36 protein-coding genes (1 of these 36 only partly in view) are annotated in these 41602 nt (G+C 33.4%); 23 read left to right on the top strand and 13 right to left on the bottom strand.

Annotated elements, in window-relative coordinates; translation table 11 throughout:
- Nucleotides 1–385: 385 nt before the first annotated feature.
- A complete protein-coding gene (locus DPQ31_RS17385) occupies nucleotides 386–739 on the bottom strand; it encodes a hypothetical protein (RefSeq protein WP_000473491.1) in 354 nt (117 codons plus the stop codon).
- Between the two features lie 616 nt (nucleotides 740–1355).
- On the opposite strand from DPQ31_RS17385, the gene DPQ31_RS17380 reads away from it, so the two are divergent.
- Together DPQ31_RS17380 and DPQ31_RS17375 are read left to right on the top strand one after the other, a co-directional pair.
- Nucleotides 1356–1649 (top strand): ArsR/SmtB family transcription factor, encoded by a 294-nt coding sequence (locus DPQ31_RS17380; RefSeq protein WP_000209595.1) that lies wholly within the window; start codon nucleotides 1356–1358, stop codon nucleotides 1647–1649.
- A 484-nt stretch (nucleotides 1650–2133) separates the two neighbouring features.
- Nucleotides 2134–5415, top strand: a complete 3282-nt coding sequence (locus DPQ31_RS17375) for a VaFE repeat-containing surface-anchored protein (RefSeq protein WP_208730799.1) — start codon at nucleotides 2134–2136, stop codon at nucleotides 5413–5415.
- 652 nt (nucleotides 5416–6067) lie between these two features.
- Here the strand turns inward: DPQ31_RS17375 and DPQ31_RS17370 are convergent.
- A complete protein-coding gene (locus tag DPQ31_RS17370; RefSeq protein WP_208730798.1) occupies nucleotides 6068–6571 on the bottom strand; it encodes a GNAT family N-acetyltransferase in 504 nt (167 codons plus the stop codon).
- A gap of 255 nt (nucleotides 6572–6826) precedes the next feature.
- Here DPQ31_RS17370 and DPQ31_RS17365 point away from each other — a divergent pair, with 255 nt between their 5' ends.
- From DPQ31_RS17365 to DPQ31_RS17345, 5 genes are all read left to right on the top strand, one after another.
- Nucleotides 6827–7225 carry a DUF2871 family protein gene (locus DPQ31_RS17365; protein WP_000737892.1) on the top strand — a complete coding sequence of 133 codons (399 nt, stop codon included), beginning with the start codon at nucleotides 6827–6829 and terminating at the stop codon, nucleotides 7223–7225.
- A gap of 129 nt (nucleotides 7226–7354) precedes the next feature.
- Nucleotides 7355–8746 (top strand): FAD-binding oxidoreductase, encoded by a 1392-nt coding sequence (locus tag DPQ31_RS17360; protein WP_208730797.1) that lies wholly within the window; start codon nucleotides 7355–7357, stop codon nucleotides 8744–8746.
- A gap of 6 nt (nucleotides 8747–8752) precedes the next feature.
- A complete protein-coding gene (locus tag DPQ31_RS17355) occupies nucleotides 8753–9100 on the top strand; it encodes a DUF4260 domain-containing protein (RefSeq protein WP_208730796.1) in 348 nt (115 codons plus the stop codon).
- A gap of 23 nt (nucleotides 9101–9123) precedes the next feature.
- A complete protein-coding gene (locus DPQ31_RS17350) occupies nucleotides 9124–9651 on the top strand; it encodes a GrpB family protein (protein WP_098000524.1) in 528 nt (175 codons plus the stop codon).
- A gap of 141 nt (nucleotides 9652–9792) precedes the next feature.
- Nucleotides 9793–10392 (top strand): FMN-binding negative transcriptional regulator, encoded by a 600-nt coding sequence (locus tag DPQ31_RS17345; RefSeq protein WP_098000526.1) that lies wholly within the window; start codon nucleotides 9793–9795, stop codon nucleotides 10390–10392.
- Nucleotides 10393–10465: 73 nt separating this feature from the next.
- Here DPQ31_RS17345 and DPQ31_RS17340 read toward each other — a convergent pair whose 3' ends face one another.
- The 5 genes from DPQ31_RS17340 to DPQ31_RS17320 form a co-directional block, all read right to left on the bottom strand.
- Complete coding sequence (locus tag DPQ31_RS17340; protein ID WP_000592017.1) at nucleotides 10466–10654, bottom strand: Phr family secreted Rap phosphatase inhibitor; 189 nt, start codon at nucleotides 10652–10654, stop codon at nucleotides 10466–10468.
- On the bottom strand, nucleotides 10651–11745 hold the full coding sequence (locus DPQ31_RS17335; protein WP_098911817.1) for a response regulator aspartate phosphatase: 1095 nt from the start codon (nucleotides 11743–11745) through the stop codon (nucleotides 10651–10653). Before DPQ31_RS17335 ends, DPQ31_RS17340 begins: the two co-directional genes overlap by 4 nt.
- A gap of 255 nt (nucleotides 11746–12000) precedes the next feature.
- On the bottom strand, nucleotides 12001–13467 hold the full coding sequence (locus DPQ31_RS17330; RefSeq protein WP_208730795.1) for a protein adenylyltransferase SelO: 1467 nt from the start codon (nucleotides 13465–13467) through the stop codon (nucleotides 12001–12003).
- Between the two features lie 178 nt (nucleotides 13468–13645).
- Nucleotides 13646–14644 carry an NADP-dependent oxidoreductase gene (locus tag DPQ31_RS17325; RefSeq protein ID WP_098226846.1) on the bottom strand — a complete coding sequence of 333 codons (999 nt, stop codon included), beginning with the start codon at nucleotides 14642–14644 and terminating at the stop codon, nucleotides 13646–13648.
- Between the two features lie 31 nt (nucleotides 14645–14675).
- Nucleotides 14676–15020: an ArsR/SmtB family transcription factor gene (locus DPQ31_RS17320; RefSeq protein ID WP_000571879.1), complete on the bottom strand. Its 345-nt coding sequence runs from the start codon at nucleotides 15018–15020 to the stop codon at nucleotides 14676–14678.
- Between the two features lie 510 nt (nucleotides 15021–15530).
- Between DPQ31_RS17320 and DPQ31_RS17315 the strand changes: the two genes are divergently transcribed.
- Together DPQ31_RS17315 and DPQ31_RS17310 are read left to right on the top strand one after the other, a co-directional pair.
- Nucleotides 15531–17144 carry an FAD-dependent oxidoreductase gene (locus DPQ31_RS17315; protein WP_208730794.1) on the top strand — a complete coding sequence of 538 codons (1614 nt, stop codon included), beginning with the start codon at nucleotides 15531–15533 and terminating at the stop codon, nucleotides 17142–17144.
- A 585-nt stretch (nucleotides 17145–17729) separates the two neighbouring features.
- Complete coding sequence (locus tag DPQ31_RS17310; RefSeq protein ID WP_208730793.1) at nucleotides 17730–18674, top strand: glycerophosphodiester phosphodiesterase; 945 nt, start codon at nucleotides 17730–17732, stop codon at nucleotides 18672–18674.
- Nucleotides 18675–18780: 106 nt separating this feature from the next.
- On the opposite strand, the gene DPQ31_RS17305 is transcribed toward DPQ31_RS17310, so the two are convergent.
- Together DPQ31_RS17305 and DPQ31_RS17300 are read right to left on the bottom strand one after the other, a co-directional pair.
- A complete protein-coding gene (locus DPQ31_RS17305; protein WP_208730792.1) occupies nucleotides 18781–19290 on the bottom strand; it encodes a DUF3916 domain-containing protein in 510 nt (169 codons plus the stop codon).
- A complete protein-coding gene (locus tag DPQ31_RS17300) occupies nucleotides 19283–20134 on the bottom strand; it encodes a LysR family transcriptional regulator (protein ID WP_097953774.1) in 852 nt (283 codons plus the stop codon). The genes DPQ31_RS17305 and DPQ31_RS17300 overlap by 8 nt, the downstream gene beginning before the upstream one ends.
- A gap of 86 nt (nucleotides 20135–20220) precedes the next feature.
- On the opposite strand from DPQ31_RS17300, the gene DPQ31_RS17295 reads away from it, so the two are divergent.
- On the top strand, nucleotides 20221–21453 hold the full coding sequence (locus DPQ31_RS17295) for an MFS transporter (protein WP_199632052.1): 1233 nt from the start codon (nucleotides 20221–20223) through the stop codon (nucleotides 21451–21453).
- 111 nt (nucleotides 21454–21564) lie between these two features.
- Here DPQ31_RS17295 and DPQ31_RS17290 read toward each other — a convergent pair whose 3' ends face one another.
- Entirely contained in the window at nucleotides 21565–21795 is a 231-nt protein-coding gene (locus DPQ31_RS17290) for a hypothetical protein (protein WP_000798810.1), read from the bottom strand.
- A gap of 257 nt (nucleotides 21796–22052) precedes the next feature.
- Here DPQ31_RS17290 and DPQ31_RS17285 point away from each other — a divergent pair, with 257 nt between their 5' ends.
- The 8 genes from DPQ31_RS17285 (at nucleotide 22053) to DPQ31_RS17250 (ending at nucleotide 31727) form a co-directional block, all read left to right on the top strand.
- Nucleotides 22053–23180 carry a serine hydrolase domain-containing protein gene (locus DPQ31_RS17285; RefSeq protein ID WP_000915199.1) on the top strand — a complete coding sequence of 376 codons (1128 nt, stop codon included), beginning with the start codon at nucleotides 22053–22055 and terminating at the stop codon, nucleotides 23178–23180.
- A gap of 301 nt (nucleotides 23181–23481) precedes the next feature.
- Nucleotides 23482–24639 (top strand): agmatine deiminase family protein, encoded by a 1158-nt coding sequence (locus DPQ31_RS17280; RefSeq protein WP_199632054.1) that lies wholly within the window; start codon nucleotides 23482–23484, stop codon nucleotides 24637–24639.
- A gap of 322 nt (nucleotides 24640–24961) precedes the next feature.
- Nucleotides 24962–25378, top strand: a complete 417-nt coding sequence (gene psiE / locus DPQ31_RS17275) for a phosphate-starvation-inducible protein PsiE (protein ID WP_000916785.1) — start codon at nucleotides 24962–24964, stop codon at nucleotides 25376–25378.
- A gap of 180 nt (nucleotides 25379–25558) precedes the next feature.
- Nucleotides 25559–26491 (top strand): bestrophin family protein, encoded by a 933-nt coding sequence (locus DPQ31_RS17270; RefSeq protein ID WP_208730791.1) that lies wholly within the window; start codon nucleotides 25559–25561, stop codon nucleotides 26489–26491.
- Nucleotides 26492–26745: 254 nt separating this feature from the next.
- Entirely contained in the window at nucleotides 26746–27723 is a 978-nt protein-coding gene (locus DPQ31_RS17265) for an agmatine deiminase family protein (RefSeq protein WP_208730790.1), read from the top strand.
- Nucleotides 27724–27825: 102 nt separating this feature from the next.
- A complete protein-coding gene (locus tag DPQ31_RS17260) occupies nucleotides 27826–28647 on the top strand; it encodes a MerR family transcriptional regulator (RefSeq protein WP_098000543.1) in 822 nt (273 codons plus the stop codon).
- Nucleotides 28648–28830: 183 nt separating this feature from the next.
- The gene (locus DPQ31_RS17255) at nucleotides 28831–30573 is read left to right on the top strand and encodes an amidohydrolase (protein WP_208730789.1); all 1743 of its coding nucleotides are present in this window, start codon (nucleotides 28831–28833) and stop codon (nucleotides 30571–30573) included.
- Between the two features lie 107 nt (nucleotides 30574–30680).
- Nucleotides 30681–31727: an agmatine deiminase family protein gene (locus tag DPQ31_RS17250; protein ID WP_097837355.1), complete on the top strand. Its 1047-nt coding sequence runs from the start codon at nucleotides 30681–30683 to the stop codon at nucleotides 31725–31727.
- 50 nt (nucleotides 31728–31777) lie between these two features.
- On the opposite strand, the gene pepF is transcribed toward DPQ31_RS17250, so the two are convergent.
- Together pepF and DPQ31_RS17240 are read right to left on the bottom strand one after the other, a co-directional pair.
- Nucleotides 31778–33565, bottom strand: coding sequence for an oligoendopeptidase F (gene pepF, locus DPQ31_RS17245; RefSeq protein WP_208730788.1), 1788 nt, complete (start codon nucleotides 33563–33565; stop codon nucleotides 31778–31780).
- A gap of 118 nt (nucleotides 33566–33683) precedes the next feature.
- Nucleotides 33684–34475, bottom strand: coding sequence for an arylamine N-acetyltransferase family protein (locus DPQ31_RS17240; RefSeq protein WP_000129201.1), 792 nt, complete (start codon nucleotides 34473–34475; stop codon nucleotides 33684–33686).
- 218 nt (nucleotides 34476–34693) lie between these two features.
- On the opposite strand from DPQ31_RS17240, the gene amyS reads away from it, so the two are divergent.
- Nucleotides 34694–36235: an alpha-amylase gene (gene amyS, locus DPQ31_RS17235; protein WP_208730787.1), complete on the top strand. Its 1542-nt coding sequence runs from the start codon at nucleotides 34694–34696 to the stop codon at nucleotides 36233–36235.
- Between the two features lie 93 nt (nucleotides 36236–36328).
- On the opposite strand, the gene betA is transcribed toward amyS, so the two are convergent.
- Nucleotides 36329–36916 carry a collagen-like exosporium glycoprotein BetA gene (betA, locus tag DPQ31_RS17230; protein WP_199632060.1) on the bottom strand — a complete coding sequence of 196 codons (588 nt, stop codon included), beginning with the start codon at nucleotides 36914–36916 and terminating at the stop codon, nucleotides 36329–36331.
- A gap of 380 nt (nucleotides 36917–37296) precedes the next feature.
- Here betA and DPQ31_RS17225 point away from each other — a divergent pair, with 380 nt between their 5' ends.
- From DPQ31_RS17225 to DPQ31_RS17210, 4 genes are all read left to right on the top strand, one after another.
- The gene (locus DPQ31_RS17225; RefSeq protein ID WP_097958336.1) at nucleotides 37297–38016 is read left to right on the top strand and encodes a hypothetical protein; all 720 of its coding nucleotides are present in this window, start codon (nucleotides 37297–37299) and stop codon (nucleotides 38014–38016) included.
- Between the two features lie 455 nt (nucleotides 38017–38471).
- Nucleotides 38472–40373, top strand: a complete 1902-nt coding sequence (locus DPQ31_RS17220; RefSeq protein ID WP_208730786.1) for an endonuclease MutS2 — start codon at nucleotides 38472–38474, stop codon at nucleotides 40371–40373.
- A gap of 6 nt (nucleotides 40374–40379) precedes the next feature.
- The gene (locus DPQ31_RS17215; protein WP_199634266.1) at nucleotides 40380–40904 is read left to right on the top strand and encodes a GNAT family N-acetyltransferase; all 525 of its coding nucleotides are present in this window, start codon (nucleotides 40380–40382) and stop codon (nucleotides 40902–40904) included.
- 160 nt (nucleotides 40905–41064) lie between these two features.
- Nucleotides 41065–41602, top strand: the 5' portion of a protein-coding gene (locus DPQ31_RS17210) for a histidine phosphatase family protein (RefSeq protein ID WP_001042058.1). Its footprint extends 173 nt past the window's final position; only the first 538 of its 711 coding nucleotides appear in the window; it begins with the start codon at nucleotides 41065–41067; its stop codon lies off the right edge, out of view.

The raw sequence follows: 41602 nt of genomic DNA, 5'->3' as shown, positions 1-41602 counted from the left end.
TAAAGGCAAAATTAAAAATGAGCCCGGTGCAATACCGGACTCATTTGGATCAAGCTGCCTAATGAAATAACCGTGTCTAACTTTTAGGGGTCACTTCAATGTAATTGTGAGAGGGTGCTCGTTTTTTGTTATGAAACAGAAAAGAATTACTTCCAACCACTTATAAAGACATTTTGATATTTCCTTCGCTAATCTACTAGTTTGTGTAAACGAGAGAATGTCCATTATGAAAGATTTCAAAATAAAGGTGACTTAACATGCAGCTAAATTATATAGGGAAATAGAAAAACCACTCTTATATGAGTGGTTTCTAATCATTATTTTTAGGCTATACATTTAAAATTAGGCTAAGTTATAGAAATAATAAACATTTTATCCGTGGTTATTATTTTGGTTCTGGATAATGATTGTAGTATGAGATTCTAATAAATTCTTGGTAGATATTTGTTAATTTAGCATCTCTAAGAGCATCGTTGAATTTTTGCATACGTACACTACCTTGAGCGTAGCCTCCACCAGGAGTATAAGGGTTTCTAGCTTCAAAGTCATCCATAAATACTTTTAATTTTTTATAGTCTTGAGATTGATAGAAAGCCGCGGCCTCTTCAGGAGTGACATCAAAGTAAGAGGATGATGTTGAGTTATAAGAAGCTGCTTGAGCACTAGGTACCTCTAGCATAGTTGCAGCTCCACCGAACATAGTAAGCGCCATAGAAGATACAATAATTTTTTTGAACATAATAAAACCTCCATGTAGAATATTTGGATTAATAGTAATGATGTAATCATTATAGTTACAACGAAAGTGATTATCAAATGCAATGTTGCATAATTAATTCTTTGAATAAGAAGTTCTCCTTATATCTAAATGGAGGAGTGTAATAATGAATTAATAGAGTAAAAGAGGGGTACATATTATTCGGGGTAACAAGAAAATGAAAAGAAAAGGTTATTTTTAATTGGGGAAAGTTAAAAGGAATGATAGTTAACAGCTGAAGTTACCATTATTGGGAATTTAATTTCGTTTATTTGTGTTGAGAAATAAATAGTATAAGTTGTATAAGGCGAAATGAAGGAAGATTTCTTATAGATTTTTCGTTTAACAAAGTATGTTAAACCTCGCTCAAAATCATGTAATAGACTACGAAATAATCTTTCCAAAATAAAATATAGTTTGACTGAAAATTAGAGGACATTAATTCATTGAAGTAGTAATTACTGTTTTTCAGGATAGGGGTCTTTTTTTATTTAAGAAAGAGAATATATTTTCTCAACAGGACAAATGGTAATCATCTATAAGTACTACTTATAAGGATAATAGGAAAATAGAAATAAATAATAAAGGAGAATGCGAAATGACAACATTACTATCCAATAGAAATCGAGTTAAAATTAGTGAAGAAGATGTAGATGTATTAAAGGTAATGGCACATCCCGTTCGATTACAAATTGTAAATGAATTAATGCACCATAAAATGTGTAATGTTACACAGTTAACGGAAATATTAAGACTCCCGCAATCCACTGTTTCACAGCATCTATCAAAATTAAAGGGAACCGTACTCCGTGCAGAAAGAAGAGGATTAGAGATGCATTATTATATTGATAATGCTAAGGCCCGCCAGATTATAGGGATTTTAGGTTTTTAGGTTCATACTACGTAAAAAGTTTCCTCATATAAAATAGGGAACTTTTTTTGAACAAATTGTACATATTTATAAATAGAATGGAAAGAAGTAAGCTAGTAATTTAAATAGTGGCCTCTTTTAAAGATAATTAAATATGCCAAAATATATGATTACAAAGCGAAACTTTTGATGCCTTTTTTTATTTATTAGGTAAAAGCAATTGGTTGGATAAAATAGAAGATTACTAACTTGAACAAAAGAACTACTAGTTACATATTTAACATACATATTTATCTGGTTAATTGCAGTCGTGTTTTGGAATCTGTATATAGTAAACTCATTTAAAAACTTGAAAAATATTAAAATGTGTAAATTTTATGACTATTTAGTTAAAAATATTTAATATTTGTAATTTTTTGTTTTATAATGATAATCGGGTTGCTCGTGAATGTTTTAGATATTGCGATATACACTCAGATAAATTTATTTTAGGGAGGGTTCAAAATTGGGTAAGAGAGTTATTATAAGAGTTTTTACATTATTATCAGTACTGGCATTATTCCTTAATGTGTTTTTACCAAGGGCTAGTGCAGAAGTTATGACGCATGAAAAATATTCAATGGAATGGAGTTATAGTAATAGTCTAGGTAAGTATATTCGGACTGAATTTATTAAAAATTCAAGCGGTCAAATTGCTTATTGCTTAACTCTTGGATTAAAATCACCAAATGGTGAAGATCTTCCTGAAATGGGGAAAACAGATAATGTAGTATATAAGGTCTTATTAAATGGTTTCCCACAAAAAAGTACTCAACAGCTGGGAGTAGCTAATGAAAATGAAGCGCATTATGCAACTCAGCTTGCGGTCTGGAATGCATTAGGTCAACTTGATGTAAATGAATTAAAACATGAGAATAAAAATGTTGAAAAAGCAGCTAAGGCTATTATTAATAATGCTAATAATAGTGAAGAGACGCAAGATATTTTTATGAATGTGATTCCTGCTGAAAAGCAAAAAGCAGAATTAAAGGGTGAGTTCTTTGAAACGAATCTATACACAGTACAAACAAATGCTAAGAGTGGTTCTTATAAGGTAGTAGCGAAAAATGCCCCTAATGGAGTTAAAATTGTTAGTGAAAATGGTGAAGTGAGAGATCAGCTTTCAGTTGGGGAAAAATTCCGTATCCAAATTCCTAAGAACACAAAAACAGGTGAATTTAATTTAAGTGTTGCTGCTAATTTAACTAAAGTTCAAGCAATTGCTTACCGCGGCACGGATACTGTTCAGAATGCTACAGTATTATTAGAAAGAAATGAAGAAAAACTTAGTAGTGATCTTGCAGTAAATTGGGAAGCAACTGGTTCTTTAAAAATTAAAAAGGTTGGAGAAAATGGGGAAGTTCTAGCTGGTGCAGTATTTGAAGTCTTTAATGCAAATAATGAATCAGTTGGAAAAATCACGACTGGTGCTGATGGTACTGCAGAATTAAATAACCTACAAATTGGTACATATACAGTAAAAGAAATTAAAGCACCAACAGGTTATGTTTCAGGTGATAAACCACAAACTATTGAAGTTAAAACAGGGGAAACAGGAGCTGTTCAAGTAGTCAACAATAAAGTAAAAGGTAACATCGAAATAAAAAAACTTAGTGATTCAGGAAAGATTTTGCCAAATGTTGAATTCACAGTCTTCACTGAAGATGGAAAAGAAGTGAAAAAAGTAGTAACAAAAGAAAATGGAATTGCAAAAGTTGAGGATCTTACGTATGGTAAGTATTATTTCTTAGAGACAAAAACACCTAATGGATATCTTGAAAATAAAACAAAGTATCCTTTTGAAATTAAAGAGCACAATAAAACACTTACTTTTACAGTAGAAAATACCGAAGTAAAAGGTAGTGTAAAATTACTTAAAGTAGATAATGAAGATATCAGCAAAAAATTAGAAGGTGCAGTATTCGAGTTAAAAGATGCAAGTGGGAAAGTTATTGGTGAATATAAGACAGATAAAAAAGGTGAAGTTAACGTCAAAAATTTAGCATATGGTAAATATTCATTTGTAGAAAAGGCTTCTCCAAACGGTTACATTCTTATTAAAGAACCGATTATGTTCGAAATAAAGGAACATGGGAAAATTATTGAGTTATTAGCAGTTAATCATCTTATCAAAGGTGATCTAGAAATTACAAAAGTTGATGTAGCTGATGGAAACAACAAACTTCCAAATGCAGAGTTTACTATTTATAATGAAGCAGGAAAAGAAGTAGTAAAAGGAAAAACAGACGATAAAGGTATCGCGAAGTTTGAAAAGTTACCATTTGGAAAATACACATATAAAGAAACTGTTGCACCAAAAGGTTATGTATTGAATGAAGAAACGTTCTCTTTTGAGATCAAAGAGAATGGTCAAATCATTAAACATATTGTCAAAGATGAAAAGATTCCTTCAATAAAAACAACAGCTACTGATAAAACAGATGACACAAAAGAAATGCACACGTCTAAGTCTGTAACAATTCAAGATAAAGTGGAATACAAAGATCTACAAATAGGTAAAGAGTACACTGTAAAAGGTAAATTAATGGATAAAGAAACTAATAAACCATTAGTTGTAAATGGAAAAGAAATAACAGCTGAAACTAAGTTTACACCAAAAGGAGCAAATGGTTCTATTACATTAGATTTTACATTTGATGCAACTGGTTTAGAAGAAAAAGAAGTAGTAGTATTCGAAGAGTTACTGAAAAACGGAAAAATTGTTACAACACATGCTGATATCAACGACAAGGGTCAAACAGTTAAGTTCGTTAAGCCTTCAGTAAAAACAACAGCTACAAACAAAGCTGATGGTGGAAAAGAGATTCATGCAAATGATTCTATCACTATCCAAGATAAAGTAGAGTATACTAACTTAGTTGTTGGTAAAGAGTACACTGTAAAAGGTAAATTAATGAACAAAGCTATTAAAGAACCATTATTAATTGATGGTAAAGAAGTAATAGCTGAGACTAAGTTTACTGCAAAAGAAAAGAATGGTTTTGTAACAGTAGAATTTACTTTCGTTGGTGCTGAACAGCAAGGAAGAGAAGTAGTCGTGTTTGAAGACTTATTACATGAAGGTCAAGTAATTGCAACTCATGCAGACATTAACGATGCAGGTCAAACAGTTCGATTTGTAGAGCCTTCAATAAAAACAACAGCTACAAACAAAGCTGATGGTTCTAAAGAATTAGACGCTACAAAATCTGTAACAATCCAAGATAAAGTGGAATACAAAGACTTAATCGTGGGTAAAGAGTACGTTGTAAAAGGTAAACTAATGGATAAAGCAACAAACAAACCATTATTAGTTAAAGGTAAAGAAGTAACAGCAGAATCTAAGTTTACTGCAAAAGAGAAAAATGGTTCTATCACATTAGATTTCACATGTAATGCTTCTGCATTACAAGGTAAAGAAGTAGTAGTATTTGAAGAACTGTATCAAGATAGTGTCTTAGTAGCTATTCACGTTGACATTGAAGATAAGGGACAAACAGTGAAATTCAAAGAGGTAAAACCGGAACAACCTAAACCAGAACAGCCGAATCCAGATAAAAATACTCCAACATCAGAGCAACCTAAAGAGCAAGTAAAAGAACAACCACAACCTAAGAATGAAATTCAATCTAAAATTGGATGGTTACCGCAAACAGGTACTAACCTTACTAGTTGGATCTCTATGGCTGCAGGCGCATTACTGTTAATTGTAGGTGGAGTGATTTTCTTAAAACGTAAAAATGCATAGAAATTAAAAAATAAGCACATCTGTTTTTATAACAAGATGTGCTTATTTTCTTACGTATTTTTGATCTAAAATGAAATTTGTTGCAGGATTAATTAAATTCATTCCTTGTTATGCAAATATATTTCTAGTGGAAATAAATTCTTCATTATTTTGCCCTGGATAGACTTTATAAAAAATGGTTACGTTTCCTAATCATGAAATAATCCTCTCAAATTGCAATCCTACTTTTTGTAAAAGCTTTACTGCATCAACAATATTTGTAGAAGTAATTGCTACAAAAGTTTTTCAAATGAAATTTATAAAAGCTTGATAGGCAATACCAAGAGAAAAGACCGTAGCTACCATATGTGCAGTCCATTTAGGCATATTTAATTTCAATACGGTATTGTACAAGATTCCATATACGATACAATTGCAATGAATTGAAGAACTAACAAAAATAGTGGTTGTTCCATTTATTCTCACTTCATTTATTTAATATATTAATATAATTAATTTAGAAGTGGAAGTTTTATTTCTATAAAGTTCCAAAAATGTGATGTGAAAGGAATATTGGTAATTACAAGAATTGATACAACTATAATGTAACTCAAAAGATTATTACAAAATCAGTAAAATAACAAAAAGGTCACCATGAGTGGTGACCTTTTTATTACGCGTTATACCCGAATAATTTTAAATCTTCTCCTGAGTCTGAAATTATCTTTTCGAACTGCAATCCTACTTTTTCTAAAAGCTTTCCTGAGGTGATGTTATCTATAGAAGTAATTGCTACAATTCGTTTCAGTCCAAGTTTTTGTACACCGTATTCGATTACCGCAGAAGCAGACTCGTGGCCATATCCTTTTGAACGGAATTTTTCTAAAAAGGCAAAGCCGATATCAACATCTTCTAATGAATCTCTTTTAATAAGACCGCACATACCAAGTGGCGTGAGATCTTCTTTTCTTTCTACTAAGTAAAGGCCAAATCCGAGTTTGTTATACATATCGACTGGTCCGTTTACGATATAATTTTTTGCGTCTTCTAAGTTTTTAACCCCTTTATCACCAATAAACTGAATCCATGCAGGATCGTTTACTAATTCAAGAATAAACGGAGCATCATTTATATCGAGCCAACGAAGAGTGAGTCGTTCAGTTTCAAGAACTATCAATGTATTGCACCACCTTTAAATGTTATAACAATTAGTATGGATTGCGTAATACAAAAGTGCAACATATTTTATTTACGCTCTACTTGTTCACATAAAGTTCGTTTGTTTTGTATAAAAGGATATTTTATAATTAGATTTGATTGTAAAGAGTGAGATACTTATACAATGACTCCTAGGTGACTAGGAGTTTTTACTATATAACTATCATTATTACTAAATATGACACACTACACATTCTACTCAAGGAGGTACATAATGAAAAAATTATATAATGCATCGTTTACGTATTTAATTATCGGTTTATTGTCAGGAATATTTGCTAGGGAGTATGGGAAGTATAAAGGGATTTTAGGCTCTACTTTATTAAACCTTTTACATACACATACACTTGTACTTGGTTTTTTCTTCTTTTTAATTGCTTTAGGATTAGCAAAAGTATTCGCGTTTCATGAAGTGAAAGGATTTAATAAATGGTTTGTTTTACATAACATTGCATTAACTTTAATGTTAGGTTCGCTGGCAGCGAGAGGGCTTCTTCAATTAAATGGAGCGGATTTTAAAGGGCTAACGTATATTGTAGGTTTCTCTCATTCATTGATGGCAGTAACATTAATTTGGTTTATGTTGTTAATAAAGAAGTCATATAAAATGTAGTTTGAAAAGAACTTGTAGCGGGTGCTGCAAGTTCTTTTTTGTATGCTTAAAGTTCAATAATCTTATTTTTCTAATTATTTTGTATAAAAATGGTATACTTATTTTAAAATTAAAAAAGGAGAGTTAGTTATGGAAATAACAATTGAGCATTTAGTAAATGAATTAAAGGATATACTTCCTGAAGATCGAGTAGTAATAAATGAGACAGTAAGAGAGTTACATAGTAAAGATGAATCATATCATGCTAGTAGTTTACCTGATGTAGTTGTTTTTCCAAAAACGACCGAAGAGGTTAGCGGGATAATGAAAGTAGCAAGTGAGCATAAAAAACCTGTCGTTCCATTTGGGGTAGGCTCTAGTTTAGAAGGACATGTAATTCCGTATGAAAAGGGGATCACAATGGATTTTTCTCTTATGAATAAAATACTTGAAATAAGGGAGAAGGATTTTCTTGTGAGAGTACAGCCAGGAGTGACCCGCTCTCAGCTTAATAAAGAATTGAAAAAGTATGGATTGTTTTTTAGTGTAGACCCAGGAGCCGATGCAACGTTAGGTGGAATGGCTGCTACAAATGCAAGCGGAACGACAGCGGTTAAGTATGGCGTAATGCGTGATCAAGTTCGTGATTTAGAAGTGGTTCTAGCTGATGGAGGCGTAATACATACGGGGAATTTAGCAGCGAAGTCATCATCAGGTTATCATTTAAATGGTATTTTCGTAGGTTCAGAAGGGACGCTTGGATGTTTTACGGAATTAACTTTAAAAGTATATGGTATACCAGAGCATGTTATGGCAGCGAGAGCATCGTTTCCAACTATAAATGATGCAGTAGAGGCTGTTATACATATTTTGCAAGCAGGTATTCCAATTGCCAGAATTGAACTTGTTGATGAATTATCTATGAAACAAGTAAATCATTATAATGAAACAAGTTACAGAGAAGAACCTACACTGTTTTTAGAGTTTCATGGCAATGAAGCGGGGTTAAAGCAAGATATTGAATTTACGAAAGAAATCGTTCTTGATCATAAATGTAAAGAAATCGCGTTTGAGAAGGAAACTGCGGCGAGAAATAAATTATGGGATGCAAGACATAACCTAGCGTACTCTTACGTGCATAGTTATCCTGGCAAAAAACTAATGAGTACGGATGTATGTGTGCCGATTTCAGAATTAGCTGGTGCGATTCACCATGCGAAAGAGGTATTAAATAAAGTAGGTCTTATTGGTGGTATTCTCGGTCATGTTGGAGATGGGAATTTCCATGTACTCTTAATGATTGATACAAAGGATAAAGAAGAAGTGAAGAAGGCAGACGAAATAAACGAAAGTATCGTTCTATATGCTCTTAAACGAGGTGGAACGTGCACGGGAGAACATGGCGTTGGAGTCGGAAAACGAAAGTATCAAGAAGAAGAACATGGGGCGGCATTATTCGTAATGGAGAGAATAAAGAAAGCTCTTGATCCGCAAAATATTTTGAATCCGAATAAGGTGTTTCAGTTAAAGGATAAGGGATGATGCAATTTGGAGAAACGAATTATACATCTTGAAGGATTTGTCGTTTTATTAGCTGCGATATATATATACGCAGTATGTGGATTTAGTTGGTTAATATTTATCACATTACTTTTTACGCCGGATTTAGCGATGGTAGCATACACGATAAACAATCGTATAGGTGCAAGAATTTATAATTTATTTCACACGTATATCATATCGATATTACTTATTTTAATTGGTGGTTTTTTTAAGCTAGATCCAATTTTAATGGTTGGTTTAATATGGACAGCACATATTGGAATGGATCGAATGTTTGGCTATGGATTGAAATATGAGACGGACTTTAAGGATACTCATATTCAAAGGCTATAATTGTTTTTGAGGGGAAGGATACATTGAAACAGAGAATTACTATCGAAGAATATAACATGAAATGGGAAAGTGAATTTTACAAATTACACACTCTAATTAACAATGTAATGGAAGGCAGCATTTTATCCATTGAACATGTTGGGAGTACATCTGTTAAAGGGCTTGCATCAAAACCAATACTAGATATTGATGTTGTAATAGAAGAGTACGAATTTTTTCATGAGGTAGTAAAAAAACTTGAGAAGATAGGGTACTATCATCAGTTAGAATGGAGCTTTAAAGGAAGAGAGGCGTTTGGAAGAAAGGATGCGTTCGTTCCATGGAACGAGGAAAATACAGTTTGGATGGAACATCATTTATATGTGTGTGATAAAAATAGTGAAGAGTTGAGAAGGCATATAGCGTTTCGAGATTACCTTCGTGAACATACTGAAGTAGCTAATGAGTATGGAAACTTGAAGGAAGAGTTAGCAAGAGAGTCGAAAAATCGATCGAGCTATGGCGAAGGTAAAACAGCATTTATTACAAATATATTTGGAAAAATAAACTAAGGTCGCATTAAGTACATGCGACCTATTCTTATTAAATTGAATGCTGCCACTATAAAATAATGACAAACTGGCCCTGTTGATTGATGCGATTACTAAATATAATAGGAAAGAAAATAGAAAAGAGCGGAAAAGAGGGAGCTTATGTACATACCAAAATATTTCGCAATACAAGATGAAGAGATGAAGTACGAAACAATTGAACAAAATAGCTTTGCGACATTATTTTCTCAACATAACGGGGAACCATATGCAACGCATTTACCGTTGTTATTAAATAGGGAAACCCTTACGTTACACGGTCACTTCGCACGTCCGAATGAACAGTGGAAAGATAGTGGGAAACAGCAAGTATTAGCTATATTTCAAGGGCCGCATAGTTACATCTCTCCGTCATGGTATGAAACAAACAAAGCTGTACCAACATGGAACTATGTTGCAGTGCATGTATATGGCGAATTAGAAATTGTTGAAGATGAACAAGGATTAGTAGAATCCCTTCAAGATTTAGTACATAAATATGAAAATCCACAGAGTACCTACTCGCTAAATGAGGTAGATCCGAATTATATGGCAGGATTAAGTAAGGGGATAGTTGGTTTTAAAATTAAGATTAGCAAGATAGAAGGAAAAGCGAAGTTAAGTCAAAATCATTCTGAAGAAAGACGAAATTTAGTTGTGGAGGAGCTTGAGAAAGTTGGTAGTGAGGGGAGTAAGAGGATTGCGGAGTTGATGAGAAAATAAAGCCTGCATGAAGGGGAAATATTCTAAATAAGCGTATTTAAAAAGACCTTCTTAATTGAAGGTCTTTCATTTTTTAAAGTGCTTTTTCAGTTGTTGTTGAGTTGTAGTCTGTACTTACGTCAACGGATTGAACAAGGTCAGGTCTTTGTGGTGCAGGAAGATCAGCATGACCCGCCTGGTATGTAAATGAACTATGAATACCAGTAGCCAAAATACCGAAAACAGATAGTCCTAAAAAAACAGAGCTAATTTTTTTTATCATTTCAATGCCCCTTTCTCAAACGTTTTTTCTTTTGCTTGTAACGCTTTATGAAAATATTCACTTGCCTTAATGTGGTTATTTTCACTATAAAATTTAACAGCTAATTTTTCTGAGTATTCTTGAGTGTAGTTATATAATAATTCTTTGTCGAAAAACGTAATTCCTTTAAGAATAATTGTTTCTAATTCTTCAGAACCAACATTATTATTTAGTTCGTTTAGAATTTTAAAATGATATATATATTCTTCATTATTTAATTCCGTACAAATTTTTAACCCTTTTTGGATTAATCCTTCAGCGATAGTTGTTTCATCTAGTTTAGAGTGTTCTCTTGCTTGCAAGAAGAGAGCTTTGAAATGTGTAGGCTTCTTTTCAGTTACTTCTGATAGGTGACGGATTGCGAGTGTGGAGAGGTTTTGACTCGCATATAACCAACCCAAATTATTGCGCACACTTAAAATTAATTCTTTTTCATTAGATTTTTGTAAAAGGTGTATTGCTGAATTATATTGTTCTTCCGCTTGTTCATATTGTTTTAAATATACAAATGAGGCACCTAATGTATTTTTACATAATCCAACTTTAACTTCGTAGCCAGTTTGTTTATCGAAAATCTCTTTAGCTTTAGTTGCATATTCAATGGATTCAATTGGTTGGTAAAAGTGATAATGGAAAATCGCCATTCGATAATAAAATTCAGCATGCTCTAGATTATCAGTGTTATTTACTAATAATAACTTAGCCTGTTCATAATGTTCGCTAGCTATGTTATAGTCTGTGGTTAAAGTTGCATAAATGCCTTTAAAGAAGTGATAGTAGTAAGACAGTGGATGATTGGATGAGATTACGTAAGAATCTATTTTATCAAAGCTATCTTTTGAAATACTTAAACTATCTGTCAAAACTTTATGTCGAAACTCTAGTAAGGAATGATATAATGCTAAATTTTCATCTTCCTCGAAGTTTAGTTCCTTTTCCTCAATTTCATGCTTTAAGTTTGTCGCTTGGGATACATCTTGTTTTAGCATAGCCAAATACCAGTCATTAAATAATTTTGTAGTTTGTTCATTACCTTGTAGTTGAACGTTCATGAAATCCCCTCACTTTTTGAATATTCTTATAAAATATAGTATCAAAAATAAAAATATTTAGAAATGATGTTTTATATTTCTCAATATTTGTTTAACAAGCTTACGAGTAAGTCTATTGGAATAGTGTAGAATTTGTTTTGGATTAAAGAAATGGCATCGGGGGATGTGCATTTTAAAGTTTTAGTTGAGTGGGGGGATATAAAAAGGGTGCGTTCACACAATTGGTATGAACACACCTTGTTACATATTAAACAATCAAGTCCCACAAAAAGTACGATAAGGACGATTCGTAGGCACGGGTGGAACACAGTATTCTTCTTGCTCTGCAGAATAAGCATAAGGATTTGATAAAGCTTCAAGAAGTTTCTCCATTACGCTATAATCTCCATCTGTAACAGCTGCTTCTAATGCTTCTTCTACACGGTGGTTCCTTGGGATGATCGACGGGTTATTATTTTTCATCATCTCATAGGCGTTCTCTTTTGATTCTTCTTGTTTTTCTAATCGAGATTGCCATAGTCCGTACCATTCTTTAAATTCTGGACTTTCGAATAGAGGGGTATTTTCTAACGTATCGAGAGTTAAAGAACGGAAGGTATTTGTATAATCCGCTTTATATTTCTCCATCATTTTTAAAAGTTGCTCAATAAGTGATTGATCTTGTTCCTCGTTGCTAAATAGTCCTAATTTCTTTTTCATTCCAAGGAACCAATTGTTTTCATACTGTACGCTAAATTTTGAAATTTCGTCTTGTGCAATCTTTAATGCTGTTTCTTCATCTTCATGTAGGATAGGTATTAAAGATTCAGCTAAACGAGCGAGATCCCAAGCAGCCATATATGGTTGGTTTCCATATGCATAACGGCCTTGTGTGTCAATAGAGCTAAATACGGTTCCTTGGTCGTAATTGTCCATAAATGCACAAGGACCGTAATCAATCGTTTCCCCACTAATCGTTATATTGTCAGTGTTCATTACACCATGGATAAATCCAACAAGTTGCCATTTAGCGATAAGACTTGTTTGTCTTTTAATGACTTCTTGTAGTAATGCAGTATATGGATTTTTATGAGATTCAATTTCTGGATAATGCCTTTTGATCGTATAGTCAGCTAGTGATTGAAGATCCTCGGTAGAACCACGAGCGGCAGCATATTGAAATGTGCCAACACGTATATGGCTACTAGCAACCCTAGTTAAAATTGCTCCGGGTAACTTTGTTTCACGATATGTTGGTTCGCCAGTTGAGACAACTGCTAAACTTCGAGTAGTCGGAATATCAAGTGCATACATTGCTTCGCTAATAATATACTCACGTAGCATCGGACCGAGTGCAGCACGACCATCACCGCGGCGTGAATACGGAGTAGGGCCAGAACCTTTCAGTTGAATGTCAAAACGTTTACCGGAAGGAGTAATTTGTTCGCCAATTAAAAGGGCACGGCCGTCGCCTAACATATTAAAATGTCCGAATTGATGACCGGCATACGCTTGAGCTAATGGATGAGCTCCTTCAGGGAGTGCATTACCAGCGAAAATAGCAATTTCAACTTCTTTTTTCAATTCTTCAGGATTAAAGCCGAGAGATATTGCTAGTGAATGATTTAGTTTAACTAGCTCCGGTGAACTTACGGGAGTAGGGGGGATTTCTGTATAAAATGATTGTGGTAAAGTCGTATAACTATTATCTAAATTCCAACCAGCTTCCTTATTTTTAGTCATTTTATCTCCTCCTCTTTTGTAATTAGGATATGTATTTGTACGTATGTATTCTTTGTAAAGTTAACTAAAAGTATAATATAATATTTCCCCTTGCAATCTATTGTAAGGACTTCATTGCACAATGTCTATTTAACAGCAAATTTAAAACCTCCATTTTAAGAAAATGGAGGTTTTATTATTATTTCATTTTTACAATTATTTTTCCTTTTGCTCTTCCAGACTCTGAATATTCCATTGCTTTTTGAGCATCTTCAAAAGGGAAAACTCGATCGATTACAGGTTTGATTTGTCCAGCTTCAATATAGTTTGCAATAGTACGTAATTGATCCCCGCTTGGCTTCATAAATAAAAATGAATATTGAGCATTATGCTTTTTTTCAAGTGCGGTAAGTTTTTTGCTGGCTAATGAAAATAAGAGAGTTTTAAAGAATCCTGAACCAAATTCTTTACCGAAGCGAGCATTCGGCATGCCTGAAACGGAAACAATGTTTCCTCCGCTTTTTATAATATTGAATGATTTTTCAAGTGTTGCACCGCCTATTGTATCAAATACCGCATCATAATTTTTTAGTATATCTTCAAATTTCTCTGTTTTATAATTAATAATTTCATCTGCGCCAAGAGATGTTACTAAATTCGCACCAGCTTCACTAGCAGTCGTTGTAACAGTGGCACCCATTATTTTTGCTAACTGAATAGCAAAAGTACCAACACCACCGGATCCAGCGTGAATTAAAATCTTTTGTCCTTTTTGTAATTGCATGATGTCATGTAATGCTTGATATGATGTTAAGCCAACGAGTGGAATCGAAGCAGCTTCCTCAAAACTTAAATTATTAGGTTTTAAAGCTATATCATCTTCATGAATGGCTATATACTCCGCGAAAGTACCAATCTTATTTTTTCTTGGGCGTGCATATATTTCATCACCGACTTTAAAGTTAGTCACTTTTGCCCCAATCTTTACGATGACACCGGAAAAGTCATTACCAAGTATTAGGGGCATTTCATATTTCAGTAACATTTTTACTTTTCCGTCGCGTATTTTAAAATCAATTGGATTAATGCTAGCTGCATGAATTTCTGCGAGCACTTCATACTCATTTATTTCAGGAGTAGGTACCTCTGTCATACGCATTGGGACTTTTCCATATCTATCAATTATCATTGCTTTCATTTCTTATACCTCCAAATACCGTATCTTTATTTCAATAAAAGTTGTGCAACAGCTTTTCAATATCTAACACAAGATTTTTTAATAAACCTAATTTTGTACGTATATCAATATAATAAAAGTTTTTTGTGCCTTCTTTTCGCATTAAAATAATACCAGCTTCTCGTAAAATCTTAAGGTGATGTGATACTGCTGGGCGGGAAAGGTGTGTTTGCTTCGTAATTTCTCCTACACGTAATCCGGTTTGACATTCCGTTTCCATGAGAACTAACAAAATAGCTTGCCTTGTTTCATCGCCAATTGCCAATAATACTTTTTGAGAATCAATAAAATCTTTTTTTATAACATTTAATTGTTCTTGTTTATTCATTTCAATCACTTTGCCTCCAATAAATTAGTCGAAAGGTTTAAGATGATGAACCATTGCATCGATACGATAATGCTACATGATTGTTGTATGAGCTGCAATATTGGGAAAGAAAATCGAGACGAATGAATTTTTTATTGTTGAAAATTATAGAGGGATAGAAAAGGGATTGGAAGGATTACATAACTCAATAGATGAAGTTTTAAAAATGAAAAATGATTTAACAATAAAGTAAGCGATCGCAACCTTATATAATCCATAAGGTTATGATCGCTTATAATTTTTGTATTATTTCTGATTTCTATAATAAAACATGGCTCAACGTAAAGTAAGTTCTTTTGTTTTACTCTTTCATACACACACAATTCAGGTGGATTATAGATGTATGAAAAGGTAAAAGGGATTTTGGGGCGTAATCTATCTATATGATAATTCAAAATGAAATATAAGTCTATATTTTAATGGTTTTTTTAATTATATTTATGATACTGAGCTCAGAACAATGATGTGGAGGATAAATATATGAAAGCAAATTATGTACCAGTTTTAATTGTTGGAGGGGGATTATCAGGATTAGCGTCTGCGTTATTTCTTGCAAAACATAATATTAGGTACTTACTTATTGAAAGACATCCGTCTACTGCAATTCATCCGAAAGCAGGCGGGCTTACTTTACGTACAATGGAGTTATTTCGAGAATTAGGTTTAGAAAATAGAATTAAATTGGCGGGGAAAGCACTAGAAAATTGCCGAGGAAGAATAGCGGTTCGTACAATAGCTGAGGCGAATAAGGAAGAATTGGAAAAAATGAGAGCCACTCAGTATGGAAACGATGAAAAGTTACTTCAAAAAATAGAAGAGATTAGCGCATCAAAACAAACTGCTTGTTATCAAATTATTTTAGAAGAAATGATGTTACAAGAAGCGAAGACATTAGGCGGAGAACTATCTTTTTATCATGAATTAATTTTATTTGAACAAAATGAGAACGGGGTAAAAGCAACGATTCGAGATCGTGAAACAGAAAAAGAGAGTGTCATACATTGTGATTATGTAATTGCAGCAGATGGGGCGAAAAGTAAAATACGTGAGCAGTTAGGGATTAAAACTGAGGGTCGTGGAACCATTGGTGGCTATTATATGAATATTTATTTTGAAGCTGATTTAAGTGAGTTTATACAAGGAGACGCATTCGGTTTTTCTATGGTACTTCATACGGAGGTTCTTGGTGCACTCATCCCGGTTGATAACGTAAAAAAATGGATTTATCATGTAGCCTACGATCCACTAAAAGGAGAGGGGCCAGAGGATTTCAATATAGAACGTTGTAAACAAATTATTCAAACAGCAATTGGAAGTACAAATGTTGAACCAGAAATATTAAGTGTTCTACCGTGGGAAGCGAGTGAAAGTACAGCGATAAAATTTCAAGAAAATCGCATTTTTTTAGTTGGTGATTCTGCACATATTATGCCGCCAACAGGAGGATTTGGTTCAAATACGGGAATACAAGATGCGCATAATTTAGCCTGGAAGTTAGCTGCTGTTATAAAAGGGAAAGCAAAACCGAAATTGTTAGAAACATACCATGATGAGAGATACCCTGTTGCAAAATTAACGACGGATTATGCGAGTAGTTTATTATTTCGTGCTGCGAATAGAGAGGAAGGCAGTTTGAATAATATGGATGGTTTAGCTGTAACTGTTGGGTATCAGTATTGTTCAGAGGCGATTATAGATGACTCCAACACTCCGCATAGAATGGATGTAGTAGAGCTGAACGGAAGACCTGGCACGCGAGCACCACATTTTTTTGGGGTGTATGAAGGGAAAGAAGCTTCTATACTAGACTTATTCGGTAACAATTTTGTATTACTTACAGGAATAGAAAATTGTTCTTGGGATGAAGCTGCACATGATGCTTCATCTAAATTAGGAATAAATATAAAAGTGTATCGAGTTGGTCTAAGTGGAGACTTTATTGCTCAAGAAGATGTTTTTAGCAAATTATATGGGATAGAGGATGGAGGTGCTGTATTGATTAGACCTGATGGCTTTATAGGGTGGCGTTCAGGGAAAGAGGTTATATCTCCAATAAACACAGTACTTGAAGAGGTTATGAACAATTTATTATGAAATTTTCAAATAAATAAGGAAGTGTGGTTGTATATAAATTATCCACTTTTTAACTAAGAATTGTAAAAAATGAAAGTTGTTATAAAAGATAATAATATTATGTAAATAAAATAGTTGATAAAAACAAAAAGACATTATAGCTAATCATTGTCCATAAAAGTCTGATCAGTGTGAACTAATACTCAATGGAGGATGCATAAAACTTGGTTGATTGAAGTTTTACTTTATTAAAAAATCATATTCACAAAATTTAATAGGTTTGGTATGATTAATTTCTACAAGTTAATAGAGGCCGGAGATATTTGAGAAAAGCCATAAGTTTATTTAGGGATACAGGAGTGTCCTCTAAATAAATTATGGCTTTTTTTATTGAATGAACCGTACACAATAGGGAGTTACATGTGAAAAGGAGGCTATAGGAATGAAATAGTATAGTAATAGTTTTCTTTATTAATAACATAGAGAAAATATATTTGTAAGATTGAAATTTTAATATAGGCTTATAAAAATAATGAAAGTATGTCTTCTATTTCGTGTAAATCTCATTAGCTTGTTGAAATTTGCAACGTAGGAAGGGTTAAAAGGATGAGAAAAATTATTAGCGTTTTAGTTATTTTCTTTATGACGGGAAGTATCTTTGCTGGGGGAGCTGTTCATGCCAAATCAGAAGGGAAGCATGAATGGAATACGAATAAGTTTTTAAATATTGCACATCGCGGAGCAAGTGGACATGCACCTGAGCACACTTTTGCTTCTTATGATTTAGTGAAAAAAATGAAAGCGGATTATTTGGAGTTAGATATTCAATTAACTAAGGATGGCCAATTAATTGCAATGCATGATACAGCAGTTGATCGAACTACAAATGGTACAGGTGAAGTACGAGATAAAACGTTAAGTGAAATAAAGAGTTTAGATGCAGGGTCATGGTTCAATAAAGCTTATCCAGAAAAGGCTAAGCAAGAGTATATTGGTCAAAAAGTTCCGACTCTTGAAGAAATCTTTCAGAAGTACGGAAGAAGTATGAAGTATTATATTGAAACAAAATCGCCAGATGTGTATCCAGGAATGGAAGAGAAATTATTAGCGTTATTAAAAAAATATAATTTAATAGGTCAGAACATGTCTTCTAGCCGTGTTATGATTCAATCATTTAGTAAAGATAGCTTAAAAAAGATTCATAGTATGAATGAAAATATTCCGTTAGTCCAACTACTTTGGTATTATCCAAATGATAACAACGAGATTGTTGAATGGTCTGGCATTACACATGAGCCGAAAAGTGTAACGAATGATGATTTTCAAGAAATTAAAACGTATGCAGTCGGTATTGGGCCAAACTTACGTAATGATAATGGAGAGTTAATTATGGATGAGTCATATATGAAAAAGGCTAGGGAAAATCACCTGCTTATTCATCCGTATACAATTAATGAGAAACCAGATATGAGATTGTTAATTAAATGGGGTGCTACAGGAATGTTTACAAATTATCCGGATCGGTTACATAGTGTTTTAAAAGGAAAATAAATAGGGAAAAAGGTATACCAATATTTTAGGTATACCTTTTTCTATGATGTAAAATGAGTGGTTATTGTTTCAGGGTAGATTCAAATAATAGAGTTCAGTGCCTTCTTCACGCTAATTCTCCAATAAACCAAATCTCTTTTTTAGAGCATTCATCTTCGTCATGAATGATTTCTTGAAAGTGCAATGTTTTGACGGTATGACAAATTGTAATTCCCCATTTTTCCCAAAAAACAGATTCATTTGAAAGCGGAATCCATTTTTGAAATTCACTATTTCTACGGGAAAAAGTATGAAAGTAGTCATCGTTTTTAAATATGATAATTTGAGAGCGCCATAAATCTGCAATGGAAATCATAACTACAACTCGATATGTATTTGTGTCGTTCGGTTTCATTTTCAATAATTGATTTGCTTGATTTAATAAAGTTTGAATACACAATCTCTTTACTTTCCTAGGGGTTTTTTGAGAGTTAATAAAAGCTTGTGAAACAGGTAAAGGCATATACCAATATTGATTATGATAGAAAGTAGAAGGGAATGTATTCGTATATTCTTCAATTCGTTTAATCATAGTATTTGTTTTTCGTTTCATACCACGTATTTTCTTTTCACGCATTGTGAGTCATCTCCATAAATTTTTGTAATGCAGCTGAGTGAAAAATATCTTTTCTCGTAATAAAAGTAGTAGGAACTTTTTTGAAGCTATTTGGTAAAGGGTTGAATGATACGTCATGTTTATGACCATTTAAGATAGATTTCATCATAATTGCTATGCCCATACCTGATTTTACACATGCGAGTATCGCTTCAATCGTTCCAAACTCTAAAACTCGTTTAGGTGAAATTCCTTCTTCTTGAAGCCAGTCTTCTAATAACCTTCTATAATAGCAACCGTGACTAAAGGTAAGTAAATTCATGTCTCCTATGTCTTGGAAAGAGGATAAAGGATTTTTGCTAATGAGAACTAATTCTTCTTCACGAAATACATTTGCACGAAGTTCAGCGTGCTGAGTAGTTCCAGCGATAAATGCTCCGTCTAGTTTTCGGTCTAATACGAGATGGGTTAGCTGTTCCGTCGTATTTGTTTCTAAAACTAATTCGACTTGTGGGTAATTCTCATAGTAGTTCGCTAATATGGAAGGAATCCGAACAGCTGTTGTGGATTCTGTACATCCGATTTTTAAAGTGCCTTTTGGTTCGGTTCCATTACTTTGGACCGCTTTAACAGATTGCTCCATTAAGTGGATGATTTGTTTTGCGTATGTTAATAAAATCTCGCCGTTAGAAGTTAAAGTAACACCTTTTCCATTTCGATAAAATAAAGGCACACCTAATTCGTTTTCTAGTTGTTTCATACGCATCGTTACGCCAGATTGTACATAGTTTAAATTTTTTGCAGCATGAGATATATTTCTTTCTTTTGCAACTTCGTAAAAAACAGTTAAATCTTTTATGTCCACGTATCATCCCTCCGAAAAAGGTATCAATTTTTTTGATGGATTATATGATTAATATTTATTTTATATGATATCAAAAATTTCATACAATGGAAGGGGATGGAGGGATCTTAATGCTAATGAAAGAGAATGTGAACAGTACTTATAAGTGGATGATGTTAATTTTTGCGACGATTGCTCAAACGACAGCGACACTTATAACGTATGGTGTCGGAGCTTTCGCTTTATTTTGGAAGGAAGAATACGCACTTACGAATATGGAGAGTGGGTTATTAGTAAGCGTTGTAAATATTGGACCGCCATTTTGCATGCTTTTTGTTGGGAAGCTACTTGATCAATATAATGAAAAATGGTTAATTACTATCAGTTCATTTTTACTCGGAGGTTCGCTCTTACTGACTAATATAGTAAATGGATTTAAAGGGTTACTCTTTGTCCTTTTGTTAGTAGGAATGTTTTATAGTGTTTCCCAGCCGGGAGGAAGTAAAGTGATACTAAAATGGTTCTCAAAAGAAAATCGTGGGTTAGCAATGGGGATCAGGCAAGCCGGTATACCTATTGGTGGTGTACTAGCGGGAGTATTAATTCCGTTACTTGTAATAAAATATAATTTGTCTTATGCGATACATGTAATAGGAAGCATTTGTATAATAGGTGGTCTTTTATTTTCTATATTTTATCGAGATTCATGTGTTCGGAAGGAAGGGAAAGAAGAACGTATAAAAACCTCTTTTTGGGTGCAGTTAAAATCAGTGATGCATAAAAAAGCGTTGTATCCAATTTATATAACTGGTATTTGCATGATTTCATTACAAATGGTGTTAGTTGGACATTTTATAAATTTTTTAGTAATGGAACAATCAATTACACCTATTTTAGCCGGAAAAGTATTTTCAGTTATGTTCTTTTCTGGAATGATTGGCCGTATTACATTGGCAGCTGTTAGTGATTTGTGTTATAAGGGAAACCGGCGCATCCCTTTATTTATATCGGTCTGCACTTCTATCTGTTTTATTCTTATGTTAGTAATGAATATACATACAATAAGGAGTGAGTTCTTGTATGTTGTAAGTGCATTGTTAGGGTTCTTTTCGATTGGCTGGTTCAGTCTTTTTATTATTGAAGTTGCAGAAACGGCAAGTGAAGAATCTGTAGGGATGACAGTGAGTCTTGCTCTTACATTAAATCAAATTGCTATTATTGTTGCACCTGTCTTATTTGGGTATATTGTAGATCAGAAAGGGTATACGTATGCGTGGTTGTGTATAGTTGTATTACTAAGTATTTCAGTACTCAGCTTATATAGGGAGAATAAAAAATAAAGGAAAGTTAGCAATGTGAATTTTTGGTGAAGAAAATATAAAGAAATGCCATATGAGCGACATTTCTTATTGAATATGCTGTATAATCAAAAAAGAAAATGAGATTCGTTTTCAATTACGTTCATTTCCTCTTTTGAAATTACCTGTAATTTTAGCCATAATCAGTTGTTTTTCTTTATCGTTATTTGCATGATTTATTTTGTTTAAAAATTTTTCAGCGTCATTTCCTTTTAAAATCATAATTTGTTTTCCGTAATATTCAATTAAAACTATATCGTTCTTTGTTATCCGATAATGAAACATTCTATCATCTAAACGATTGCGTCTATCGGTATTTTTCATATTACATCTCCATTCTGTATGATGTGTAACAAATGTTACATAAGAAATTGAAATTATAGTCAGGTGCATCCGATTGTATGCTGGATATTTTTTAAGAAAGAAATACAATAGAGAGTAGTTGAAAGTTGAATATGATAAAAAGGAATCTAATTTAAATAAAGAGAATAGCAAGTAATATTATAAAATATCTGAAAAATAAAAGATATAGAATAGAATGGATGCACGTTAAGTGAAACTAGAAAAAGAGGGTTCCTATTATGTTAAAGAAATGGTTAATCGTTTTCTTTATTTTTGCTGTTTTTTGTGGGAGTGTCGTTGCACTAATACATGCAAAGAAAGATAAAAAATATGATATAAAGGCATTTTCGAATATAATTGATAAGCAAAAGGACGAGCAGCAAGAAGTTAGTATAAACGAGAAAAAACGCTATGAAAGTGCAGCGGGAAAACTAGATCAATATTTAAAAGATAAAGGGTTTAATGGGAGTGTTCTAGTAGCTAGCAAAGGTCATGTGATTTTACGAAAAGGTTACGGCTATGCGAATGTGAAAGATAAAATGTTAACAACGCCAAGAACGAAGTATCGTATCGGTTCAATTACGAAAACAGTCGTTGCGATATCTATTATGCAACTAAGAGAAAAAGGGAAATTAAATATTGAAGACAATGTCAATAAGTATATTCCATCGTTTCCGGCAGATAAAAACATTACGTTACGAAATTTGTTAACACATACGTCCGGGTTACCAGAACAGGGGCAAGGGAGTGTTGATGCAGCGTCACGTTTAAAGTTAGTAACGTGGATTGGTGCGCAAACGTTACAATTTCCTGCAGGGACAGGATGGAAATATACAGATTATAATTATATGGTTTTAGCGTATATTGTCGAAAAGCTTACGAATAAACCGCTTGCTGAATATGTGAAAGAAAATATTTTTAATCCTGTTGGAATGCATGAATCTGGAATGGGGGCAACTCTTCCAGAAGATATTTTCCTAGCGGAAGGTTATACGAAAAAAGATAATGAATTAATAGATGCGCCTCGCTTAAAAATGAACTGGCTATATGGTTGTGGTGAAATGTATACGACTGTTGAAGATATGAAAAAATTAGATGAGGCTATTATGGATGGGAAATTACTTTCTAAGCAAGGCTTATCTGATATGTTTACTGTATCACCTGCAAGAAAATATGGATTTAGTTTCTATATTTACCCAGATTATTATCATAATCATGGGGTATTAGCTGGTTGGAACACATTTAATAATTTTAACTGGGATAAACGAACGTTTGTTATATTATTCTCTAACGTACAGAATGGTATGAATGATACGTTTAATCAAGAGTTTAGAAAAATGGCGAATGATTTAATAGAAGAAAAATAAATGTTTAAAAATCGGTATTGATATGAAATGATCAATACCGATTTTTTTTATTTAATAATGTTTTATTTAGTGAACAAGCAAGTATGAGAAGGGAATAAGATTAGAATAAATTTATGAAGGATGTTAAAAAATAGTAATGTTAAATAGAGGGGGTTACTTTGTGAATGCCCTCTATTTTTATTGGAATTTTACGATTATCACGTGGGAGGATAATTGGTAATTTTTACATCGATGAAAAAGCTTGAGCTTCACACTATGTGAAGCTTTATATTATTGAAGACAAGAACAGGAGGGGCAGAAAATGAAAAAAGTAGTGAAGTTTTGTTTGATAGCTACATTAGCTACAACGGTTATAAGTGGATGTTCTTATGAAGGTGAAAATGAAAATGCAAAAGGGAAAGAGAATGAGAAGGTAGAGGTACAGAAAAAAATTGGAAAATACACGATGCCGGATGAAACAGATAAACATGAAGGTACATGGCTACAATGGCCACATGAATACACATATGGTCAAGAGTATCAACAAGAAGTTGAACCTATTTGGGTTAAGATGGCAAGTGCTTTAACTACGGGTGAAAAAGTCCACATTGTTGCATATGACCAGGAAGAAAAAGAGAGAATCAATAAGCTTTTAACAGATGAAGGGCTAAATATGGAGAAGATTGATTTCTTTATAGCACCTACGGATGATGTATGGGCAAGAGATAGTGGACCAATTTTTGTTTATGATAATGATAAAAATCTAAAAATATTAGATCCAGCATTTAATGGTTGGGGGAATAAAACACCTTACAAAAATGATGCTCGTATTCGTGAGAACGTTAGTAAGCAATTAGGGATTGAAAGAATTGATTGGGGGAAATTTGTCCTTGAAGGTGGCGCAATTGAATTAGATAGCAATGGGACTGCTTTATTAACTCGAAGTGCTGTAACGAATAAAAATAGAAATCCTGATTTATCGGAAAAGGAAATTGAAAAATATATAAGTGACCTTGGGGTGTCAAACTTTATTTGGTTAGATGGAGTACCTAATTTAGATATTACGGACTTTCATATTGATGGATTTGCTAAATTCCATAATAAATCTACTATTATAACGATGAAAGAAGACGACCTAGCCGAATGGGGTTTGTCTAACAAAGATATGGATACATTGTTGGATGCAAAAAATGCTTCAGGAAAGAAGTATAAGTATGAATACTTACCACTTAGTAAAGACAAGGTTGCTTTAGAAAATGGGAAAACTCTTGATTATAAGGGATCATATATCAATTATTATATTGGGAATAAAGTGGTATTGGTGCCTAATTATAATGATCCAAATGATAAAATCGCAAACGACGCGATTCAGAAGTTATACCCGGATCGTAAAGTAGTAGGTATTGATGTGAGAGAGCTTTATAAAAATGGCGGTATGATTCATTGTGTGACACAACAACAACCAATTCAATTGAAATAATCGTTTGGAGTTTCGTTATACTGCTGTATAGACAAAATAGATGAAATACTATCTTTACCTATTTTGTCATGCTTTATTATTCGTAAAAATAAAACGTTTTAATATAATGATAATCGGAGTATAGTGTATTGTCGCTTTTCGTTTTATCCCGCTATTTGCGGGTAGTAAGGCTCTCACCTTAAAACTCGACTCGAAAAAAGAAGTTAGGTGGGAGTCGGGCTGTCCATAAACGCCCGGTTAGTGTGGGCTAATAATCAGTAGGGGGTGAACAAACTCCCTACTGATTAAAGTTTCACTTTATATGGAAAAGGAGAAAATGTTTGTGTTAAAGAACTTAAAAATAGTATTTTCGTTTTTCCCTATCGTTCTACAGTACATTTTAAATGTAGCTTTGATTTGTTTAGGGGTTGTTCTAAGTGTGTTTCTTGTGAAAGAAGTCATTCAATTTATACAAGAACTGAAATTAAATGGTGAGGAATCTAGTTATCATTTGATCGATAGTATCGTCGTATTCTTTTTATATTTTGAATTCATCGTAATGATTATAAAGTATTTTCAAATGAATTTTCATTTTCCATTACGATATTTTATATATATAGGTATAACAGCTATCGTTCGTCTCATTATTATAAATCATGATAGTCCAATAGATATATTGTTATACGCCTGCGCGATTCTTGTATTAATTAGTGCTTTATTCGTTGCGAATTCTAAAATAATGCGTCGTGATTTAGAATAGTAAACATTTGTTGTTTAAATTAAAAAAGTGGTATATCTTTTGGAAAAAAAGGAGTAAGAGTATTGAAAGAAATAATTTTCACCAGTTTCGTAATGATAGGGTTTATGATTTTACTATTTAATTGTATACTTTCGTAATTTTTAAGGATAAAAGATTAAAAAAGAAGGGGATTTTGTAAATATGGTACATTACAATAATCAAAATAGTTTACATCAAATATTTACATTAAAGGGAACAGTTATAAGAGATATTTTCCCACAAATTTTATTATATATGTGCATTTCAACAGTAATCACTGTGATTAATTACTATTATGTAGCAATAAAAATTAATCAAACTCCTTGGGTAATTGTTGGAGGAGCTTTAGGTCTACTGTTAGTTTTTCGTACGAACACTGCCTATGATAGGTACTGGGAGGGTAGAAAGTTATTTGGCACGATTAGTGCTTCTACTAGAAATTTAGCAGTTAGTTTCTTATGTCATTGGGAGTCTGAAGAGAAAAAGACGGATCAGGAAAAGCTAAAATTTTTACATTTATTAATTGCTTTTCCTAAGATAGCGAAAGGGCATTTGAGAGACGATAAAGATCTAACTGAAATAAAAGCATTGCTTAATATTTGTTCTGAGAAGGAAAAGGAAATATTGGCGGAATCTATTCATTTACCAATTAGTATAGTTTTTATGTTAAAAACTATACTATCAAAAGGTTTAAAAACGGGTCGACTTCATCCAAATGTAATAATTAATATGGAAGCTGATTTGAATAATTTGCTTACGGCTGTGGGTGGATGTGATCGTATTAAAACAACGCCTATCCCATTTGCATATTTTGCTCATATTAAAATTTTACTGCTCATATTTTGCGGGACTTTACCGATCGGACTTGTTGATAGTCTTAGGTGGTTTACAGTACTTGCAACTACGTTTATAAGTTTTGCATTTATAGGGATTGAAGCAATAGGGGTTGAAATTGAAGATCCATTTGGTCAGGACCCAAACGATCTCCCATTAGAAGAGATTTGTATAGGAGTAGAAACACATGTATTAGATCTATGTAATCAAAACGGTTTGTTCGAAGTAATGGATATGAATCTTGATAAAAAAATCAGCTAATCATTCATTGGGTATGATGATTATATTTTTAATGTTGTCTGAAATGCGTTATTTTCAAATCTTGTCAAGAGTTACTTTACGGCTTAACGACAGCTATATATTTTTTATATAAATATATAATATTTCTCCGTGCTATAATCCATTCATGAAATGTGCACGTTTAAAAAATTGTAATGAAAAGAGAAATGGATTGGGGAATAGTTGGCTGATTGAAATCAGTTATGTAATCATTATTAAAAAGCGAGGTAAATAAAATGGAACAAAAACATAGTGGCATTATTTTTACTGCAATACCAGATGAATCGAATGAATATTATCAACCATTGTTTGAAGACATTATTTACTTTAATGAATACTTAAATGAAAAAAAATCATTTACCGATCAACTTATATCTTTATCTGTTGAAGAGCGAGACTTTCATACAAACTTCTTTGAGTATGATGATATTTGGCTAAGAGATGTTGCGCCAGTTATAACGAATCATCTTGTTAAATTTAAATATTACCCAAACTATTTACCAGAGGATCAAGGGCGATATTTAGATCAACAATTTAATAAATGGTTGAAGAAAAATGAATTTGAGTATGTGAAATCACCATTAATATTGGATGGTGGCAATCTTATTTGGAATAAAAAAGATACTGTTATATTAACAGAACGCATATTTGATGACAACGATGATTGGACGGAAGAGGAAATAATTGAGCAATTAGAGTGGGATTTAGATGTAAGCCGGGTTATTATTATTCCTGCTGAAGAAGGAGATGTACTTGCGCACGCGGACGGAATGGTTAAATTTATTGATGAACACACAATGTTTATTAGTGATTTTCTAGGTGATAATGAATTTAGATATCATGTGCAAGAGATTATTCAAGAGCAAATGCCAGAAGCTGAATTTATCGTTGTTCCTTCGTCATATACAGAGAAAGGGCAATATGATCAAGAAATTGCATCGGCAAAAGGTTTATATATAAATATGTTAGAAACATGTGACGCCCTTTATGTTCCTAAGTTTGGATTAGCAAAAGACGGGGAAGTTTTACGATATATTCAACAGCATACGGAAAAACAAGTCATTCAAATTCATGTAGGAGAAATATCGACTATGGGAGGTGCAATGAATTGTTTAACGTGGTATTGTCCGAGTCATTTATTGCCTTCAAAAATGAAAAGATTGAGCAATCAGGGTGAAAGTTCTTCAATTAGAAAAATTTTTGATTGGTTTTAATAAGGTGAAACTTTAATTAGAGGAGGCCATCCCCTCTAATTATTAGCCCATACCAATCGGGATGAATAAGTTTATAAGAAAATGTATTCAAGGGGTATTTATATGTATACAATTACTGAATTTTCACGAATTTGTAAAATGAGTACACGGATGCTAAGGCATTATGACAAAGAAGAGATATTAAAACCAGCATATGTGAATCCGGTAAATGGATATAGATATTATGAACAAGGGCAGCTGGAAGTAGCGTTAAAAATTAAAAAGCTGAGGGAGTACAAGTTTCCTTTACCAAAAATTAAAATCATTCTCCAGTCAGCAGATCAAGATTCGTTTGTTGAACATATGCAATCTCAAATTATGGAGTTATCTCATGAAGTGAAACAAAATTTACAGGTTATTTCAGAAATGAATGAAATAGTAAATATGAATAAAGGTCTAAATATTGCTCGCCATAGAAGTTACGATGTATTAATTGGAATGAGAAATGAAATAACAGTAATTGCTCAAAAGTTACAAATAGATATAGACGATATGGATGATTATTTTTATGACTTATATGAACAAGTACAAAAAAATAGCTTTCAAATAGTCGGTTCTCCATCTACAGTTTTTTATGATGAAGAGTATATTCCAAATCGCAGCCATATAGAATTAAGAATTCCGATTATGGATGAAGATAATAAAGGTGTATTACAAGAGTGCGACATAAAAAGGCTAAAGCAGCATCAAATTGTTACCACTTTGCATTATGGCAGCTATGACTATATAGGTTATGCTTATATGGCGTTAGAAGAGTGGGTTGAAAGGAATGGCTATATACTAGAGAGTCATCCATATGAAGTCTATATAAAGGGACCAGAATGTGATTGTTTAACAGAAGAGTATGTGACACAAATTTGTTTTTTAGTTACGAAAATAGAATGAGAATAAGGATTGACATTAACATTATGTCAATCCTTATTCTATATACGAAAGTAATTTATCCCGCTATTTTTTTGGAGTCAGGCTGTCCGTAAAAGCCTGATGGATGTGGGCAAATAATTAGTGAGGGATGGAGTCCACCACTAATTAAAGTTTCATTTTATCATAATAAAAAGGAGAAAGAATATGAAAAGAAAAATCATGATTATTTGTTTGATTCTAAGTATGGTATGGATTTCAGCGTGTACGCCTGAAGTAGGAGAAGGTGAGAATGGTAGCTCTGCTCTACCTGGTCAGTTGCCCAAAAATGTAGTGTTTAAAAATGGTACAATTTACACTTCTAATGAAAAGCAAGAAATGGCAGAAGCTATAGAGATTAAAGATGGGAAAATTACTTTTGTTGGTTCAAATAAGGATGTAGAAAAATTGATTAATAAAGATACGAAAGTGATAAATCTACAAGGACGTCAACTTCTTCCTGGTTTTGTGGATAATCATAATCATATTTTTGAAGCGAAATCACCAGCAGCAGGGAATTGCAGTGTCTCACCAGATGCTGCGTTGCAAGAACAACGCTCGTATTTAAATGCTTGTAAAAAAGATGTGAAAGATGGGGAATGGATAAGTGGAACAGGATTTAGTTTGGAAGAGCTGTTAAAAAATATGGATGAAAAGTCAGAACAACAAACGCCATTACAAGTTCTTGATGAGCTATTTCCTAATAACCCAGTATTAATTATGGAAAGAACCTCTCATTCTGTATGGGTTAACTCGAAAGCATTGGAGTTGGCTGGGATAAATAAAGATACGAAAGATCCACAAGGTGGAAGAATTATTCGGGATCCAGAAACAGGAGAACCGTTTGGTATTCTTTATGATACAGCTGGAGATATCGTAATGGAAAAAGCATGGAATGCCCAACCGAATTTGTTCGAAAAAAATTATGAAGGTTTGCTGGACGGCTTAGATGAAGTTGCGAAGAATGGTATTACTACAGTGGGGGATGGACGTCTCTATTGGAAACGAGGCTGGTTAGATGTTTGGAATAAAGTAAATGATGAGAAAAAGTTAACGTCACGAGTAGTACTTCGTCCGTGGGTGTATCCGAACTTAAATGAAGCAGAACAAATCGAGTATTTCCAAAAGATTAAGCGAGATGATTTGTCGTCACGCATGCTTATTAATCAAGTGAAGATGTATAGTGATGGAATTAGTATTAACAGTACAGCGAAAACGCTTGAAAAATATAAATTTGAGTGGTTTAAAGGAACCCCGTATGGTTTGAACTATATTCCAGAAGAAAAAATGAAATGGTGGTTAACTGAACTTAATAAACTTGGTTACGGTGCACTTATTCACACAATTGGAGATAGTGGAGTAAGAGAGAGTTTAAATGCAATTGAAGCAGCGAAAAAAGAAGGGGCAAAACAGCCGTATACGCTTACGCACGTGGAAATGGTAGAAGATAGTGATATGAATCGTTTTGCTCATTTAGGAGTTAGCGCTGATTTTCAAATCGGTCATGATTTTGCGGAAGATCCTAAACAAAGCTGGGCAAGTACGTATTTTACAGACCAGCAAATGAAACGAATTATGCCGTTAGGACAAATTTGGAAAACAGGTGCAAATGTATCACTTAGTAGTGATTGGGATGTAAATGAATTGAATCCACTTGTGACGATTTCGAACGCATTAAGTATTGATGAGAAAGGCTTGTCTAATGTACAGGCTGCTATTGATGCTTATACAATTAAGCCAGCTAAGGCACTAGGACTTGATAAGATTACTGGCTCAATTGAAGTAGGAAAATCGGCTGATATCGTAATACTAAATGAGGATATTACTAAAATGAGTGTCGATAAGATTCCGAGTGTGAAAGTATTAATGACAGTTTTACAAGGAGAAGTAGTGTATCACAAGGGAGAATAAAGAGTAACGGTATGAAGTAGTTACAAGCAAATGAATATATTGCTGTTGACCTTAACACGATGTCAAAGTATAGACTGGACTTACATTTAGAGAAGGGGTGAACATGTATGAGAAATATAGAAAATAGTTTGTTTTATATGCCTGCAGAATGGGAGAAACATGAGGGGACATGGCTCCAATGGCCTCATGATAAAACGCATAGAGGTGAAGGTTACAGAGCTAAGTTAGATGATATTTGGGTAACGATGGCGAAGGAGCTTCATTACGGAGAGAATGTGCATATTGTTGTATATGATGAAGAAGAAAAAACACATGTCCAATCGAAGCTAATTGAAGAGAACGTAAATATGGATAAAATTGATTTTTTAGTTCAAGAAACTGATGATATATGGATAAGAGATAATGGACCGATATTTGTAAAAGATAAGGAAGAAAATCTCTGCTTAACGCACTGGATTTTTAATGGTTGGGGGGATAAATATCCGTATGAAAATGATGCTGTTATTCCGGACGAAATAAGTGAAATGTATAGCATCCCAAAAGTTGCAGCAAGTGTTTGTCTAGAAGGTGGAGGAATAGAGATAAACGGAAACGGGACCTTAATGGCGGCAAAAACTTCTATTATAAATGAAAATCGAAATCCTACACTAAGTCAGGAAGAGATTGAAATGGAGTTAACGAAGTATTTAGGGGTAACGAATTTTATATGGATAACTGGTATTCGTGGTGAAGATAATTATGATGAAGATACGGATTATCATATTGATGGGGCAGCACGTTTTGTAAATGAAAATACGATTCTTTATGAATATGATCCTTTCGGGGAAGGAGAGGCGTACCTTTTGGATGCGCAAGAAAAGCATTATCAAGAATTGCGACAAGCGAGAAATATAGATGGAAGTCCATTTCAACTCATCCCAGTACCAGTAACAAGAAAAGTGGTAAAAGAGGCAGACTGTAAAGGTTCGTATTTGAATTTCTATATTGGAAATGAAGTTGTATTGGTTCCTATATACGGTGATGAACATGATAAGTTAGGACTGCAAATCATTGAAGGGCAGTTTCCAGGAAGAAGAATCGTTGGTATTCATGTAAATGCACTGTATGCGTATGGTGGTATGATTCATTGTGTGACGCAGCAACATGTAGAATAAAGTGATTCGAATGAAAAAAGCATGCAGAGTATATACTCTGCATGCTTTTTTTATAATGCTGAAAACTCTTCAACAAGTTGAGTAAAGCGATTTAATGCACTTTCAATCGGTTCTGGCGTAGTTAAATCAACACCAGCTTTTTTCAGTAGGTTTAATGGATAGTCAGAACTTCCGCCTTTAAGGAATTCGATATAGTTTTTTTGTGCATTTGGATCACCGCTTAATAATTTATCGGCAATTTGAATGGCAGAGGCGAATCCAGTTGCGTATTTGTACACGTAAAATGGACGATAGAAATGAGGGATTCTAGACCATCCATATTTTACTTCTTCATCAAATACAAGTGAATCACCGTTATATTCTCTAAATAGCTTTTCATAAATTTCGCTAAAGACTTGGGCGTTTAATGGTTTACCTTGTTCGGCCATTTCATGTGTGATTTTTTCAAATTCTGCAAACATGATTTGTGTAAAGAAAGTACCTTTAAAGCTATCGATAAAGTAGTTAATTAAATGATTACGTACGTTAGTTTCTTTCGCTTCTTTTAATAAGTAGTGAATTAATAACACTTCATTTACTGTAGAGGCGACTTCTGCAACAAAAATGGAATAGTGTGCAGAAATTCTTGGTTGGTATCCGTGTGAATAATGCGTATGCATACCGTGACCACACTCATGAGTAAGTGTGAAAAGGCTATTTAGATCATCGTGATGATTTAAAAGAATGAAGGGGTGAACGCCATATACCCCAAAGTTATAAGCACCCGAACGTTTTCCAGGCGTTTCTCTCACATCTATATATCGTTTATCTTTAAAACCTTTTAATGTTTCAATATACTCTTCTCCTAAAGGAGCAAGTGATGCAATCATAGTATCAAACGCTTCGTCATATGGAATGTCTTGTTTTACACCTTGTACTAAATCGACGCTTAAGTCGTATTGTCTTAGTTCGTCTACATTTAATTTTTCTTTACGAATTTCATTGTATGTATGTAATGTTTGAATGTTTTTTTTCGTTGTATCAATTAGGTTTTCATATACCTCTTTCGGAACCATATCGCCAAATAATGATTTCTCTAAAGCTGATGGATATTTTCTTAGCTTTGAAACAGTAACATTATTTTTAATAGCAGAAGATAATGTAGAAGCGATTGAGTTTTTTAACTGAACATACGGTTTGTAATATGCCTTATAAGCTTCTTTACGTTTCTCACGATTCTCATCTTCTATTAACTTCGAATACATTCCACGTGTTAAGTTCACTTTCTTTCCATCATCATTCGTCACTTCACCAAATGATATATCTGCATTATTTAGCATACCAAATGTATGTTGCGGAGAGGAAAGTGCTTCACCCATTTGGGATAAAATTTCTTCTTGATCCTTATTCAATACGTGTTTTTTATAACGGTATAATTCAAATAAGTCTTCTTTATAGTATAGTAACCCTTCCGTTTCTTCTATGTAAGAATGTAAAGTGTTTTCTTCTACGCTAAGTAAGAATGGGGAGAAGAATGATTTCGCTGCGCTTACCTTTACATGTAATTGTGATACTTTATCGACAAGGGATTGGGCGTCAGTATCGCGTGTATCAAGATCAGATTGTAATCGCGCATAAGCGAACATTAAAGATAATATGCTAGATATTTCTTCACTCTTTGTTAAATAAGCTAATAAACGATTGCCATCGTGAATATCTCCATTAAATTCTTTTAGTTCAATTGTTAACATTTCTATTTTTTTATAATCATTTTCCCAATCATCAATCGTATCGTAAATATCTGTTAACTTCCATTTTTCATTATCGGGTACTTGTAATCGATCTTTAAGTTCTGTCATAATCATTTCCTTTCTAAATGTGTAGTCATATTCCTATATAACTATGAAATACAACAAATTGCAAAAAATCCCTGCTGAAAATTGAAAAGCCTTGCTGTAAATAGCAAGGCTTAAACAGTTATAGTGTAATTCCGAACTTCGAATGTAAAAGGTTTGTATATTGCTCGTCTGTAACTTCTTCTTTAGATTTTGTACCGTCCTTTGTTATTGTAAGACGATCTTTTGTTAAAGAAACGTGTCCGTCATGTGTAAGTTTTACAATAAGAGGTACTTTGTTAAATGGTGAGCCCTCATGTTCAACGATGATTTTTTGTGCTGTATTCGCTTTCGTTTCATCCACTTCTTCTATATAAAATGCATAGCCTAATGTCCAATCATCAGCAGAAGATTGATCCAGAAACTCATTGTTTTTACGCATTTCTAAAATGTAATTTCCTTTTTCAGTTGTTTCTTTGCGAATACGATAATCTCCTGTTACTGAGTGAACGACTTCACCTGAGAAAGGAACAGGTGCAAGAGGTAAGTATGATCCGAACCCCACTTCAATTAAATAAAGTTCATGATGATGTTTTAAAACAGTTGCGATATGTCCGGAATCGACAGCCCATATAGAGTTTGCAGCATTGTAAACTGTTCCTGAAACTAAATAAACATCCAATCCAAAGTCTTTAAGAAAGTAATACATAGTAGGATTTAGTTCATAACAAAGACCGCCACGGTTGTTTACTAAAATTTTTTCTTTTAAATTCTCTTTTGATATTTCTTTAAAGTTATTTTCGAGAACATTTAAATTTTCAAATGGAACAGTTTGCGCCATTCCATACATAAGTTGAGATAAATCTTCAAATGATATGGTTTCTTTTTCTTCTATATGTAAACGTGCGAAAAATTGTTTTTGAAAGTCTGTCATAGAAATCCCTCCGTCATACTTTTATAGATAAATTGTATACAATTTTGAATACGATGTGAATTTTAAACTATGTGGGGGTACTTGTGGAATAGTTAAATTCATATTTTGAAAAATAATGTGAGAGATTAAAAGATTGTTACTTTACTAACTGTAGAACGAATATTATAATAATTTTAATGAATTATGCAAACGTTTTCTTGAAGGGGGATGGTGTAAATATGTTGAAAAGGATTACGGTAGTCTTTTTATTATTTATTTTGCTTTTTCCTAATATATATGGGAGGAATAAGGCAGAAGCAGCAACGATAAATAATGGAACATTAATGCAGTATTTTGAGTGGTACGTTCCGAATGATGGGAATCATTGGAATCGTTTGCGTTCTGATGCTGAAAGTTTAGCTCATAGGGGAATCACATCTGTATGGATACCACCTGCATATAAAGGGACTTCGCAAAATGATGTAGGGTATGGGGCCTATGATTTATATGATTTAGGGGAGTTCAATCAAAAAGGAACGGTGCGGACGAAATATGGGACAAAGGCACAGTTGAAATCTGCAATTGACGCTTTACATAAACAAAACATCGACGTATATGGTGATGTAGTTATGAATCATAAAGGTGGGGCTGATTATACTGAAACCGTAACAGCTGTTGAGGTAGACAGTAACAATCGAAATATTGAAGTATCAGGTGATTATGAAATTAGTGCATGGACGGGTTTTAACTTTCCGGGGCGCAGAGATGCTTATTCTAATTTCAAATGGAAATGGTATCATTTTGACGGAACGGATTGGGATGAAGGAAGGAAATTAAATCGAATTTATAAATTTAGGGGCATAGGTAAAGCATGGGACTGGGAAGTGTCTAGCGAAAATGGAAACTATGATTATTTGATGTATGCAGATCTTGATTTTGATCATCCAGATGTTGCGAATGAGATGAAAAATTGGGGGAAGTGGTATGCGAATGAATTAAATTTAGATGGATTTCGTTTAGATGCTGTTAAACATATTGATCATGAATATTTACGCGATTGGGTAAATCATGTCAGGCAGCAAACGGGGAAAGAAATGTTTACGGTGGCTGAATATTGGCAAAATGATATCCAGACTTTAAACAATTATTTGGCAAAAGTCAATTATAATCAATCTGTATTTGATGCACCGCTTCATTATAATTTTCATTATGCTTCAACGGGAAATGGGAATTATGATATGAGAAATATTTTAAATGGAACAGTAATGAAAAATCACTCTGCACTCGCAGTTACTCTCGTTGAGAATCATGATTCTCAACCTGGGCAGTCATTGGAATCTGTAGTAAGTCCGTGGTTTAAGCCGCTGGCATATGCATTTATTTTAACTCGTGCAGAGGGCTATCCATCAGTTTTCTATGGTGATTACTATGGGACAAGCGGAAATAGTAGTTATGAAATTCCAGCGTTAAAAGATAAAATTGATCCAATTTTGACGGCACGAAAAAACTTTGCATATGGTACGCAGCGTGATTATTTAGACCATCCAGATGTGATTGGCTGGACAAGAGAAGGCGATAGTGTACATGCTAAGTCTGGTTTAGCGACATTAATCTCCGATGGACCAGGAGGATCAAAGTGGATGGATGTTGGAAAGAATAACGCTGGGGAAGTATGGTACGATATTACGGGTAATCAAACAAATACTGTAACAATTAATAAAGATGGATGGGGGCAATTCCATGTAAGTGGAGGCTCTGTTTCCATATATGTTCAACAGTAAATTGGTGATAAAAAAGAAGAGGTAGACTGAAATATAAGTTACCTCTTCTTTTTACATTGTTATCATGCTTGAATCTTTATTTTGATAAACGAATTAGTCGACCTTTAAAACAACAAGAGATGCATTGGAATAAATAATGTCACCTATGGCTTCTCTTATTCGTACTCGAAGGACATCTCCTTGGTTTAAAGGTAATAGATCAGTTCTAGCGGATGTAGCTCTTACCCCGGAACCACCACCAACTCGTGTTTCAATGGCGAATTGAATGGAATCATTTATTGTAAGGTTTAATATACTAGACGAAATAGCTTGTATCACAAATACAATTGAAAAGGATACAGAGTACACACCAGTGGTATCAATTGTAATGGAGTTGTCTACTGGGGTTAGAGTAGTTCCACTAACAGGTCCTGGAATTGTCAAATTAACATTTGTATTAACTACTGCTGCAAATCCGATTCCTACTTCAGAAGTTATTGTTCCAAATACGGGGAGAATTCCTAAACCGGTTGCTCCAGTGGGACCGGTTATTCCGATTCCAGTAGGTCCTGTAGCGCCGGTAGGTCCTGTGATTCCAGTAGGTCCGGTAGGGAATGTAAATGGTGGAATGGGTGGTAGAGTGGGGCCAATTAAATTTGGTTCAAGAGCAAGTCCATGTAAAATAATATATTCTTCGCTCATATAGTAACCTCCTATGATTGCTTGTCATAATTATTAAATGTATTAGGTTAAGTAAATGACATTTGCAATAGCGGAGGCGCTTATTTAATTTTTTCTCAGTGAAATTAAAGTGGTTACTTTAAAGTTGGAGTCAATAAAAACCGTACTGTGATTGCTATAGAATTAAATATTAGTATGTTTTTAACGTGATTTTAATAGGGATTATATTTGCTTTACGATAAAATGATTATAGTGTAAAATTACACTATAAGTGTAATTTGATAACAAACGGGTGTTTTTGTACATGTGGTTATTAGAAGTAGTTCTTTATATAAATCGTAATTTAAAATCCAGAAGTACATTTCTGGATAGGCAGTAGTAGTAGTAAAAGGAGAGGCAATATGAAAAGAATAATAATGAAATATAGCATAATGTTTAGTTTATTACTATTAACATCATGTGATATATCGGATGAAGAAATCGAAAAAAAAGCACAAAATTATATAAAAACAGAGTATGATATGGCTGTTAATCTAAACGGAGTTGAAACACTGGATAATGGAAAGGACTTCCTTGGTCCCAAAGGGCGGATAGTTACTGTACAGCAAGTCGATGAACCGCATTTGCAATTTCAACTTTATTTTGAGGGACAAATCTCTCCAGAAGTAAAAAATGATAATTATAAAATGAAAAAGAAAACAAATGATTTACAAGGGAAGTTTAATACATATTATGGAGAGAAAGATAATAACACTATACTTACTTTTAATCAAATGCAGACTGGGGATAAAGTTTCCAATAAGAATGCTGAGGAAAAAATAGCGAAGAAAAATTTGCAACAGTATTATACAGCAGTTTTTAAAAGTAATACTGTTTTAGATGTAAACAATTCTGTACATATGGAAACATTGGCGGAGGTTGCAAGAGGTATTCAGGAATTTAATAAAACGATTGAAAATAGTAAGAGTAGTGTGGATGATATTACAATTCAGTTGCCAAATGCTAATAAGGAAATATTACAGCATATCGCGGTAGATTATATAGTAACGGCTGAAGATGCGAAAAAGACCCTTGAGAAAAAGGCTGATTATATGAAAGCTTTACAATCTGAAAGGAAATAGTCTGACACCTTTACTTCTTATAAAACATATAGTATGATGATTGCAATAAATTAGATTTCAATGACCATAAAATATAAATTAATGAGAGGTGCTTTTTGTGAGTGCGGTAGGTATTAAATAGGAAAAATTTAATGAAATAAATCGGATAAGACCAGGGGATTTTTATGTGTATCATACCCCTAATTTTGTCATGCGTTTATTTCGAAACCTATGAAGATACCTACAATACTTTATAAAGCGTGTAATGAGAGGGTTGCCATCCGTTTTTTATGGTTTATTTCCTCATATGTTATTACACATGCCTTGTAAATGTAAAAGCTGCGGTATCCCCGCAGCTTTTTTGTATATGTTTTAAATGTATAAAAATAGTAATTGAATAATGCAAAACTCATTGGGATCTAATGAGTAGGTATCTTCATTTATGATAAACATCAATCATAGTGAGGAGAAACAAAATGAATACGATGACTTTTGAAAAGTTACAATATAACGAATTAAAGGAAATAGTGAAATCTTATTGTGTAAGTGGATTAGGTAAGGAATTATTAAATAAATTAGAGCCGAGTACAAGTATAAAAGTAGTGAGAAATCGTTTAAATGAAACGACAGAAGCAAGGACTATATTAGATGCAGAAGGACATGTGCCTTTTTTCGGAATTTCAAATATCTCGAGTACAATTCAAAAATTAGAAAAAGGGATGATTTTAGATCCAGAGGAATTAGTAAGTGTTTCAGACTTTTTACGTGGATGTAGAAAGATTAAAAAGTTTATGTTAGATAAAGAATTTTTTGCACCAGTATTAGCTTCCTATGCAAATTCAATGACTGAATATAAAAGCATTGAAGAGGAAATTAACTTTTCAATTAAAGGAAATAGTATTGATGCAGCTGCAAGTAAAGAGTTAAAACGAATTCGAAATAGTATCGATTCTGTAGATGGAAAAATAAAAGAGCGTTTAACGAAGTTTTTAAATAGTAGTGCAAATAAGAAATTTATTCAGGAATTCTTTATTAGTAAAAAGGATGACCGTTATACGATTCCAATTAAATCTTCCTATAAAAATCAAGTTGCTGGGAGTATTGTTGAAGCTTCTGCAAAAGGTTCTACTGTATTTATAGAACCACATACGGTTACAAAGCTAAATGTGGAACTAGCAAGTTTGAAAGCAGAAGAGGCAATGGAAGAGTATCAAATATTAGCGACACTATCAGGAATGGTAGTAGAAAATATTTATAGTATAAAAATTAATATGGAACTGATAAGTCAATATGACATGGTATTTGCGAAAGCGAAGTTTAGTAAATCAATCGATGGAATAGAACCGAAGCTAAACGATCACGGAAACATTCATTTAATGAATTGTAAGCATCCGCTTTTAACAGGGCAAGTTGTACCGTTAAACTTTGAAATTGGTCAAGAGTATCGTAGTTTAATTATTACAGGACCAAATGCAGGCGGCAAAACAATTGTGTTAAAAACAATCGGACTATTAACATTAGCAACAATGTCAGGCTTTCATATTGCGGGAGATAAAGAAACGGAAATTGCTATTTTCGAAAATGTATTTGTAGACATTGGTGATAATCAAAGTATCGAAAATGCACTAAGCACATTTTCATCTCATATGAAAAATTTGTCTGAAATTATGAGGATGTCAAATAATAATACGTTACTACTATTTGACGAAATAGGGAGCGGTACAGAACCGAATGAAGGCGCGGCGCTTGCGATATCTATTTTAGAAGAATTTTACCTTGCGGGATGTATTACAATTGCGAGTACGCATTACGGTGAAATTAAACGCTTTTCAGAAATGCATGGTGATTTTATGAATGCAGCAATGCAATTTAATAGTGAAACACTAGAGCCACTTTATAAATTAGTTATCGGTAAATCAGGTGAAAGTAATGCGCTTTGGATTGCGAATAAAATGAACGTAAAAGAACATGTACTGCAAAGAGCGAAGGAGTATATGGGAAATAAAGAATACGTTATAGAAAAAGTGAATGAAAGTAAAATTAGAAAACCGAAATTTGTGCAAGAGAAAAGAGAATCTCATTATGAGTACAAAGTCGGCGACCGTGTGAATTTATTGGATTATGATGATTTTGGTATCATCTATAAGGAAAAAGATAATTTTTATAACGTCGTTGTATATTATAACGGTGAATTCGTTGAAGTGAATATAAAACGCATTACTTTAGAGGTAGCAGCGAAAGAATTATATCCAGAAGGGTACGATTTAAGTACACTATTTGTTGATTATAAAGAAAGAAAAATGCAACATGATATAGAGCGGGGATCGAAAAAAGCACTTCGTAAAATCCAAAAAGAAATAAGAAAGAATAGAGGATAATATAGAATGGTAACGATTAGACAAGAACAAAAAAATGATTATAGAAAGACAGAAGAAGTTGTAAAAGAGGCATTTTTAAATGAAGAATTTAGTGATAAAAAAGAGCATGAACTTGTAAAACGTATTAGAGAATGTGACGCGTTTGTTCCGGAGTTATCAATTGTTGCGGTAGATGAAGATATAGTTGGTCACATTATGTTATCGAAAATTACAATAGAACAAGGTGGAACTTCTGTAGAATCGTTAGCACTTGCACCAGTTTCAGTTGCTAGGGGCCATCAGAAGAAAGGAATTGGCGGAAAACTGATCACGGCTGCTTTAGAAAAAGCGAAAGAATTAGGATACGGGTCAGTTGTAGTATTAGGGCATCCAGAGTACTATCCGAAATTCGGTTTTGAACGCGCAAGTCAGTGGAATATAAAAGCGCCATTTGAAGTGCCAGATGAAGTATTTATGGTGATGGAGCTAAGAGAGAACACTCTTCAAGGTGTAGAAGGAATTGTACAATATTCGAGTGCTTTTGCTGAGTAGAAGTATTGGCTAAGAAATGTAATCATAAAAGATGCTATCTTTTTGTAGAGATATACAGAAAGATAGCTTTTTTTATTCAGCAGATCTACTGACGTATATTTTGCTCAATGAATAATTGAGGTGGTAAAATTGATATAGAAACGTAAAGGGAGAGAATAGAATGAATAAGCGAGAAACAAATAGCAATGAGAATGTAGTTACGTTATATGTTACAAGACATGGTAAAACAATATTAAATACGAACCATCGCGCGCAAGGTTGGGCAGACTCTCCGTTAGTAGAAAAAGGTGTGGAAGTTGCCTCAAATTTAGGAACAGGATTAAAAGATGTTCATTTTACGAATGCGTATAGTAGCGATAGCGGCCGAGCGATTGAAACTGCTAATTTAGTATTAAAATATAGTGAGCAATCAAAATTGAAACTTGAGAAAAGAAAAAATTTACGAGAATTAAATTTTGGTATTTTTGAAGGTGAAAAACTTGAAAATATGTGGGATGCGGTTGGAAAAGCTGCGGGTGTTGCAGCACCAGAAGAACTTATGAAGCTTTCTATTCAAGAAGTAATTAATCTTATTAGAACAGCAGATCCTACGAAACAAGCGGAAGATTGGGAATTATTTTCTGCCCGTATAAAAACAGAGATTGATAAAATTAGTGAAGAAGCTGCTGCAAATGGAGGCGGTAACGTTTTAGTTGTCG

Origin of the sequence: Bacillus sp. COPE52 (assembly GCF_003355115.1) — a bacterium.
Classification (GTDB): Bacteria; Bacillota; Bacilli; order Bacillales; family Bacillaceae_G; genus Bacillus_A; species Bacillus_A toyonensis.
Note: the sequence above shows the minus strand (reverse complement) of the source record. Positions and strands in the feature narration are given on the sequence as shown.

Excerpts from the sequence above, each read along its gene's own strand:
- DPQ31_RS17385 (WP_000473491.1), bottom strand. The coding sequence starts at position 739 with ATGTTCAAAAAAATTATTGTATCTTCTATGGCGCTTACTATGTTCGGT.
- DPQ31_RS17380 (WP_000209595.1), top strand. The coding sequence starts at position 1,356 with ATGACAACATTACTATCCAATAGAAATCGAGTTAAAATTAGTGAAGAA.
- DPQ31_RS17365 (WP_000737892.1), top strand. The coding sequence starts at position 6,827 with ATGAAAAAATTATATAATGCATCGTTTACGTATTTAATTATCGGTTTA.
- DPQ31_RS17360 (WP_208730797.1), top strand. The coding sequence starts at position 7,355 with ATGGAAATAACAATTGAGCATTTAGTAAATGAATTAAAGGATATACTT.
- DPQ31_RS17345 (WP_098000526.1), top strand. The coding sequence starts at position 9,793 with ATGTACATACCAAAATATTTCGCAATACAAGATGAAGAGATGAAGTAC.
- DPQ31_RS17340 (WP_000592017.1), bottom strand. The coding sequence starts at position 10,654 with ATGATAAAAAAAATTAGCTCTGTTTTTTTAGGACTATCTGTTTTCGGT.
- DPQ31_RS17335 (WP_098911817.1), bottom strand. The coding sequence starts at position 11,745 with ATGAACGTTCAACTACAAGGTAATGAACAAACTACAAAATTATTTAAT.
- DPQ31_RS17330 (WP_208730795.1), bottom strand. The coding sequence starts at position 13,467 with ATGACTAAAAATAAGGAAGCTGGTTGGAATTTAGATAATAGTTATACG.
- DPQ31_RS17325 (WP_098226846.1), bottom strand. The coding sequence starts at position 14,644 with ATGAAAGCAATGATAATTGATAGATATGGAAAAGTCCCAATGCGTATG.
- DPQ31_RS17315 (WP_208730794.1), top strand. The coding sequence starts at position 15,531 with ATGAAAGCAAATTATGTACCAGTTTTAATTGTTGGAGGGGGATTATCA.
- DPQ31_RS17310 (WP_208730793.1), top strand. The coding sequence starts at position 17,730 with ATGAGAAAAATTATTAGCGTTTTAGTTATTTTCTTTATGACGGGAAGT.
- DPQ31_RS17305 (WP_208730792.1), bottom strand. The coding sequence starts at position 19,290 with ATGCGTGAAAAGAAAATACGTGGTATGAAACGAAAAACAAATACTATG.
- DPQ31_RS17295 (WP_199632052.1), top strand. The coding sequence starts at position 20,221 with ATGGAAGGGGATGGAGGGATCTTAATGCTAATGAAAGAGAATGTGAAC.
- DPQ31_RS17290 (WP_000798810.1), bottom strand. The coding sequence starts at position 21,795 with ATGAAAAATACCGATAGACGCAATCGTTTAGATGATAGAATGTTTCAT.
- DPQ31_RS17285 (WP_000915199.1), top strand. The coding sequence starts at position 22,053 with ATGTTAAAGAAATGGTTAATCGTTTTCTTTATTTTTGCTGTTTTTTGT.
- DPQ31_RS17280 (WP_199632054.1), top strand. The coding sequence starts at position 23,482 with ATGAAAAAAGTAGTGAAGTTTTGTTTGATAGCTACATTAGCTACAACG.
- DPQ31_RS17270 (WP_208730791.1), top strand. The coding sequence starts at position 25,559 with ATGGTACATTACAATAATCAAAATAGTTTACATCAAATATTTACATTA.
- DPQ31_RS17265 (WP_208730790.1), top strand. The coding sequence starts at position 26,746 with ATGGAACAAAAACATAGTGGCATTATTTTTACTGCAATACCAGATGAA.
- DPQ31_RS17260 (WP_098000543.1), top strand. The coding sequence starts at position 27,826 with ATGTATACAATTACTGAATTTTCACGAATTTGTAAAATGAGTACACGG.
- DPQ31_RS17255 (WP_208730789.1), top strand. The coding sequence starts at position 28,831 with ATGAAAAGAAAAATCATGATTATTTGTTTGATTCTAAGTATGGTATGG.
- DPQ31_RS17250 (WP_097837355.1), top strand. The coding sequence starts at position 30,681 with ATGAGAAATATAGAAAATAGTTTGTTTTATATGCCTGCAGAATGGGAG.
- pepF (WP_208730788.1), bottom strand. The coding sequence starts at position 33,565 with ATGACAGAACTTAAAGATCGATTACAAGTACCCGATAATGAAAAATGG.
- DPQ31_RS17240 (WP_000129201.1), bottom strand. The coding sequence starts at position 34,475 with ATGACAGACTTTCAAAAACAATTTTTCGCACGTTTACATATAGAAGAA.
- amyS (WP_208730787.1), top strand. The coding sequence starts at position 34,694 with ATGTTGAAAAGGATTACGGTAGTCTTTTTATTATTTATTTTGCTTTTT.
- betA (WP_199632060.1), bottom strand. The coding sequence starts at position 36,916 with ATGAGCGAAGAATATATTATTTTACATGGACTTGCTCTTGAACCAAAT.
- DPQ31_RS17225 (WP_097958336.1), top strand. The coding sequence starts at position 37,297 with ATGAAAAGAATAATAATGAAATATAGCATAATGTTTAGTTTATTACTA.
- DPQ31_RS17220 (WP_208730786.1), top strand. The coding sequence starts at position 38,472 with ATGAATACGATGACTTTTGAAAAGTTACAATATAACGAATTAAAGGAA.
- DPQ31_RS17215 (WP_199634266.1), top strand. The coding sequence starts at position 40,380 with ATGGTAACGATTAGACAAGAACAAAAAAATGATTATAGAAAGACAGAA.